The sequence below is a fragment of the Verrucomicrobiia bacterium genome, from assembly GCA_036268055.1.
In the GTDB taxonomy this organism is placed as follows: Bacteria; Verrucomicrobiota; Verrucomicrobiia; order Limisphaerales; family Pedosphaeraceae; genus DATAUW01.
In genome coordinates this window covers 115,344-173,014 of the sequence record DATAUW010000017.1, presented here as the reverse complement: position 1 = coordinate 173,014, position 57,671 = coordinate 115,344, and the positions used below count along the sequence as shown (strand labels likewise).

General features: G+C 54.9%; 46 protein-coding genes (2 of these 46 cut by a window edge). 23 read left to right on the top strand and 23 right to left on the bottom strand.

Annotation, left to right across the window (positions count from 1 at the left end; genetic code table 11):
* Together VH413_10790 and VH413_10785 are read left to right on the top strand one after the other, a co-directional pair.
* A protein-coding gene (locus VH413_10790; GenBank protein ID HEX3799177.1) for a glycosyltransferase family 2 protein crosses the window boundary here: on the top strand, nt 1-536 show its 3' portion. It extends 370 nt beyond the left edge of the window; only the last 536 of its 906 coding nucleotides appear in the window; the start codon falls outside the window, past its left edge; its stop codon occupies nt 534-536.
* 5 nt (nt 537-541) lie between these two features.
* Nucleotides 542-1,450: a glycosyltransferase family 2 protein gene (locus VH413_10785; protein HEX3799176.1), complete on the top strand. Its 909-nt coding sequence runs from the start codon at nt 542-544 to the stop codon at nt 1,448-1,450.
* Nucleotides 1,451-1,456: 6 nt separating this feature from the next.
* On the opposite strand, the gene VH413_10780 is transcribed toward VH413_10785, so the two are convergent.
* From VH413_10780 to VH413_10740, 9 genes are all read right to left on the bottom strand, one after another.
* Nucleotides 1,457-4,429: a LamG-like jellyroll fold domain-containing protein gene (locus tag VH413_10780; protein HEX3799175.1), complete on the bottom strand. Its 2,973-nt coding sequence runs from the start codon at nt 4,427-4,429 to the stop codon at nt 1,457-1,459.
* Between the two features lie 372 nt (nt 4,430-4,801).
* Nucleotides 4,802-5,644 carry a prepilin-type N-terminal cleavage/methylation domain-containing protein gene (locus tag VH413_10775; GenBank protein ID HEX3799174.1) on the bottom strand — a complete coding sequence of 281 codons (843 nt, stop codon included), beginning with the start codon at nt 5,642-5,644 and terminating at the stop codon, nt 4,802-4,804.
* Between the two features lie 44 nt (nt 5,645-5,688).
* Nucleotides 5,689-6,582, bottom strand: coding sequence for an NAD(P)-dependent oxidoreductase (locus VH413_10770; protein ID HEX3799173.1), 894 nt, complete (start codon nt 6,580-6,582; stop codon nt 5,689-5,691).
* Nucleotides 6,579-7,115, bottom strand: coding sequence for a dTDP-4-dehydrorhamnose 3,5-epimerase (rfbC, locus tag VH413_10765; protein ID HEX3799172.1), 537 nt, complete (start codon nt 7,113-7,115; stop codon nt 6,579-6,581). Before rfbC ends, VH413_10770 begins: the two co-directional genes overlap by 4 nt.
* 1 nt (nt 7,116) lies before the next feature.
* Entirely contained in the window at nt 7,117-8,346 is a 1,230-nt protein-coding gene (locus VH413_10760) for a class I SAM-dependent methyltransferase (GenBank protein HEX3799171.1), read from the bottom strand.
* A gap of 1 nt (nt 8,347) precedes the next feature.
* Nucleotides 8,348-9,445, bottom strand: coding sequence for a CDP-glucose 4,6-dehydratase (gene rfbG / locus VH413_10755; GenBank protein ID HEX3799170.1), 1,098 nt, complete (start codon nt 9,443-9,445; stop codon nt 8,348-8,350).
* Between the two features lies 1 nt (nt 9,446).
* Complete coding sequence (gene rfbF / locus VH413_10750; GenBank protein ID HEX3799169.1) at nt 9,447-10,220, bottom strand: glucose-1-phosphate cytidylyltransferase; 774 nt, start codon at nt 10,218-10,220, stop codon at nt 9,447-9,449.
* A gap of 105 nt (nt 10,221-10,325) precedes the next feature.
* Complete coding sequence (locus VH413_10745) at nt 10,326-12,446, bottom strand: hypothetical protein (GenBank protein HEX3799168.1); 2,121 nt, start codon at nt 12,444-12,446, stop codon at nt 10,326-10,328.
* A 123-nt stretch (nt 12,447-12,569) separates the two neighbouring features.
* A complete protein-coding gene (locus VH413_10740) occupies nt 12,570-14,225 on the bottom strand; it encodes an MFS transporter (protein HEX3799167.1) in 1,656 nt (551 codons plus the stop codon).
* A gap of 252 nt (nt 14,226-14,477) precedes the next feature.
* Here VH413_10740 and VH413_10735 point away from each other — a divergent pair, with 252 nt between their 5' ends.
* From VH413_10735 to VH413_10695, 9 genes are all read left to right on the top strand, one after another.
* Nucleotides 14,478-15,695, top strand: a complete 1,218-nt coding sequence (locus VH413_10735; GenBank protein HEX3799166.1) for a HEAT repeat domain-containing protein — start codon at nt 14,478-14,480, stop codon at nt 15,693-15,695.
* A gap of 135 nt (nt 15,696-15,830) precedes the next feature.
* Nucleotides 15,831-19,073 (top strand): DUF1553 domain-containing protein, encoded by a 3,243-nt coding sequence (locus tag VH413_10730; protein ID HEX3799165.1) that lies wholly within the window; start codon nt 15,831-15,833, stop codon nt 19,071-19,073.
* A gap of 3 nt (nt 19,074-19,076) precedes the next feature.
* Nucleotides 19,077-20,558 carry a DUF1501 domain-containing protein gene (locus tag VH413_10725; protein HEX3799164.1) on the top strand — a complete coding sequence of 494 codons (1,482 nt, stop codon included), beginning with the start codon at nt 19,077-19,079 and terminating at the stop codon, nt 20,556-20,558.
* Nucleotides 20,559-20,684: 126 nt separating this feature from the next.
* Complete coding sequence (gene leuB / locus VH413_10720; protein HEX3799163.1) at nt 20,685-21,812, top strand: 3-isopropylmalate dehydrogenase; 1,128 nt, start codon at nt 20,685-20,687, stop codon at nt 21,810-21,812.
* 60 nt (nt 21,813-21,872) lie between these two features.
* Nucleotides 21,873-22,310 carry a nucleoside deaminase gene (locus VH413_10715; GenBank protein HEX3799162.1) on the top strand — a complete coding sequence of 146 codons (438 nt, stop codon included), beginning with the start codon at nt 21,873-21,875 and terminating at the stop codon, nt 22,308-22,310.
* A gap of 385 nt (nt 22,311-22,695) precedes the next feature.
* Nucleotides 22,696-23,355, top strand: a complete 660-nt coding sequence (locus tag VH413_10710; GenBank protein ID HEX3799161.1) for a hypothetical protein — start codon at nt 22,696-22,698, stop codon at nt 23,353-23,355.
* Nucleotides 23,356-23,507: 152 nt separating this feature from the next.
* On the top strand, nt 23,508-27,032 hold the full coding sequence (locus VH413_10705) for a M12 family metallopeptidase (protein ID HEX3799160.1): 3,525 nt from the start codon (nt 23,508-23,510) through the stop codon (nt 27,030-27,032).
* A 235-nt stretch (nt 27,033-27,267) separates the two neighbouring features.
* Complete coding sequence (locus tag VH413_10700) at nt 27,268-27,969, top strand: SprT family zinc-dependent metalloprotease (protein HEX3799159.1); 702 nt, start codon at nt 27,268-27,270, stop codon at nt 27,967-27,969.
* A 103-nt stretch (nt 27,970-28,072) separates the two neighbouring features.
* Nucleotides 28,073-28,471: a VOC family protein gene (locus VH413_10695; GenBank protein ID HEX3799158.1), complete on the top strand. Its 399-nt coding sequence runs from the start codon at nt 28,073-28,075 to the stop codon at nt 28,469-28,471.
* A 14-nt stretch (nt 28,472-28,485) separates the two neighbouring features.
* On the opposite strand, the gene VH413_10690 is transcribed toward VH413_10695, so the two are convergent.
* The 5 genes from VH413_10690 to VH413_10670 form a co-directional block, all read right to left on the bottom strand.
* A complete protein-coding gene (locus VH413_10690; protein ID HEX3799157.1) occupies nt 28,486-30,285 on the bottom strand; it encodes a hypothetical protein in 1,800 nt (599 codons plus the stop codon).
* Between the two features lie 173 nt (nt 30,286-30,458).
* Nucleotides 30,459-30,980, bottom strand: a complete 522-nt coding sequence (locus tag VH413_10685; protein HEX3799156.1) for an NUDIX domain-containing protein — start codon at nt 30,978-30,980, stop codon at nt 30,459-30,461.
* Entirely contained in the window at nt 30,977-31,804 is an 828-nt protein-coding gene (gene rsmA, locus VH413_10680) for a 16S rRNA (adenine(1518)-N(6)/adenine(1519)-N(6))-dimethyltransferase RsmA (GenBank protein ID HEX3799155.1), read from the bottom strand. The genes VH413_10685 and rsmA overlap by 4 nt, the downstream gene beginning before the upstream one ends.
* A 40-nt stretch (nt 31,805-31,844) precedes the next feature.
* Nucleotides 31,845-33,164, bottom strand: coding sequence for an aspartate aminotransferase family protein (locus VH413_10675; protein ID HEX3799154.1), 1,320 nt, complete (start codon nt 33,162-33,164; stop codon nt 31,845-31,847).
* Nucleotides 33,164-33,898: a radical SAM protein gene (locus tag VH413_10670; protein HEX3799153.1), complete on the bottom strand. Its 735-nt coding sequence runs from the start codon at nt 33,896-33,898 to the stop codon at nt 33,164-33,166. The genes VH413_10675 and VH413_10670 overlap by 1 nt, the downstream gene beginning before the upstream one ends.
* A 230-nt stretch (nt 33,899-34,128) precedes the next feature.
* Between VH413_10670 and VH413_10665 the strand changes: the two genes are divergently transcribed.
* A complete protein-coding gene (locus VH413_10665; GenBank protein ID HEX3799152.1) occupies nt 34,129-35,385 on the top strand; it encodes a Glu/Leu/Phe/Val dehydrogenase in 1,257 nt (418 codons plus the stop codon).
* A 51-nt stretch (nt 35,386-35,436) separates the two neighbouring features.
* On the opposite strand, the gene VH413_10660 is transcribed toward VH413_10665, so the two are convergent.
* Together VH413_10660 and mqnE are read right to left on the bottom strand one after the other, a co-directional pair.
* Nucleotides 35,437-36,318: a menaquinone biosynthesis protein gene (locus VH413_10660; GenBank protein ID HEX3799151.1), complete on the bottom strand. Its 882-nt coding sequence runs from the start codon at nt 36,316-36,318 to the stop codon at nt 35,437-35,439.
* A complete protein-coding gene (gene mqnE / locus VH413_10655; protein HEX3799150.1) occupies nt 36,318-37,487 on the bottom strand; it encodes an aminofutalosine synthase MqnE in 1,170 nt (389 codons plus the stop codon). The genes VH413_10660 and mqnE overlap by 1 nt, the downstream gene beginning before the upstream one ends.
* A 258-nt stretch (nt 37,488-37,745) precedes the next feature.
* On the opposite strand from mqnE, the gene VH413_10650 reads away from it, so the two are divergent.
* A complete protein-coding gene (locus VH413_10650) occupies nt 37,746-38,405 on the top strand; it encodes a hypothetical protein (GenBank protein ID HEX3799149.1) in 660 nt (219 codons plus the stop codon).
* Between the two features lie 14 nt (nt 38,406-38,419).
* Nucleotides 38,420-39,163, top strand: coding sequence for a hypothetical protein (locus VH413_10645; protein HEX3799148.1), 744 nt, complete (start codon nt 38,420-38,422; stop codon nt 39,161-39,163).
* A gap of 348 nt (nt 39,164-39,511) precedes the next feature.
* On the opposite strand, the gene VH413_10640 is transcribed toward VH413_10645, so the two are convergent.
* Nucleotides 39,512-40,318 carry a type II secretion system protein gene (locus VH413_10640; protein ID HEX3799147.1) on the bottom strand — a complete coding sequence of 269 codons (807 nt, stop codon included), beginning with the start codon at nt 40,316-40,318 and terminating at the stop codon, nt 39,512-39,514.
* Between the two features lie 327 nt (nt 40,319-40,645).
* Here VH413_10640 and VH413_10635 point away from each other — a divergent pair, with 327 nt between their 5' ends.
* The 3 genes from VH413_10635 (at nt 40,646) to VH413_10625 (ending at nt 43,856) form a co-directional block, all read left to right on the top strand.
* Complete coding sequence (locus VH413_10635; protein ID HEX3799146.1) at nt 40,646-42,169, top strand: UbiD family decarboxylase; 1,524 nt, start codon at nt 40,646-40,648, stop codon at nt 42,167-42,169.
* A complete protein-coding gene (locus VH413_10630; protein HEX3799145.1) occupies nt 42,169-42,762 on the top strand; it encodes a metal-dependent hydrolase in 594 nt (197 codons plus the stop codon). Before VH413_10635 ends, VH413_10630 begins: the two co-directional genes overlap by 1 nt.
* 104 nt (nt 42,763-42,866) lie before the next feature.
* On the top strand, nt 42,867-43,856 hold the full coding sequence (locus VH413_10625; GenBank protein HEX3799144.1) for a glycosyltransferase family 9 protein: 990 nt from the start codon (nt 42,867-42,869) through the stop codon (nt 43,854-43,856).
* Between the two features lie 129 nt (nt 43,857-43,985).
* On the opposite strand, the gene VH413_10620 is transcribed toward VH413_10625, so the two are convergent.
* Nucleotides 43,986-45,761, bottom strand: a complete 1,776-nt coding sequence (locus VH413_10620) for a phosphoenolpyruvate carboxykinase (GTP) (GenBank protein HEX3799143.1) — start codon at nt 45,759-45,761, stop codon at nt 43,986-43,988.
* A gap of 142 nt (nt 45,762-45,903) precedes the next feature.
* Nucleotides 45,904-46,551 carry an FHA domain-containing protein gene (locus VH413_10615; GenBank protein ID HEX3799142.1) on the bottom strand — a complete coding sequence of 216 codons (648 nt, stop codon included), beginning with the start codon at nt 46,549-46,551 and terminating at the stop codon, nt 45,904-45,906.
* Between the two features lie 155 nt (nt 46,552-46,706).
* Between VH413_10615 and VH413_10610 the strand changes: the two genes are divergently transcribed.
* Complete coding sequence (locus VH413_10610; GenBank protein ID HEX3799141.1) at nt 46,707-47,879, top strand: M48 family metalloprotease; 1,173 nt, start codon at nt 46,707-46,709, stop codon at nt 47,877-47,879.
* A gap of 122 nt (nt 47,880-48,001) precedes the next feature.
* Here VH413_10610 and VH413_10605 read toward each other — a convergent pair whose 3' ends face one another.
* Nucleotides 48,002-49,642 carry an L-fucose/L-arabinose isomerase family protein gene (locus VH413_10605; GenBank protein ID HEX3799140.1) on the bottom strand — a complete coding sequence of 547 codons (1,641 nt, stop codon included), beginning with the start codon at nt 49,640-49,642 and terminating at the stop codon, nt 48,002-48,004.
* A 244-nt stretch (nt 49,643-49,886) separates the two neighbouring features.
* Nucleotides 49,887-50,525, bottom strand: a complete 639-nt coding sequence (locus VH413_10600) for a methyltransferase domain-containing protein (GenBank protein ID HEX3799139.1) — start codon at nt 50,523-50,525, stop codon at nt 49,887-49,889.
* A 178-nt stretch (nt 50,526-50,703) separates the two neighbouring features.
* Between VH413_10600 and VH413_10595 the strand changes: the two genes are divergently transcribed.
* A complete protein-coding gene (locus tag VH413_10595) occupies nt 50,704-51,219 on the top strand; it encodes a DUF4864 domain-containing protein (protein ID HEX3799138.1) in 516 nt (171 codons plus the stop codon).
* 117 nt (nt 51,220-51,336) lie between these two features.
* On the opposite strand, the gene VH413_10590 is transcribed toward VH413_10595, so the two are convergent.
* Together VH413_10590 and VH413_10585 are read right to left on the bottom strand one after the other, a co-directional pair.
* The gene (locus VH413_10590; protein HEX3799137.1) at nt 51,337-52,290 is read right to left on the bottom strand and encodes an NAD-dependent epimerase/dehydratase family protein; all 954 of its coding nucleotides are present in this window, start codon (nt 52,288-52,290) and stop codon (nt 51,337-51,339) included.
* Nucleotides 52,287-53,528 carry an N-acetylmuramoyl-L-alanine amidase gene (locus VH413_10585; GenBank protein ID HEX3799136.1) on the bottom strand — a complete coding sequence of 414 codons (1,242 nt, stop codon included), beginning with the start codon at nt 53,526-53,528 and terminating at the stop codon, nt 52,287-52,289. The genes VH413_10590 and VH413_10585 overlap by 4 nt, the downstream gene beginning before the upstream one ends.
* 134 nt (nt 53,529-53,662) lie before the next feature.
* Here VH413_10585 and VH413_10580 point away from each other — a divergent pair, with 134 nt between their 5' ends.
* The 4 genes from VH413_10580 to VH413_10565 all read left to right on the top strand — a co-directional run.
* Nucleotides 53,663-54,232 (top strand): UbiX family flavin prenyltransferase, encoded by a 570-nt coding sequence (locus VH413_10580; protein ID HEX3799135.1) that lies wholly within the window; start codon nt 53,663-53,665, stop codon nt 54,230-54,232.
* 7 nt (nt 54,233-54,239) lie between these two features.
* Nucleotides 54,240-55,184 carry a UbiA-like polyprenyltransferase gene (locus VH413_10575; GenBank protein ID HEX3799134.1) on the top strand — a complete coding sequence of 315 codons (945 nt, stop codon included), beginning with the start codon at nt 54,240-54,242 and terminating at the stop codon, nt 55,182-55,184.
* Nucleotides 55,185-55,786: 602 nt separating this feature from the next.
* The gene (locus VH413_10570) at nt 55,787-56,404 is read left to right on the top strand and encodes a hypothetical protein (protein ID HEX3799133.1); all 618 of its coding nucleotides are present in this window, start codon (nt 55,787-55,789) and stop codon (nt 56,402-56,404) included.
* A 1,048-nt stretch (nt 56,405-57,452) separates the two neighbouring features.
* A protein-coding gene (locus VH413_10565) for a hypothetical protein (GenBank protein ID HEX3799132.1) crosses the window boundary here: on the top strand, nt 57,453-57,671 show its beginning. The gene runs 219 nt beyond the window's last position; the window shows 219 of its 438 coding nt (coding positions 1-219); its start codon is at nt 57,453-57,455; the stop codon falls past the right edge of the window.

Below are 57,671 nucleotides of genomic sequence, written 5' to 3'. Positions count from 1 at the left end.
TTATTTCACCCGTTCATTGCGTTTCCGAGCGGGAATGGGAACGCAAAAAATCCGGTCGCGCGAGCGGAAGTTTCTCGCATATTCTCGCCGCCATGACGTCGGGCAGCCTCATAAAAGCCAGCGCGTTTCTCAAAACTGGTTTGTATGACGAGGCGATGTTTATTGATTACGTTGATTTCGATTTCTGCCTGCGCCTCTGGCAGCAGGGTTATAAATTGATTCGTTCCTGCCGCTCCGGCTTGCTCCATCACCTCGGCTCACTGGAAGCCTATTCATTCCTGGGTTTTCCCATTACCATCACCTCTCATAACGCGGTGCGCCGCTATTACATTATGCGCAACCGCGTGATAATGTATCGGCGTTACGCCGTCGCATTTCCGTTTTGGGTGATAAAAGATTTTTTATGGCTGTGCCTGGACCTGACCAAGATCATAGTTTTCGAGCACGACAAATCCGCCAAGCTTCGCCATGCCTTCAAGGGCTTGCGTCACGGCCTGGCGGGCATCACCGGCCCTCTGCCGGTCAATGACATTTGAACCCCATGGATGCCGCTCAAAACAAACCGCCAGTCGGAGTCGTGATCGTGAATCACAATTTGAAAGATTCGCTTCGCGCCACGCTCGAGTCATTCAAAAAAATAAATTATCCCTCCGTCACCATCGTCGTCTCGGACAATGCCTCCACGGACGGCGCGCAGGAAATGGTGCGCACGCTTTTTCCCGATGTCCACCTGCTCGCGCACGAGGAAGAACAAGGTTACGCCCGCGCCGCCAGCCTGGGCATGGCTTTTCTCGTGGACAAAACCAAATACATTTTCAGCACAACGAATGACGTGACAGTGGATCCCGAGATTTTCAATGTCTTGGTGGACTATGCCGAAAAAAATCCCCAAGCCGGCGTATTGGGAACCAAGATTTATTTTTACGATCGCCCCACCGTTCTATGGCATGCCGGCGGAGTCATCAATCCGCTTCACGGACACACCCGCCATTTAGGCTGGGAACGCGAAGACAATGCGCGCTACGACCGAGTCCGCGAATGTGATTACGTCACCGGCTGCGGATATCTCCTGCGCTGCGAAGTTCTCAAAAAAATCGGCTTCTTCAAGGAAGACCTCGTGTTCTATTCTGAAGACGCGGAGTTGTGCTACCGTTTTCGCGAGGCTGGCTACAAAGTGCTATATATCCCGGCGGCGAAGATGTGGCACAAAACGGGAACTACCCTCGCAAAAAATCGCCCGGTGCAACTCCATTACAGCACGCGCAACCAGTTATATCTGCTCCAGCGCCACAAGGTCGGATACTATCCTTTCACCATCTGGATTCACATCCTGGTCGTTTCACCCATCAAGATGGCGCTTTTCGCAATTTTATTTCGCTGGAAAAATTCCGTGGGCATTTACCGCGGCATCCGGGATTGGTGGCGCGGCAAATACGGTTGGATTAGATAGCTGCCGTTACGGATGGTGCAGGCGGTAAAACATGCGGCCCGCGGACGTCGAGTTGGTCACACTCACGGTGCCCGAATTGGTGTTCAGCCCGGAAACTATCACCCAATTTGTGGATGCCAAATTGGTATTGCTTTCAAGATTATAACCATTGAGCACTGCTGACCACGAAAGCACCAACTTGCCATTCGCCTGAGCGGCGGCTGAAAGATTTAATAACGGATTGCTGACGGAAAATGTTCCACCCTGGTAGCTGATGGGCAAACTCGTGGCATTTGCGTCGGCGGTATCCAGCAAGACCGGTTGATTGGTGAATGAAAAGGTCGTGTTCCCACCGGCATTAGGCATGGCCATGAAGTTGAGTTTGGTTACCTCCTGCACTCCGGGGGGAAAAGTAGCCAGGAATGGAAGCTCAAGAGCGATTCCAATGACCCCATTCGTCGCGCGAGTCGTATTCACCAAAAGAGTTGCGCTCGCCGCGCCGCTGCCTGCGGTGGCGCTGGTAAAGCTAAGCGTCGTTGGATCGAAGGCGATGCTATAACCAATGGCATCCTCATTGCCCTGTGAATTCAACTGCACTGAAATCTGGCATGATTGCCCCGCCGAAACGGTACTCGTGCTCGCGGACAAAATGCGCGCCCCCGATGGCACGGGATTCGTAACCGCCGCACTTTTTGTGGGGCCTCCACCTTGCGACATCGAATCTGCACCAGTAACGTATCGCAAAGTTTGCACCCAATCCGCCACGGTCAGCAATCCATTGCCCAGGGACGATCTCGGTGCCGTGTCCGCCCTTTGAAATTCATTGTTGTTGGTGGGAAAATCCAGGCCTGCCACAAATCGTCCGACTTGTTGCCAATCCGCAATCGCGAATATGGAATCTCCATTTGTCCGGGGCGCGAGATCACCCTCAAAACCAAGAGTCGGAATAATCACTGTTGCATTGCTATAGGTAGCCGGAATGCTTATACCCTGGCTGTCTGCAATTTGCCGCGGAGCGGGTGCGTCACCAAAACTGATGGCCGTCGAAACGGTGTTCGTCCGGGCGGAGGCGTTAAACAGGATGCGCGCGACCTGTTGGGTCCCCGGCGAAAGCGTATTGGTACCTGGTAATAAAATAAAAATACCCACGCGACCGCTGGGAAGTTGGTTCGTGATGGCCAGAATAGAACCCGAAATATCGTTACTGCCGAGCATTGCTCCGGTGTAAGTCAGTAAATTGGTAGCGTAACTCACACTGAATTGAAGCGAATTCTCATTTCCTCCCGCGAGAATATTGATGGGGACAACTGCCGAACCGCCGTCCACAGTAGTCGAAATAATTTGAACGACTGGACTTACCGAGAGAACAGCATTACTACTTAACACCTGTCCCAGAGAATTGCTTACCTGTACCGAATAGGAAATTCCCGCAGTCGGTTGTACATTTGTTACCGTCAGCGAAGAATTGGTCGCCCCGATGATGGTCGTTTGGTTTGACATCCATTGATAACTTAAATCGGACGCCCCGATCGCTCCCACCGTAAACGTAGCACTGCCTCCGATAGCAACCGTTTGGCTGATCGGCTGTATGGCGATGCTGGGTGAAAACGGACTATAACATTTGCCACCCCGGCCGGCATTAAAGATGTTCGTGATTTCAGTGGTGGAAAGCGCACGGTTATAAACCGTCAATTCGTCAATGATGCCATAAAATCCAGTGCCGTAATTGTCCCCTTCAGCGCCAATGGCTATGTTTGTCGTGAAAGTAAAGACGGACGAATAGGCTCCCACCGGAAATGGCTTGCCATCGTAATAGAAGACGACCGTCGTATTGGATTTCGTAACCGCGATATGATGGAACGCGCTCGTATCGGTAAAGCCAACGAATCCATCTATATTATTAACCCCTGCCCTGGTAAGTAATAGCCGACCGTCGTTCCAAACGCCAAAACCCCAGCCGCCGGTCCCATACGAAATGATGGAAGCATTGGGCGTCACCAACGAACTTGCGGTAGAGCTAAATCTCTTGACCCAGGCCTCAACGGTAAAATTCTGTAATTGCAGATTCACCGGATTGCCCAACTGAACGGCTGAATTGCTTCCGTTGCAAAGAAAGCCATTTCCTACTTCCGCATTGGTAAAAGCCATGCCATTAGTCAAAAAACCGTTCGCGCCGCCAAAATTATCCATGCCATTGCTTTCTCCCGGCCACCAACTGATGACATTGGAAGTCGCCGCCATACACGGAGGAGGCGGCAGGACGGTCAAAACGGCGGTATCACTCAAAGCCGGGTTTCCGGTGTTGGCGACTACTACCGAATATTTTCCCGCCTGCGCAAGCTGCACATTCGTCAAAACCAAAATAGAGTTTGTCGCACCTATTATGTTCGTATCATTGAAATACCATTGATATATCAAAGGCTGGTTTCCCAGCGCCGAGACATTGAACGTCACCGTTTCTCCGGAAAGAACACTTTGGCTTTTGGGCTGAGTTGTAATGATTGGATCACCCGAATCACACTTTCCGACTGAACCGGCCACGTAAATCGCCTCTATCTCATCCGACGAAAGCGCGCGATTGTAAACCGAGAGTTCATCAATCGCGCCATAGAAAGGGCTGTCATGCGCAACGCCGCCCGCACCTATGGACACCGACGTTTCAAACGTGAAGGTGGCCGTAAAAGGCGGCGCCGTAAAAGCAACGCCATCGAGATAGGCAATGATGGTAGTTCCGGATTTCGTGATTGCTACGTGATGAAACTGGCTGGTGTCCGTCAGTCCAACGAAGAAATCCTGATTCCCCACAAAGGCCTTGGTTAGGAACAATCGCCCGTCATTCCACAAGCCAACACCATACCCATTCTGTCCCCAGGAAAAAATCACTCCATACGAGCCATTCAGCGATGCCTGCGCAGGATCATACCGCTGAATCCAGCCCTCAATAGTGAAGTCCTGCAATTCAAGATTGGTCGGACTGCCCAGGTCAACATAGCTATTCATGCCATCAAAAACGAATGTCTGCCCGACCTCGCCAGATCCAAACGTCACATCGCCTCCCAATGTGCCAGTATCGCCGCCGATTCGATCTGTCGCGTCACCTTCGGCCGACCACCAACTAACAATTCCGCTGGGTATGGGCGCGCAATTCTGCCCCCGCGAAACTTCTCCAGAAACCGCAAGCATTGTCAGCACCAAAAAAAGAACCGGAATTAATAAGCGGCGTCCGATTCGTCTCTCCAAAATACAAGTGATCATGAAATATTGATGATAAAATTATTTAGTCCCTTTAGACACAAAAAGGAGTATGGCGATGTTAGCGCATCAAGGATTTGCCGCAACCAGAATCAACCAGGCGTTAGCTTTATTGAGTCATCATGGCGGATCCGCGAAAGCTGCCTGCACCCGGCGCAAGTCCATGATGTCAGCCTGGTTCGCGGCGGTTTGCCCAATATTGATAAAAATTTTTGGATAACGCCATTTCCATAATTCACAATGGCCGTCCGCAAAAGAAAAATTGCCGCCTTGATTATGCCGATTTGCCGGAAGATTCACCCACGAATTATTCGGGCTGCGATAAGTAAAAAAATACCCATCGTCTATGCTGCCTTCACTCTCATCAAGAAATACAAACACCTGCGACGTATCCGGGCGGATCTGCTGAAACTTTGTGACCACGGCGGGAAGGTCGGCGGTGATCAGCCCATTCAGAAAAGCGCTCATCGCATAGCTGCGGATGCGTGCCACGCTCGTATTGGCGCCCGTAGCCGGATTAACCACCGTGGATAAATCTGAAGGACAATGATAAACCCCGATGTTGGGAGTATAGGGATATAGCGTGCCGCTTTGTAAATTGGTGATGACCGCGCTGGATTTCGCGTTTCCCAGTACCCATGTGCCCGGAGGTCCGCCCACGCCCAATGTCCCCGCCCCGGAAGACTTGTTCTCAGGCAAGGCGTCACTATTGTCAGTGATATAAAGAGTCCAGGCTACTTGTAACTGCTTTACGTTGTTAAGGCAGGTAATCTCTCGCCCTTTGCTTTTTGCCTGCGCCAATACCGGGAGTAACAAGCCCGCGAGAATAGCTATGATAGCAATAACTACCAGCAACTCTATAAGCGTGAACCCCCCATTCCCGATTTCTTTCTCGTGTGCGTTTCGTGTTCCAAGGCCTGAAAACATGTTCTTCCTTAATTCACTCCATACTGAATGAACCAAGATTTTTTTGCAAGTTCAAACGGGAAATTCCGTTATCAAACAAATCACTTTCGCGCTAACACGAGTGCTTTAAGTCCCCGTTCCAACCCAAACGCCGGACGCCACCCAAGCGCGTGCAGCTTGCTCGCATCCGCCACCACATAGCCGAGTGGATCCATCTCCGGCGGACCGAGTTCTTCGACCAGCGCGGGCTTATCGAGCAACTCGGCGATGCCTCGGGCGATTTCGCGCACGCTGATGCCGATGCCAGTTCCAAGATTGATCGGCCCGTGGAGCTTCTTTTCGACGACCGCCAGTAACGCCGTCGCGAGATCGTCTATGTAGATGTAATCCTTGGTGCTGCCGGGCGTTTTAAGGACGATTTTTTCCTTATGCGAAAGTTTGTGGATGATGGAGCTGCACAGGCGCGATGGATGTTCGCCCGGACCGTAAGGATAAAATACCCGCGCCCAGCAGAGCGAATCATTGTTCGCGGCGGCCTCGGCTTCGAGCGCGATTCGCAAATCATTTTTGCAGCGGGCATAAGTCGTCGCGGGCGCGAGCGGCGTAGTATCTTCGGAAAGCTTTTTGTGACTGATTTTGTATTCGATGCAGGTTCCAATACCGACAACGTGCCGGATGTTGCATTCGCGGGCGCGCCGGAGAAAATCCAAGCTGCTTTCGAGAAAACGAAAGTTTTCCGGCGACTCCAAGTAAACGCCTGGTGTCGTTATCCACGCCGAGTGAACGCAGGTATCCGCGTGAAAACTCGCGATGTCCCGCCACGGCGCATCGTCCAAAGTTCCGCGCAACCAGGTAAAGTTTTTATTCGCATCCAGGTCCGCGGGAATCGCGCGGCCCGGCGTGATCAGCCCCGCGATTTGATGCCCGCGCGCAATCGCCGCTCGCGCAAAATTCGAGCCAATGAATCCCGTGGCGCCAGTGAGCAGAATTTTCACGCGAGAGCCGAGAGCAGCGGGAGATTTTGGTCGCGCACGGAAAGCATCGGGTTCGCGACTGGCCATTTTATGTTCACCTGGGGATCGTTCCAGCGAAGGCCACGCGCGAATTCAAGCACGTAGAATTCAGACATCTGGTAAAAAACTTCGCAGCCATCCGCGAGGCATTGAAAGCCGTGCGCGAAACCGCCGGGCACATAAAGTGTGCGGCGATTTTCGCCGGTCAATTCGAATCCCTCCCATCTTCCAAACGTCGGGGAACCGCGGCGCACATCCACGAGCACGTCGAAAATCGCGCCGGCGCAGCAGCGGATCAATTTGATTTCCGGTTTGGGCTCAGCTTGAAAGTGCATGCCCCGCAGCATGCCGCGCGTATTCGTGCGGGTAAGGTTGCATTGCGGCCAGCGCGTGTTTAGGCCAAGCGCGGCGAATTCGTTTTCGCAATAAGTCCGCGCCAAAAAACCGCGTTCATCCTCGCGCAACTCCAACTCAATCAGCCAAAGACCTTCGAGGGTTGTGCGCGAAAATTTCATTTCACACGACCGTGACTTTCGGAATCGGAATGATGAACTTGCCGCCGCGTTCGCGATACGCCTTTTGCTGATCAAGAATTTCGTCCGCAAAATTCCACGTCAGCAGCAACGTATAATCCGGCTGCTGCTCCAAAAGCTTTTCCGGCGCAACGATGGGAATGTGCGTCCCCGGAGTCAGGCGGCCCTGCTTGTAAGTGCTGCGGTCGGCGGCGAAATCCAGAATCTGATGATCAAGTCCAAAAAAATTCAATAGTGTGCTACCTTTGGCCGACGCGCCATAAGCGGCGATGGTCTTTTTCTGCCGCTTCAAATCCGCCAGCAATTCACATAGAGACTTTTTTATCTCCAGCACTTTTTCGGTGAAACCCTCGTACCACGCGAGCGACGGCATACCCTTCTTGGTTTCTTCCGCGAGTAGTGCATTCAAAGACGCGCGAATCGGATGCGCTCCCGCATGGCACGCAAAAAGCCGCAGCGACCCGCCATGAATCGTCAAACGCTCGACATGAAAAATTGTGAGACCATGCCGTTCAAACAGCGGTTTCAACGCGATCGCGCTGAAATAAAAAACGTGCTCGTGATAAATCGTATCGAATTCCGTCTTCTCCACGAAATCCGCCGCGTAGGGAAATTCCAGGATGATCCGGCCCTTCGGTTTCAACGCCGCGGCAAGGCCGGCGACAAAATCGTTCGTGTCCGGCGCGTGCGCAAAAACATTATTGCCCAGAATCAAATCCGCCTGGCGTTGCGAAGCCGCAAGCTTGGCTGCGAGTTGTTTCGTAAAAAATTCGACGAGCGTTTCGATGCCTTTTTCGCGCGCGACCTTCGCGATGTTTTCGGCAGGTTCGATGCCCAGCGATGGCACGCCCGCCGCTTTGAAATATTGCAGAAAATAGCCGTCGTTGCTGGCGATTTCAGTGACGAGACTGTTCGCGCCCAAATCAAATTCCTTCACGTATCGCTCCGCCGCTTGCTTCGCATGGCGCAGCATTAAATCCGAAAAGGAGGAAAAATAAAGATACTCGGAAAACAGTTGCACCGGCGGCACGAGATCCACGATCTGCAACAGCCAGCAACTCTCGCACACCGCCAGCCGCAACGGAAAGCGCGGCTCGGGACGCGAGAGGTCTTCCGGGCGCAGCAAATTGTTCGCAAGCGGCTGGATGCCCAGATCGAGAATCAGTTTGCCGTGCGTGCTTTGGCAGGAGCGGCATTGAAAATGAAAACTCATGTTAATTCGCCCACGCGGATTTTTTGCGGCGCGCGGATTCGGTGTAAGCCTCGATCTGCGCCGCGCTGAATTGCAACATATCAGGATTTTTCGCCGCGTGACGCTGGCGATACCATTCGACCGACCGGTCCACGGCTTCTTTGAAATCCCAAGCTGGCGTCCATTGCAACAACGCGCTCGCTTTTTCAATCGAGAGTGTCAGTAGCGTGGCTTCGTGAACGCTATTCGGATTCGAGCCATCAATCCATTCGCCCGGCCACACCGACAAAACTTCCTCGACCAATTTGCGCACTGGCTGGCGCGCGGAATTTTCCGGGCCGAAATTAAACGCCGTCGCGAGCTTCGAGGATTTCCCCGCGCGCGTCAGCAAAGCGGCGAGCCACAAATAACCGCTGAGACATTCGAGAACGTGCTGCCACGGACGCACCGCCGAAGGATTACGAACAAGGATCGGTTTCTTCTCGATCAGCGAGCGGATGCAATCCGGCAGAATGCGATCGAGCGCGTAATCTCCGCCGCCGATGACATTGCCCGCGCGCGCGGTGACGACCGGCCCAAGCTTCGCGTTCGGCAAAAAGAACGAGCGATTCCACGATTGCGCGACAAGTTCGGTCGCCGCCTTGCTCATCGAATAAACATCATGTCCACCGAGCGGATCGTTTTCGCGATAGGCAAATTCCCATTCACGATTCTCGTAGCATTTGTCGCTGGTGATGACAATCACCGCGCAGGGCAATTCGCATTGGCGGACGGCTTCGAGAAGATTGGCCGTGCCGAGCGCGTTGGTCTGAAAGGTCGCCAGCGGCTCGGCATAGGAAAGGCGAACGATCGGTTGTGCCGCAAGATGAAAAATGACTTCAGGCTGGATTTTTTTGACGGCGGCGGCGAGCGATTCCAGGTTGCGAATGTCGCAGATGATTTCCCCGGCGAAGACGCTTGGCGAAATGATTTCGTGCAGGCTGGGCTGCGTCGGCGCAGGCAGGCTCAGGCCCCAGACTTCCGCGCCAAGCTGCTTGAGCCACAGGGAAAGCCAGCCGCCTTTGAAACCCGTGTGGCCGGTGACCAGAATGCGTTTGCCGTGGTAAAAGCCGTTAAACATTTTACCAGATTTTCCAGGGAGCATTGCCGGAGTTCCACATCTCCGTGAGTAACTGCTGCTCGCGATAAGTGTCCATGCACTGCCAGAACCCACTGTGCGTATAGGCCGCCATCTGGCCTGCGTCAGCCAGTGTGTTCAGCGGGCCCTGTTCGAGGACGCATTTGTCATCCGTCAAATATTTGCTGATGCGCTTGTCCATCACGAAAAATCCACCGTTGATGAAATTCGCCTGGCGCGCTGCCTTCTCGCGAAACTCCGTGACGAGATTTCCCTTGATGGACAAATCGCCGAAGCGGCTCGCGGGTTGAACGGCGGTGAGCGTCGCGATCTTGCCGGCCTTTTTATGAAACGCGACCGACTTGTTGATGTCGCTATTGATCAAGCCATCGCCGTAAGTCAGCAAAAACGTGTCGCCATTGATATACGGCAGGACGCGCTTGAGGCGTCCGCCGGTTTGGGTGGTCTGACCAGTGTCAACCAGCGTGACCGACCAATCTTCCTCGGCGTGCTGATTATGATATTTGATCTGCGGACGCGCACCCAGCTTGAGCGTGACGTCGCTGGTGTTCCATTGATAATTGCGAAAATAATCCTTGATGATATCGCCCTTATAACCGAGGCACAGGATGAATTCTTTATACCCGAAGTGGGCATAAATTTTCATGATATGCCAGAGAATCGGCCGCTCGCCGACCGGCACCATCGGCTTGGGGCGAAATTCCGTTTCCTCACGCAACCGCGTTCCCAAACCACCGCATAAGATAACAACTTTCATATTCGCTTCTATAAATGGACAGGTTAAGGCTAGAAGAGTGCGGCGCTGGAATCAATCCCAATCGCGGTTAAATGGCTGGAAAAACACACTAGGCCAGCCGACGCGTTATGGCTGCCGGGTTATCTGCAAATTGACGATCGTGAAGGCGAGCGGCAATGGAGCTTCTTTGACACGGCTAGCGGGTGCGTCCGTTTTTAACTCGATTGTATTGTTGCCGTGATGACCCACGACGCTTATATCCACAGGCGCACCCTGGCCTGCGTCAATGTCCGAACTCCAAAGTTCCCGTCCGTTCATCACCATGCTCACGTGTCGTGGCGCGATGCTGCCGATAACACATGTTAGCCTGTAACTGGCGGCTTGGTGTGCCTCGCTGAAAAAGGTAAGCGTGGCATCGCCGCCGGTCCATTCCCGGGCGTCAATCGGACTGAACTCTTTCACCGCCCACCCTTTCTTAAACAAAATCTGCGCCCGGTCATCCGTATGCGGAAATTCAGGAGTGAGAGACGGCTTCAAAACGACGCAAACCTGTTCGTGAATATCATCCTCGATGATTTGAGCGCGTCCGGCGGCGGCAAATTGGTGGAGCAACCCTTCGCCTTGATCCGCGTAGCCCCGGCGATTGATGTAAATGGCGCCAAAGCCATAGCGTTCCAAAGTGCTGATCATTTCCGCTGCTGGCATCTTTTCAACTTCCCACTGCCACGCTTCACGGTTGCGTCCGCGTATGGCGCCAAACGAAAACCGAAGTGTGCTTGTCGCCAGATAAGGACGCAACATGTCATGTCCTTGAACTTCAAGCACCGGACCGGCGGCGGGAAAACTCATTACGGGAAGCTGGAAGACCATCGAACGCGGCGGAAGTTTTGCCTCCATTTGACGCCCAAAATTTTTGTCCGCTTCCACGACTTTCTCGATATGAATCGTGTCTTCCGGCGCCGTCGGACGCGGCACCTGGTCAAAAATTCCAATTAGCAAAGCCAGGCCCGCAAAAACGATATTTGCTCCCTGCGACCACTTCCGGCTTAATGCCGACATTCGAGCCACAAGGAACATCAAAATAATCGTCGAGATAAAAATGCTGTAACGGTTCGTGCCGCGAAAAAGCTGGATGCCACAAAGCGAGATGACACAATTAATCCCGCCGACCACCGAGTAGAAAATGATCCATACCGTTTGCACCGCATACGGCGGAAACGGCTTGGACGACTTCAGATTCCGCGCCAGCGCAATAAAAGTTTCCGTGAATAGCCAGATCAGGCCCACAATGCCGATGATCCCCAAATAAGGTGAAAAGATTTCGCCTTTAAGATAGGCCGAAGCCCTATAAAAATTTCCAATTTCTGCCAGCGCGGCGATGTTATGCGTGGGCGGGGGAATAAAAAATTCCATCGGCTTCAAGGCGTACAATTCCGCCTCGAAATAATGGCGGTCCATGGCGGCGGGATTTTGCCCGTGGAGAAAGTGATACAGCAGCGTGCCGGAATTGATCGCGATGAACGCGCCGCCCGCTATGGCTACGGACACCAATCCCACCTTTATATTTTCCGTTCGCCCCCGCCGGAGATACTCGATCAGGACACTAAAGCCAAGCAACTGAACATAGATGTTCAGATTGTAGGGATTGCTTACGCCCATCACGAATGCCGTGATGAAACATATCCAGGCCAGCGAATTTCCCATGCGGAGCCGTTTGCTCGAAACGATCATCCAGCAACTCAGCATCGCCCACGGCAAGGTGTAGGAATACGCCAATAGCAAATGCCCCAGCCCCCGCCAAAAATGATAATAGGTAAATGAGAAAAGCGCGGCGCCGACGAACGACCAGATTTTGGAATGCTTTAAAAAACGGCAGCAAAGATAAAATGAAACGGCGGAGAGAATGTGCCCCAATAAAACACTAACCGTCCCCGCCGTGAAAATTCCCACCGCTTTGGCCACGAGCCCAAGAGCGAAAATGAGCGCGCGTTCGTACATGGGAAAATCATTCCAATCGGCATGATACGGCGCATTTAACCGGGTGATCGTGGCGGGCCCGAACGGAATATAATCACCCTCAGAAGCAGCTTTTATCCAACCCAAAACTTGCGGCGAGTCGCCGAAATAATCCACCGGAACGCGCCAGTTCTCTGCCGACATGCGGTCACGCGCAACGCACCACACCAGCGTCACGAGCAGAATCAGCGCAACCAGCCGCGACACCGAGGTGAAGGATATTTTCCGCATCAAACCGCCCGTAAAAGACAGGAAATGCCTTGGAAAATCAAATCCAAAATTCCCGCGCCGGGCGGTGTCGTGAAAAGCTTATCCACTCACCGCATTCCAGCAGTTGGCGCAAGCCCGGACGGGTCAGGCTCTCGCCCGCGTGTCTTCTTCCTCATGCGCCTTGCCGCCGGAGCCTTCGATATGCACCTGGCGATAGCCGCCGCGCGATTTGAAGAACAGGATCATGATGAGGAACGAGATCGCCATCGTCGCGGGAATTCCTGCGGTCATGCGGAGGGCCATGCGGCCGCCGTAGAGGTCGGCATCGTGGACTTGCTGTTCGGCGGGTGTCAGGTTGGGCTGGCCGGGCGTGGGCGCGGCTTGCGCCTTGTCACGCACCGCGCCGACTTTTGCGCCATCCAAGCCTTGTATCTCGGGGAAAAACAAAAATTTGTTATAACTTTCCGATTTGTATTGTGCGTAAACTTCCGGCGCTTGTTCTTTCAACTGCCGCGACGCCACATAATCCTGGTTGTATCCAATTCCCGGTCCGCCGAGCAGACCCGCCGAAAGCATGCCGATGCCGCCCATCACGCCGATGGTAATGGCACCGCCTTTGGGAAACCGGTCGGACACCACGCCCAGCATGGTCGGCCACATGAAAGTTTTTCCGATGGCATAAATGGACGTGGCCCCGACCAGTGCGAGGCCCGTTTGCACATGCCCGAGCAAGGTCAACCCAATGCAACTGCCGAGCGCGCCAACGAGCAACAAGCCCAGCGGTGAAATTTTATGAACGATCGGCCCGGCGCAGAATCGCAGGATGAACATCAGCGTCGAGGCATAGACGAACAACAGGAGGCCGTTCGAATTGCTGTTCAAAATATTTCCCGTGATGTTGCTGATCCAACTGTCGGTGCCCAATTCCACGTAACCCAGCAGCGCATGAAGCGCGAGCAGGATGGCGAACAAGATCGGCCCCAGTTTGAATTTCATGACCGCGCTGATTCCCAGCCAGATAACGCCCGCGGCGACCACGCCGATGAACGGTTGCAATCCAAATTGCGCACAAAGTTGGCGAAACCAAACCGATACCACGAGCATCAGCACGAAAGTTCCCAGCATGCCCACTTCACCGATGCGTTCGGACAGCGGCACACCGTGAACGCTCGCTTCCGATTTTGGAAATCGCTGGCCCAGACACATGAAACCGTAAACCAACACCGGCAAAAGGAATAACGACATCTGGATTTCCCAGCGCACTTTTCCGGCGAGAAAAAACGAGATCAATCCGCCGATCACCAAGCCCGCCGGCCACCCCGCGTGGAGGATATTTAAATAATGCGTGCGGTTTTTTGGAAAGAGTGTGGCCACGAGTGGATTGGCCACGGCCTCGCACACGCCGTTGCCGATGGCGAAAATAAACATGCCCCAGAACAGGCACATCTTGGCGGCGAATCTCGCGCCGTCGGGATTGCTATGCACCATCGAAGCATAAATCGGCGAGGCCGCGAGCGTCACGACCGCCGATAATGTGTGCATGATGAACGCGAAAATCATCAGGCGTCCATAACCGATCCAGTCCGCGATCAATGCGCTAAATAAAATGATGATGCCGAATCCCGTCAAACCGCCGCCGGTGATTTCACCAAGGTCGGACAAGGTAAATCCAAATTGTTTTCCCCAATCGCCCAGGATTCCGCCGCGCACGCCGAAACCCACGCCTTCGGCCAGGATCGCCATGAAGCCCGCCCAGAGGATTCGTTTCGCATTGGGTGTGATGCCATTGCCATTGTCCATAGTTCAATTCGTTGATTGTTTGCCAACCGGCGTCGCGCGTACGCCGTTAAATAAATGCTCCCACGCGGGAACCTTCGACGGCGATGGGTCGAATGAACCTTGCGCCCTTCCAACTGTCAACGGCAAACTTCCAAAACGGCATGTTCCCCGTCGGTGGAAATAAATTTTGGAGCATGGAATTGACTGTATTTTATCCTGTTCGCGGCGATATTGGTTCATAACAAAATCTTCCCGGAAAATATTTGCCGCTTTGTGAGCATCAAAAAGAAAATTTGCGGAGTGCTGGCGTTCGCGTTTTTCGCGATTGCTTTTTTTCTGATGGTTCGTCCTGCCGCGCGGCCTGAACCCATTGTTCAAGGGAAAAATTTCAGTTGGTGGTTTGCCGAGGCAGAATCCATGCCGAACTATGTATTCACCGCGGATTCCACCAAAGCCATTTACTCAATGGGCGATGCCGCGATCCCACTGCTGACCGAGCGCGCCTGTCATGAAGACCCGTGGTGGTTTGGAACCTACGTTCGGCACTACGCAAAATTTCCGCGGGGCATACAGAAAATGCTGCCTCCGCCAGATAACTCCGTGGTCCGGCAACTTGTCGCCGCCGAGTTACTCGCGAAGTTCGGTTATGCCGCCCGCGTGGCTGTGCCGGATTTGATCAAGGCGTACGGCGAATCCTCGCGAAAATATCTTGGCTTGCCTCCGGGACACATTGATTGGGCGCGGCAACTCACCAATCCCGCGCCACTGGTGATTTCTGCCGCGCCGGTGTTTCGGCCCGGTGGATATTTCCAGATGTGGGCTTTGAAAATAATCGCGGATGAAGGTTCGGACGATCCGCAAGTGATTCCGCTCCTGCTCAGTTCACTGCACCTGCCCGATTCGAATTTGCACGGCCTGGTCCTGGAAGGAATGAAAAACAATACGAACTTCAACACCGCCATTCAACATTCTCAATCCATCTTGCTGATCGCGCTAACCGATTACGATCCGGTTGTCCGAGCGGCCGCGGCGGATATGCTCGCCATGCTTGCGCTTGGTCATCCGGAAATCGTTCCGGCGCTGCTGAAAGCCTTGGCCGATCAGGATAATTATGTCCGCGAATCGGCCATGAAAGCGCTCGCCAAATCCAATGTTCCCTTGCGGATCGTATTGCCAGTCGTTGCCGGAGAGCTAGCGGAATCCAATGGCGACTCTCAGCGAAACGCCTTGGTCCTGCTTTTTCACGCGAGCGGCGGTGGCACGAATTTATTGAACTCATTGGAGACTGCGGTGGATGATTCGGACGCCAGCGTGCGCATCGCGGCGGTGCAGGCCATCGAGTATCTCGGCTCGCGCGCGAAAGCCACTATTCCTAAACTGACCCAGCACACGCTCGTGCCATTGGAACCCGACGAACGCGTGCGTGATGAAGCCGCCAATGCGTTGAAAAAAATAACGCACGAGAACACCAGGCCGGGAAATAATTTGTAAGCTTACGGTGATTTGACCTGAAGTTATAGGCAGGCGACTTGAAACCGCCGCCGATGCAGCCTATTTTTTGAATAAGTTATTCACTAACTCGTCTAAGATTGCGTAAACTCGCGCGTGAGTGTTTAATATCCGGCAATGACCCTGGCCAAAAATTCCGGCACCCGTTTGCCTGAACCATCCCGCATGGCTTCGCGCCGGCGGGTTGCGCGGGAATCTTTTGTCTGCGGGTTGATCTTTTTCCTGGCGGCATCGCTTTGCCACGCGGCTTCGGGGACGAATGACATTCAATACAATCGCGACATTCGTCCGATCCTCATAGAGAATTGTTTCGCCTGCCACGGCCCGGATTCAGCCGCGCGCAAAGCGAGCCTGCGACTCGATCGCTTTGATGACGCCGTCGCCACGCGCGCGAAGTCCGATCCCGCCATCGTGCCCAAACAACCGTCCGCGAGCGAACTCATCCATCGCATCAACGAGCAGGACCCGGACGACATCATGCCGCCGACCAAGACCGGCAAAGCGCTTACTCCGCAGCAAAAAGATTTGCTCGCGCACTGGATCGCGGCAGGCGCGAAATATCAGCCGAATTGGTCTTTGATCGCGCCGGTGCGGCCGGCAATTCCGGTCGTACATAATCATCGCTGGGTGCGCAATCCGATTGATAATTTCATCCTCGCGCGGCTCGAACAGCAACATCTCTCGCCCGCGCCCGAGGCGGATCGCCGCACGTTGATTCGCCGCGTCACTCTCGACCTCATCGGTCTGCCGCCCACGCCCGCCGAGGTCAATGCCTTCCTCGCCGACAGATCTTCCGACGCTTACGAAAAACTCGTGGACCGTTTGCTCGCCTCGCCGCAATACGGCGAGCATCGCGCGCGTTACTGGCTCGACGCCGCGCGCTATGGCGATTCCAATGGCATTCATTTCGATAATTATCGCGAGATGTGGTCGTATCGCGATTGGGTGATCAACGCATTCAACCAGAACAAAACCTTTGATCAATTCACCATCGAACAACTCGCGGGCGATTTGATTCCCCATCACACGCTCGAACAGGAAATCGCCAGCGGCTTCAATCGCTGCAATATCACCAGCAACGAAGGCGGCGCGATTGACGAGGAATATCTGGTGCTTTACGCGCGCGACCGCACGGAGACGACCTCGCAGGTTTGGCTTGGACTGACGGCCGGTTGCGCGGTGTGTCACGACCATAAGTACGATCCCTTGCCGCAAAAACAATTTTACGCGCTCTCCGCCTTTTTCAACAACACCTCGCAAAAGGCGATGGATGGCAACGTCAAAGACACGCCGCCGACGATAGAAGTCGCCCGGCCCGAAGACCGCGCCCGCTGGGATGCGCTGCCCGGCGAAACCAATGCCGCGGAAGAACGCATAGAGCATCGCCGCTCAACCGCCATGCCGGAATTCAACACCTGGATGACTAATACTTCACCGGAAATGTTTGCGAAAAAAATTCCGAACGAAGGGCTTACGTTTCATGCGCCGCTCGCGGACAACAATCAGGAAAAACTCAAAGTCACCGTGCGCGGTCAGGACCGCGAATTGAATCTCGCGACCAATGCGGAGTGGATTGCCGGAGTCCTTGCGTCGCAGGCATTCGTCACGAGCCAAACACGGACGCCGGTGGTTGCCGATTTTGGCGATTACGAAACAAACCAGCCGCGTTCGTATGGAGTCTGGGTTTATCTCACGACAAATCGCGATGGCGCGCTTTTTTCGCGAATGGACGATGGCAAGCCGGGTTCGACCGGTTGGGATTTGTGGCTTCAGGGCGGCCAGCCGGCCACGCACATCGTCAGCAAATGGCCGGAAGACGCCATCAAAGTGATGGCCAAAAAAGCGATTGAGACGAATCGCTGGACGCATCTGTTCGTGACCGTGGACAACACCATGAAAGCGAAAGGCGTGAAACTTTACGTGGATGGCAAGGCGCAGGACGTCACGGTGGTCGCGGACCACCTGACAAATTCGATTCATACGGACGCGCCGTTCAAGATCGGCAAACGCAACGCGGGCTTTGCGGTCAACGGCGCGGGTTTGCAGGATTTGCGGGTGTATGACCGCACGCTCAGTTCCGGTGAAGTGCAGGCGCTCTTCCACGACACGCGCATGGCATGGCTCCTGGGCGAACCCGGCAATCAACGCACCGAGGCCGACACGAATTTTCTCTATTCGTCGTGGCTCGCGGAAATTGATTCCGAGTTCATGAACGCGACGTCCGCGCTCGCTGCGCTGGAAAAAGAAATCGCCGAGATTAAAATGCGCGGAACCGAAGCGCTGGTCATGCACGAGCGCGACCAACCGCCGGTCGCGTATGTCCTCTTTCGCGGTGATTACGACAAGCGCCGCGACAAGGTCGAGCCGGACACGCCGACCGCGCTGCCGCCGATGCCCAAAGATTTTCCGCATAACCGCCTCGGCTTCGCGAAGTGGCTGTTGTTGCCGGAAAACCCGCTCACCGCACGCGTGACCGTCAATCGTTTCTGGCAGCAAATTTTCGGCGCGGGCATTGTGCGGACGACGGGAGATTTTGGCGTGACCGGGGAATTGCCCACGCATCCCGAATTGCTCGATTGGCTCGCGGTGGATTTTCGCGAATCCGGCTGGGACATGAAACGGATGTTCAAGCTGTTCGTCATGTCGGCCACGTATCGGCAATCCGCCGTCGTCACGCCGGAAAAACTAGCAAAAGATTCTGATAATCGCCTGCTTTCGCGCGGCCCGCGGTTCCGCATGGATGCCGAGATGGTTCGCGATTACGCGCTCAGCGCCAGCGGTTTGCTCGTCCCGAAAATTGGCGGCCCCAGCGTGAAGCCGTATCAGCCTGACGGTGTTTGGGAAGCGGTCGCGATGCCCGAGAGCGACACGCGAGTTTATAAGCGCGACAGTGGCGATAAGTTATATCGCCGCAGTCTCTACACATTGTGGAAGCGCGCCGCGCCGCCGGCTTCGATGGAAATTTTCAACGCTCCCAGTCGCGAGACTTGCACCGTCCGCCGTGAACGCGGGGACACGCCCTTGCAAGCGCTCGTGACGCTCGACGACCCACAATTCGTCGAGGCCGCGCGGCATCTTGCGCAAGTCACGCTGGAACAGGCGGGCACGGATCAAAACGCGCGGCTCGATTTCATGGCGCAACGCCTTCTCGCGCGCCATTTGCGCCGCGAGGAAAAAGAAGTTTCGCGCAATGTTTTGAAAGATTTGCTCGCGCATTACCAGGCCGATCCGAAAGACGCGACCGCCTTGCTTTCAGTCGGCGAATCACCCGCCGATCCGAAGCTCGACGCGTCCACGCTCGCCGCCTACACGATGGTCGCGAACGAATTCATGAACCTCGACGAAGTCTTGAATAAATAATTTATGTTTCCCGAATTTAATCCCCATCCGATTTTCAAAGATTACGTTCGTTATGAAACGCGCCGGCAATTTTTCCGCCGCGGCGCGAGTTTCATGGGCGCGGCCGCACTCGGCATGCTCGCGCCGGAATTGGTGCGCGGCGCGGAAAAAGATCCCCGGGAAATGCTGCGGCCCATCGGCGCGGATTTTGCCCCCAAGGCGAAACAGGTGATTTATCTGCACATGGTCGGCGGACCGTCCCAAATAGATTTGTTCGATTACAAGCCGACGATGAAGGATTGGTACGACAAGGATTTGCCCGAAAGCATCCGTATGGGCCAGCGGCTGACGACGATGACGAGCGGGCAGACGCGCTTTCCCGTCGCACCGTCCAAATATAAATTCGCGCAATACGGCAAAAACGGAATGTGGGTGAGCGAACTTCTGCCGAACACTGCGAAGATGGTGGACGACTTGTGTTTCGTCCGCTCCATGCACACGGATGCCATCAATCACGAACCCGCGATTTGTTTCATGCAGACCGGCAACCAGATCACCGGGCGTCCGTGCCTTGGCTCATGGGTATCTTACGGGCTGGGTTCGTTGAATAAAGATTTGCCGACGTTCGTGGTGCTTATCGCCAAGCCGACGAACACGGAACAAATTCAAGCCATCTCCGGACGGTTGTGGTCGTCGGGATATTTGCCGGGCCAACACACGGGCGTGTCATTTCGCTCGGCGGGCGACCCGATTCTTTACATCAACAATCCCGCGGGCGTGTCGTCCGACGTGCGCCGTAAAATGCTCGACGGTTTGAAGGCGCTCAACGAAATGAATTTTCGCGAAGTCGGCGATCCCGAAACCCACACGCGCATGGAGCAATACGAACTCGCGTTTCGCATGCAATCAAGCGTGCCGGAATTGACCTCCATTGCCAACGAGCCCGACTCGACTTACGAACTTTACGGCGACGACGCCAAGAAACCCGGCACGTTCGCGAACAGCGCCCTGATGGCGCGTCGCATGGTCGAACGCGGCGTGCGTTTCGTGCAAATTTATCACAACAACTGGGACACGCACTCGAATGTCAAAGGCCGACTGCCGAGCCAATGCAAGGACGTGGACCGCGCGTGCTACGGCCTCGTGCAGGATTTGAAACAACGCGGGTTGCTCGACGAGACGCTGGTGATTTGGGGCGGCGAATTCGGCCGCACGATTTATTCGCAAGGCGGTTTGTCCCATGACAATTACGGACGCGACCATCATCCGCGCTGTTTCACCATGTGGATGGCGGGCGGCGGTTCGCGCGCCGGTGCGGTCTATGGCGAGACGGATGATTTTTGTTACAACATCAGCAAAGACCCCGTCCACGTACATGATTTCCATGCCACGATTTTGACGTTGCTCGGCTTCGACCACGAAAAATTCACGTATCGTTATCAGGGATTGGATCAGCGTTTGACTGGCGTTGAACCCGCGAGGATTATTCGGGATTTGATGACGTAAAGTAATTTTTCGATAGGCGCCATTTTATTACGTGCGGTTCATCGGTTCGCGTATTGAACGTCTATATAGAAACTCCATAGTTTCTGCTTTCCTGAAATCGCCTCGCTCCTTAATCTCCCACATTATATGAGTTCAACTGTCTTTAAAATTGCGTCGCTTGCGGGCGATGGCATCGGGCCGGAAGTGATGCGCGAGGCGATCAAGGTTTTGCGCGCCGTGGAGAAAAAATTTTCGTTGTCGCTGAAAATCACCGAGGCGCCGGTCGGCTGGGCGGGCATTGACGCCGCCGGCAAGGCGCTTCCCGACGCGACGCTCCAGTTGTGCAAGGAATCGGATTGCATATTGTTCGGCTCGGTCGGCTTGCCGGATCGCGATCCGACGATTCCCAAGGAGGAACGCCCCGAACGCGCGGCGCTGTTGCGTTTGCGCAAGGAATTCGGCCTTTACGCGAATTTGCGTCCGGTGAAATTGCCGAAGGAACTGGCGCACGCCTGCCCGCTCAGCAAGGAACGCCAGGGCGATGGCCTTGATATTCTGGTCGTGCGCGAACTGACCGGCGGCATGTATTTTGGCCAGCCAAAAAAGACGGAGCAAATTTCCGCGGGCGCGGGCGGCGGCACGATCCAGCGCGCGATTGATACGATGGTTTACACTACGCCCGAGATTGAACGCATCGCGCACGTGGCGTTTCGCACGGCGAAGTTGCGCCGCAAAAAGCTCACGAGCATTGACAAGGCGAACGTGCTCGAAAACGGCGTGCTGTGGCGCGAGGTTGTCACGCAGGTCGCGAAACAATATCCCGACGTCGCGCTCGACCACATGTTCGTGGATAACGCCGCGATGCAACTGGTCCTCAAACCCACGCAGTTCGACGTGTTGCTCTGCGAAAATATGTTCGGCGATATTTTGAGCGATGAAGCCGCCGCGCTGGCGGGTTCGCTCGGCATGCTGCCCAGCGCCAGCCTCGGCGCGCAAAGTGGCGAAGGCAGTTTCGGTTTTTACGAGCCTGCCGGCGGCACCGCGCCGGACATCGCCGGAAAAAATCTGGCGAACCCTATCGCGCAAATCCTTTCCGCCGCGCTGATGCTGCGGCACAGCTTCAATCGCAACGACGCCGCGCTGGCCATCGAAAACGCGGTGGGCAAGGCCATCGCCGCAGGCAATCGCACGAGCGATATTTTCAGCGCGACGGAATCCGGCGCGCGCAAAGTCGGCACCACGCAGATGGGTGAGGCGATCATTGCAGGTATTTGATCGTGGCTTGAATGCGTTTTATCACATTGCAAAAATTGTTTCGTGACGCAAAACTTTGCCATGGATCTTTTTCTCCAGGCCGCGATTGACGAAGCGAAAAAAGGGCTCGATTCCGGCGGCATTCCCATCGGCTCGGTGCTCGTTTGCGATGGCAAAATCATCGGGCGCGGCTACAACCAGCGCGTGCAGCATGGCAGCGTGATCCATCACGCGGAAATGAATTGCCTCGAAAACGCCGGCCGCCTCACCGCATCCGTCTATCAGAAATGCACGCTTTACTCAACGCTCTCGCCGTGCCCGATGTGCAGCGGCGCGGCGTTGCTCTACAAAATCCCGCGCATTGTCATCGGCGAGAACGTGACGTTTCAAGGTCCCGAGGATTACGTGCGCTCGCAAGGCGTGACGCTGGAAATTCTCCACGACGAACAATGCATCAAGCTCATGCGTGACTTCATTGCCGCCCGGCCTGAACTGTGGAACGAAGACATTGGAGTCTGAAATCAGCGGGGTTTTCGTCGGGAGGGTTTACACTACACACAGGTTGCTTTTGTCGTATTATGCTTTACTGCAAGGAACACTTTTTCTCCGGGCATTCTATTTTATATATGATTGGTTTATAAATGGTTAGGCGGTTAACTCGTGCCGGTCAATCTGACAAACCAATGTTTAACCATCATTGATGGAGCCATTCGCCCTGCCAAACACGTCGATTTTTCTTACAAAACCAATTCATATTGCAACTTGCGGCATAGTTTTAAATATTTCGACTGTAATAGCTTAGGCCTTTTATAAACTGCATATCCTCAAGGCACACATTTTGCTTTCTGACATGCGACATTTGTCACGAACAAACCTGTAACCTGTAGTCATTAATTAGTATCGCATGAAATTACTTACCATCCTCGCGGCGGTTTCGACTCTGTGCCTGGCACAGTCGAGCTTCGCTTATACCGCAGTCACGACCGACGCTCCTGAAACCAATGCCAAAGGTGCTGGCAACATTCTGCCCGGCGCGCAAATCGGCGACACTTTCAGTGTCACTATGGGCTCTTTCGCCTCTTATCTTCCGGCTCCTGGAGATCCGATCATTGCGGGCGCGAATCCCGATGGCACCGGCGGCGACCTTAGCTCCTATCGTTTCTCCATGTCCGGCACTGTCACCGGCGTGAATGGCAATCAAGTGAGCTATGCTGGTTTCTACCAGATTTTCTATGATTTGAATCACGACGGCGTGTTCGACGGCAGCGACACCAGTGTGTCCTCCGGCACTCTTGGTTTACTCGTCAATTTCAATGGCGGCAGCCCCTACGCCGCCGATGGCAATTTGTTTCAGACTCAGGGACCGACGGGCCCCGGCGCTTCATCGTTCGCGGGTTTCTCGGATAATTTCGCTTCGTTCAACGGCCAGTACATCCAGGTTACCCCGGCGGGCGGTTTCGTTCAGGGCACCATCAGCAGCCCTGATACGACCACGACGCTCGGATTGCTCGGACTTTCGGCCGGCGCGCTCCTCGCGTTCAAACGCCGCGTCTCCGTCGCGTAATTTAAGATCGTAAAAAACCCTAACCGAGGCGGCATCTGTAATGGATGCCGCCTCGTTCTTTTATAACGAGCCCGGTTGCGGACAAAACCACTTGCTGAACTTTCGCCCTTAAATTATGGTGCCAATATCGTATTTCAGAAAGATTCCCGTCTATGAAAATGCGTCTTCATTGCCTCGTCGGATTTTTATTTATTTGCGCATTCGCTTTTTTCTCACGTGCCATTCGCGCCGCTGAAAATGGCGGCAGCGAGAATGTGAATGTCGCCGCGCTCAATCAACTTCTCGCGAACGTCCAGCCGAATCAAAAACTCGTCACCATCGGCGACATGCAGTTTCCCGTCGGCACGATCACGGCGTTTCGCGATCAACTGGCCGGCGCGCCTTCGCCGCAAAGCGCGTTTCAATCTCCGTCGCAAACGTGGCCCAACGGAAATATCTATTACGAATTTTCCACCGCGGGCACGAACGCTGTGCCCGCGAATTTGCAAAAGGCTTTTCTCGATGCCGCGGGCGAGTGGGCCATGTTCGCGAATTTGCATTTCATCGCGCGCACCACGCAGACCAATTATGTGCTCGTGCAAGTGGATCAGAGCCTTGAAGGCGGCCAATCCGCCGTCGGCATGATCGGCGGTGAACAGATGTTGTCCGTCAGCCCCAACGCGTGGAACCGCGGCACACTTTGTCATGAGATCGGCCACACGCTCGGGCTGATTCACGAGCACCAACGCTCCGATCGCGATTCCTTCGTCACCATCATCACAAACAACATCGTCCCCGGTGGCCTCGGCAATTTTGTTTTGGTTCCCAATTCGATCAATGTCGGCCCGTACGATTTTCTCTCGGTCATGCACTACGCGCGCAATTATCTTTCCACCGATACTAACCTCGACACCATTGTTCCCCTGCCCGCGTTCACGCAATACATCAATGTCATGGGCGAGCCCGGGCCGATTGTCCTGAGCGCTGGCGACCGCGCGGGCATGGCTGCCGTTTACGGCGCGGGACCGGTCATCACGCCCGTCGTGACCAACACGCTCGACAGCGGGCACGGCAGTTTGCGCGCCGCATTATATTACGCGTTCGATTACCCCGGCACGCGCATCACTTTTAATGTCGCAACCACCGATTCCAGCTACACCAATGGTATCTTTACGATCCAGCCGAGCGATCAACTTCCCGCGCTCGTCAACGCCACCATTCTCGAAGGTGCGAGCCAGCCCGCGACTTTCACGAATACCGACGCCCCAAACATCGTGATCAACGGCGCGCTCGCGCCGGTGCCGAGCACATTTGCAAATGGCCTGCATCTTTCGGGAACGAATTGCATCGTCCACGCGCTCACAATCAATGGTTTTTCCGCTTCGAGCATTTTGCTGGATGGCACGAATACGACGGATAACACCATCGCCGGTTGTTACCTCGGAATTGATGCCACTGGAAATATTCCGGTGACCAATGGACTTTCTCCCATCACGATTTCCAGCGGCGCGAATGGCAACCTCATCGGCGGCACGTCCGCGACGAATCGCAATGTGATTTCTGGCGGCGTCTTTCAAGGCATCTTCATTCACGATCCGGGCACGGACAATAACTTGGTTGAGGGAAATTATATTGGCCTCAATGCTGCCGGAACAACTGCGTTGCCCAACGGTTTTGCGGGCGTCGAAATCGCTGGCGGTGCGCAAAGAAATATTATCGGGGGCACAACACCCGGCGCGCGCAATATCATTTCCGGCAACACCGACCAAGGCGTGGCGATGGATGGCGTCGGCACGACTGGCAATATCGGAGAAGGGAATTATATCGGGTTGAATCCGTCCGGCACGGCTGCCATTCCGAATGGTTTTTCCGGCGCGGAAATGTTTTCGGGCGCGCAATCCAATATCGTTGGCGGTCTCGCACCCGGCGCGGGCAATGTCATTTCTGGAAATTTATTTCAAGGCATCGTCATAGATGGTGATGGAACCACTGGCAATCTCGTCGAAGGAAATTATATCGGCTTGAGCGCTTCCGGCACCGCGGCTATTCCAAATGGCGGCGCGGGCGTGGGCATTTTTAGCGCAGCGGCGCAAAATATAATCGGCGGAACCACTGCGGCCGCGCGAAATATTATTTCTGGAAATACGCAACAAGGCGTCGCCATCGGAAATGCCGATACTTCCAGCAATATCGTCGAAGGAAATTACATTGGCCTCAACCCGACCGGAACCGTCGCGATCGCCAATACTTTTCCGGGCGTAAATCTTTTTGACGGCGCGAGTGGAAATCTCATCGGCGGCATCTCAACCGGCGCGGGCAACGTCATTTCGGGCAATGCCGGACAAGGCGTTTCTGCGCAGGATGCCGGCACCTCCGGCAATTTCATCCAGGGAAATTTGATCGGTCTCAACGCCGCCGGAACTGCGGCTGTGGCGAACACCGGCGTGGGAATTGAGATGTTTGATGATGTCGGGCCAAACATCATCAGCGGCGGCAATGTTATTTCAGGCAATGGCGATGATGGCGTGCTGTTCGATAATGGGGCGTCTTCGAATGTCGTCGCCGGAAATTTTATCGGGCTCGACCTCACCGGCATGACCGCGATTCCCAACGCCGGTTCGGGCGTGGAAATGTTCGTCGGTGCGAATAACAATCTCGTCGGCGGCGCGATGGGTCGCAATTATATTTCTGGCAACACGAAGAGCGGCGTGCTCATTGACGACGGCGCGTCTTTCGACGCCGTCTTGGGAAATACCATCGGCCTCAATATCGCCTATCTGGCCGTGCCGAATCTCAATGCCGGTGTCGGGCTTTTTGATGGTGCGCAATCCAACCACATCGGCGGCATTCTTCCCGGCCAGGCAAATCTTATCGCCGATAACCTGGGCGGCGGCGTGGAACTTTACGATACCAATACGATAGACAATTCGGTTCGCGGCAATTCGATTTTTGGCAATGCGACCGGCTTCGGCATCTATCTTTTCCTCGCCAACAACAGCGCCGCCGCGCCTGCCTTCAATCTTTCCTCGGCGACGCTCACAACGAACCTGACTACCATTGGCAACGTGTCGGGTAGCGCGCCGCTCACAGCGTATCAACTGGATTTTTACGCCAATTCGCCGAGTGCAACTTTGGCCGAAGCGACCACTTATATCGGCGGAACTGCGGTTGTCACCGGCGCGGACGGTTCTGCCTCGTTCACCGTGCAGCTCAACGCGATCATTCCCATTGGCAATACCGTCGTTGCTTCGATCACGGACCCGTCGGGTAACACGTCCATGTTTTCACCCGGCGTCATGGTGACCGGCGCCGATTCGATTCACGATGGCATCACCGATGCCTGGCGCGTCGCGCATTTCGGCAGCGCCACGCCGACCAATGCCCAATCCTGCGCCACTTGCGATCCTGATCACGACGGCCTGAACAACTTGCAGGAATTTTTCGCCGGCACGGATCCAAATGATTCCAGCAGCGCGCTTCGCTCCGGCTCACTCACGGCCGACGGAAACGATCTCGTGCTGAGTTTCTCCACCGTTTCGGGAATCACCTATCGCGTCGAATACAAAAACGATTTGACGACGGGAAGCTGGCTCCTGCTTGCCGATCAAATTCTCGGTACCGGCAACACGATCCAGCTTACCGACCCGAATGCGGCTCCCACTGGCCACCGTTATTATCGCGTGGAAGTCTTACCTTAGAGCATTTCCACAAATTATGTAGCGGTGTGCTGGTGTCCTGAAAGCAAGCGGTCTTTTTGGTTTTTGGCTTCGTTTCGGCTCAGTCACAGGCCACTGCGGGCCTGCTCCTTCGCCAAAGCCTCGCCAAAAGCCAAAAATCCTCGCTTCACACCGCTACATAATTTCTGTCAATGCTCTAACGCGTTTGAATTTCATTGAATTTTTTCTGGCTCCCGCGCATACTTTTTTGCGACCCATGCGAGCCAACCTCACCATTGGCAAATGCGATGTCCTCCAGGGCCGCACCATGTCCCTGCGCATTGATTATCGCCGACGCCCCAATGCCCGCCGCTATATTCTCCGCCTGAACGAAACCGGCGATGGTGGATGCGTCACGATCCCGCGCGGCGGTTGCCATGCGGAGGCCCAAAGTTTTGTGCGGCGCAATTTGTCCTGGCTCGAAGACCGTCTTAACCGGCAACGGGAAAGAATCCGCGCCACCGGCGATGACAACACCATTCTCCTCCGCGGCGAGCCGGTGTCATTGGACGCCGCCGCGCAGCAACTTTTGTCCACCACGGATTTGTCCACGATCATGGGCAACAGCGCCATGCTTCGCGCCCGCTTGAAAACAAAATTTTGGCGGCTCGCAAAAACCGAATTGCCCGCGCGCGTGAGTGAACTCGCGCTGGCGCATGGGCTGGCCATTCGCCGTGTCTCCGTGCGCGATCAACGCTCCCGCTGGGGTTCGTGCTCCGTCAAAGCCGTCATCTCGCTCAACTGGCGTCTCATCCAGACACCCGGCTTCGTCCGCGATTACATCATCATTCACGAACTGATGCATCTGCGGGAAATGAATCACTCGTCCCGTTTTTGGAAACACGTTTACACTGCGTTCCCGCAAACCGATGCCGCCGAAGCCTGGTTAAAAACTCACGCCTCACTTTTGCGCGGCTGATTTCTCGAACGGTTTTTTTCAATGGGATTCGCCATCCTCGGCAAAACGGGTTTGTCAGGGTTTTTGCGTGCGTCACGCGAATGGTTCGTCTTAAATGCCACGAATGAAATACACAGTAGAACACCTTGGCCTACCCGCGCCCGATTCCGCCGCTCTCAAAAATTGGTATGTGGACGTTCTTGAAGCCAAACTCGTTTGCGACAATGGCCAAACCCCCGCAACATATCTGCTCAGCCTCGCCGGCGGTTTGATGATTGAAATTTATCCCGCTACGACCACTTCGCCCGATACCGCGAACAACTTCGTCGCCGGTTTTCGGCATCTCGCCTTGCGCGTCGCTTCGATAGAAGAAGCCCAGGCTGCGCTTGAAAAAAAGGGAGTGACCTTTCCCGAACCCAGCCGCCCCGCGATGGGTGGCGGGCGCGTGTTATTTTTTCGCGACCCCAATCAAAACCTGCTGCACTTCGTCGAGCGCGCACCGGATTCTCCGATTCGTGCCTGACAAACGCCAACTGGCTATTGGGAATGGATCCGATAGAAACGGGCGGGTGAATTGGTGTCCATGGGCAGTTGAACCGTCATGTTCGTTCCATCTGCGATCTGATTGGTCAGGATGTCTGTCCAGGTAGATCCATTGACCGATGTCTGAGTCACGATTCGCTGGCCCACCGCACCAACGAGATCGAGGTTGAACATATTTGACGAAATGTGAGGCAACGCGATCGAAGGAACTCCGGTGTAAACTTGAAAAAGCGACCGGCCCAGCGCGCCATACCAACGGCCATCGAGCCAATAAAAGTAAAGCCCGAGGCCGGGCGACTGAGTAGCAATGGCAGCTGGTTGCGTTCCCACTTTGCCGAAATAAAGCTCGCTGCCGTTATAGAAAAATATTTCGCCGAGAGGATTCAAAGCGGCCAAAGTGCTGGAAGTGCCGAAAAAGGTGATTTGCGTCGTCACGCCGTTGGGCGCGCGCCGCCAGATTTGAGCCTGGCCACCGCCGGTTTGTTCATAAGCAACCCAGCCGTTCCTGACCAAATAATCCGCTCCAATCGAAGCGGCCTGCGCGACTACTGATTTCCCCGCGCCGTTGAGGAGCACGAGCATCTGATTGGTGCTGGTGGTTTCGATATAGAATACATTCGTGCCATCGGTTTTGGGCGTGTCAACGGTGTTGCCATCGCTGGCGAGCAAAGTAGAGGTTCCACTTCGATAGCGGTAGATGGCCGTCCCGTGAAGAGAAGAATCCTCGGTCGAATAGACGACATCACCATTGGCAGCGACATCGAATTGAAAAGCGGCGCTGGGGCCATCGCCCAAATTGGTAATCACTTGTGAAGCGCCCGTGGTCAAATTAATCAATCCCAAAGTCGGGTAGTAGCCGCCACTCCGACCCAGCGCCCAGGCAGCATAATTTCCCTGGCTCGATAATGATTCGCTCTGGCCCGTGGAATATACCTGCGGCGTTTGACCGGTGAATGGGGCCTGATCAAGTCTAACCGTTGAATTAAGAACGGACACAGCGCCTTCAGGAGCAAGAAACCCGCCTCCAAAAACTTCCAGGTTAGTGTTGACCACAGACTCCGCCCCATTCGTTCGGGAATAGACTTTAAGATAGCCACCGCCCGGCTCATTTTCAAAAAACAACAGGCGATCCGAATTCACATCCACGATGATGCCTTCGCTTACTTTAGCCACTTCGACAAAATTCGTGCTGCTTTGGACGTAAAACTGGTGGAACTGCCAAAGGTATTGATTGGCGGAATCCCTGGCTTCAAATCGCAAATACCGCAGTTCTCCGTCATAAGCCGCCAAAGACGAATTCGTGGTCAGTGAATTAGTCGCAGAAACCAGCAGCGGCCCGCCGGTATCTTCGGCGGCGCTTTCCACATAGATGCTCAAATGCGAACCTGCGGGGCCGTCGTCAGCGCTAATGGCAGAGATGTCCAGTCCGGGCCGGGCCACGGTTCCATTGACTGGCAGCGTCACCGAAAGCGTGGGGGGATTATCATGGATGACGGTTTCGGTTTTTTGACCCGAGACTCCAAAGACATCCGTGGCTATCGCAGTCAGGGTCACATTGCCAAACGGGACGTTGGTAAATGACAAGGTTCCCACCCATAACAAGCCGTTGAAGGAAAGGTCGTTGGTTTGGCCATCATAGACAATTTGCACTCCCTGAAGTTCATAAGTGGAAGTAGTGCCCACACTGATGGGAAAACTATTGGTGACGTAAGAATTCGGTCCTGGCGAATTGAAACCCACGGAAACACTCTCCTGGCCAAAAGCGGATTGAACGCAGGCAATTCCGATGAACATCTGCGATAAAAGAATAGGAACTTTGGGCGTTTTTTTGAATAATAAGCCTCCTAAAAGGCCGAAATAACTGGCACTATCTTTCATAACACACTCCTGATGGTTGGTTTTTTTCGAGGGCTCTAATCTATACTGCGTGTTATATAGAAAAGCAAGAAAAAGGTTCTACGCAGCTATTAGAATTGTCCCTTAGTCCATTCCATCCAGATTCTTCTAAATGCCTGTGCGAAATCATCGGGCCGTTCCATCATCCATCGGGTGATTTCGACAGACGCAAACCAATCACCTTTTTCGATTTCTGCGGGATGCAACACGAACGGGCCTTCGGATTGCATGGTGTAAACCCAGACAAATTCCTGGCCGGTGTCGTCACAGGCTTCGAGGCGCAATAATTTTTGGGGAATCTCGTTCACGGCGAGCCCGATCTCTTCCTGCAATTCCCGCATGGCGCAAGCGTCGTAATCTTCGCCCTGGTCCAGATGCCCGGAGCAGGATGAATCCCACGTCCCGGGATAAGTATCTTTTTTCATCGAGCGTTTCTGCAAAAATAATTCCCCGCGCTGATTGAAGACCAGCACATGGACGGCGCGATGTTTCAAGCCTAGCCGATGCACCTCGCCGCGGGTGCGTTGGCCGACGACCTCATCGCAGTCGTTCACGATGTCAAAAATTTCGTCCGGCCGTTGCGCTTCGTTCATGGGGTTTCCAAAATTTTGACGAGTTCAACGAATTGCTCCAGCGTCACTCGTTCCGCGCGGATTTGCGGCGACAATTTTAATTGTTCAAAAACCGCCGCCAGCTTTTCCGCCGGCCATTCCTGTTTCAAAAGTTTCAACATCATTTTTCGGCGTTGCGAAAAACCGAGTTTTACCAGCCGATCGAATTTTGCGTTGAGCGCGTATGGCAAGAGCGGCTGCGCGCGCCGTTCGAGCGCCACGCAGGCGGAATCCACGTCGGGCGCAGGAAAAAAACATTCCGCCGGGATCTTGAAACTCGCCACCGGTTCGTAGCGCAGTTGCAGCAGCAGCGAAAGGACACCGTAATCATCCTCGCCCGCTTTGGCCATCACGCGATTTCCCACTTCGAGTTGCAGCGTGGCCACCATGCGGCTGGGGCAATCGTGCGCTTGCGCGAGTTCCACGAGAATCGGCGAGGCCACGGAGTACGGCAAATTGGCGACCAGTTTCCAGTCGCGCCAATCGCGTTTTTCGCGGCGTATCCATTCCAGGGCATCGTCGTGGCGCACGAAGAAATTTTTCGATGCCGCAAATTTTTCGCGCACGAATTCAAACAGCCGTTGATCCTTTTCGATCGCCAGAACTTCGCCCGCTTGCGCAACCAGTAATTCGGTCAACGGTCCGAGCCCCGGACCCACTTCGAACACGCGGTCCGCAGGTTTTAATTCCGCGACCTCGGCTATGCGGCGCAACTGATTGCCATCGTGCAAAAAATTCTGGCCGAGCGATTTCGTGAGTTGAATCTGGCCGGACGCCAAAATCTGCCGCATCTCGGTAAGCTTCATCGCGGTTCTCCGTAAATTTTATGGCGTGGCGCGCGCAGGTTCATTCGCGATTCAACACTTTCTGCAATTCACGCACCGCCACGGTCAATTCCTGCCGCGTGATGGTCAGCGGCGGCGTGAAGCTGAGCACGTTTCCGTGCGCGCCTTCCGGCAGCATGACGTAACCGCGATGCAACATTTCCTTCATCACATGCAGCGCCGCAATCGTGGCAGGCACGCGGCCGCGCAAACATAATTCGACGCCCGCAAATAATCCTTTGCCGCGAATGGAAATATCAAACTGCGGATTGGAAATATGTTTTCGCAATTCGCGCAGGAGATGTTCGCCCAACAGCGCACTGCGTTGCGGCAGCCGCGCGCGGCGGATTTCCGCGATCTGCGCCAGCGCCATCGCGCAGCCCACGGGATGCCCAAGGAACGTGCTCGTGTGGAGCGCTTCGCCACTCGACACCGGCCACGCGGCATCCATCAAATCGACGCGCCCAACGCAGGCCGACAGGGGAAAACCGCCGGTCAACGCTTTGCCCACGCAAATCAAGTCCGGCACGGTCCCGCTGTGTTCGCAGGCGAACCATTTTCCCGTGCGCCCAAAGCCGGTATAAATTTCGTCCACGATGAGCAGCGCGCCAAATTCATCGCACAACTTTCGCAGCATCGGCAAAAATGCCGGAGGCGGAATATGGATTCCACCGCGCGCCTGCATCGGTTCAACCAGCACCGCACCGATTTCTTTGTAGTGCAACAAATCGCGAATCTCCGCCGCCGCGCGGCGCAGTTGAATCAGCGTGGTTGGGAATCCAACGAACTCCGCGAAGCCGCCGAGTTGCGCACGAAATGGGCTGCGAAAATAATCGCGATGTGTGACGTTCAATGCGCCGTAACCCAGTCCGTGATACGCGCCCTCGAACGCGATGATTCCAGGTTTGCTCGTAGCGAGCACCGCTGTTTTCAGTGCGGCTTCCACCGCTTCAAACCCGGAATTGCAAAAAATCGTTTTGCCCGCCAAGGGATGCGCGCGCGCGCCGCCGAATTTCTCCGCCGGCCAGCGCTCGAAGGTGATGCGGCTGAGTTCGCGCGCGAGTTGGGCCTTCAGGCGATGCGGATGAACGTCGCCCATCGCGTGCAATAATTTTCCCATCTGCTTTTGCCCGGCACGGACGACGCGCGTATTCGCGTGTCCCGCCGCGGCCACGCCAAACGCCGCGGTGAGATCGAGATATTTGCGGCCTTCGATGTCCCAGACATGCGTGCCACGGGCGCGTTCCCACACGATGGGCCATGAGCCGTCCGCCTCCATGAAGGTGACATTTCGCGATTCGTATTCGCGCAGTTGTTGAAGCGTATTTGTGGTTCGGGTCACTAGACGCCTCGTTCTTCGGCAGGCCAAATGATTTTATGCAACTGCGCCTGAAAACGCACGGGCAGCGCATCCGCGATGATGCGTTCGGCCAATTCCAAACGCGTGATGGGTGTCTGGCCCGGCGGCACGAGCTTCAGCGATTTATCCTGCTGCTCGGGTGCGAGCGGCTGCACCCACGACATCAGCAATGGACAAATTTCCGCCAATTTAAATTTTGAAATCTGCTCTTTCGCCCACTCGTAATCCTGCGCGGAACCGATGACAAATTTGATTTCATCGGTGGTCTTGAGTTCGCGAATATTTTCCCAGCGATTGCGCGCGACCTCGCCGCTGCTGGGACATTTCAAGTCCATAATGCGGCGCACGCGCGCGTCCACTTTGGAAATATCATGCGCGCCGCTGGTTTCGAGCAGCACGGTAAAACCATCGTCGCACAAGGCGCGCATGAGCGGGAGCGCATTGGGTTGGAGCAAGGGCTCGCCGCCGGTGAGTTCAACCAGCGGCATTTTATGTTCGCCGACATGGTTCAAATAAGCGGCGGCTTGTTGGCGAATTTCGGTGAGGATTTCCGCGAGCGGTTCGCGTTTCCCTTCGGTGAACGCATAGGCCGTGTCGCAATAGGAGCAACGCAGGTTGCACGCGGTGAGCCGCACAAAAATGCACGGGAGGCCCGCAAAGGTGCTTTCACCTTGCAGGCTCAAATAAACTTCGTTGACGACCAGACTCTCTGACACTCCTCCAATCTAATCGTTTAACCGGGATTAGTGAATAGCGAATTCCTTCGTGCGGACCGCGGGTCTATGACCCGCAGCAATGTCCGATAAAGATTGCCGCTCAAGGCTGAGCCGAAAGCGGTTTGACCGTATGCACCTTGCTGCGGGTCATAGACCCACGATCCATTAGGAATCACAACACCCATCACTTCCTTATTCACTAATGCGGGTTCGTGCGCTAACTTTCGTACATGCAAATCTACGACAACCCCACCTTTCGGATGGCCTGTCAGCAGTTCGATTCTGTCGCCGACCGTTTGCAAATTCCCGATGACGAGCGTGCGCGGCTGAAATTTCCCAAGCGTTCCCTTACCGTCGCGCTGCCGATTCATCGTGACGATGGCTCGACCGAAGTTTTCTGCGGTTATCGCGTGCAACATCATCTCACGCTCGGCCCAACCAAAGGTGGTTTGCGCTATCATCAAGACGTCACGCTGGGCGAAGTCGCCGCGCTGGCGATGTGGATGAGTTGGAAATGCGCGCTCACCGGCTTGCCTTACGGCGGCGCGAAAGGCGGCATCGCTTGTGACCCGCGCAAACTTTCATTGACGGAACTCGAACGGCTTACGCGCCGTTACACGCAGGAAATGATTCCGTTCATCGGGCCGCAAATGGACGTGATGGCGCCGGACGTCGGCACGAATGAACAAATCATGGCGTGGATCATGGACACATATTCGGTTCACACCGGCTACACGGTTCCGAGCATTGTCACCGGCAAACCGGTTTTGCTCGGCGGCTCGCTCGGACGCCGCGAAGCGACGGGCCGTGGCGTGGCCTATTTGATCAATCGCGCTGCCGATACGCTCGGCCTTGATTCCACTAAAGCGACTGCGGTCGTGCAAGGCTTCGGCAATGTCGGTTCTGTCGCCGCGCTTTCGCTGGCGAAATACGGCGTGAAGGTGATCGCTATAAGCGATGTCGCTGGCGGGCTTTACAATGCGAAGGGCATTGACCTTTGGAAGCTCGAACAATTTGTCACAGAACAAAAAACGGTCGTGGGTTTTCCCGGAGCCGAACCGATTTCAAATGAACAACTGTTGTTGACGCCGTGCGATATTTTGGTGCCCGCCGCGTTGGAGCGCCAGATCACCGAAAAGAATGCCGGTAAAATTCAGTGCCGCATTCTCGCTGAGGCTGCTAACGGGCCCACAACGCCGGAGGCTGATGCCATTCTCGATCAGCGTCCGGAGATTTTCCTGATCCCGGATATTTTGTGCAACGCGGGCGGCGTGGTGGTTTCGTATTTCGAATGGGTCCAGGATTTGCAGAGTTTTTTCTGGAATGAAACGGAAGTGACGGACAAACTTTTCCGCATCCTCGAAGGGGCTTTCAACCAAACGCTGAACCTGAGCCGCAAACAAAAAATTTCCATGCGCCAGGCGGCGTTGAGTCTCGGCGTGACGCGCGTGCGTGAAGCAAAGAAAATGCGGGGGCTGTTTCCGTAGGGAAAACTTGTTAGCCACGGATGGAACACGGGCTGAACACTGATTAAAAAATCAGACGACGAATTTTGGTTCGTAAACGGGGCCGAGGTTGTGTTTGCGGAGGAGTTCGATGAATTTTGCGATTCCGCGTTTTTCGTCGTGGCCCAGGAAATAGTGGATGTGCCAGCCGAGGTAATCTTTGCGCAGTTCGTAATCGTATTCGGTGCGGGTGCGGATGATGCTGTCGAGGGTGTCCAATCCGAAGTCGCGGGCTTCGCGCAACTGCTGTCGCAAAGCTCGATTTTCCACGCCGCGCCGCAAGGCCCACACGGCATAGACAAACGGCAGGCGCGTTAATTCGAGCCACGCGGCGCCGAGATCAAAAATTTCGTGCGGGTGCGGCGCGCGCAGGAAATCCAAAGCGGCATCGCCGATGAGCAAAACGAAATCGTGTTCCGTAGCGGAGGCGTAGTCGGGCAGCGGTTTGAATTCGGGTTTCAAGCCGCGTTCGACAAGGAGGACGCGCAGGAGATTTACGCTCGTCAGGGAGGCAGTGTCGCAAAAAATTTCGCGTGCTTCGACCAGCGGACGGCGGTGGGCGAGGAAAACGCTTTTGACTTCGCCAAGGGAGGCGATGGCCATGCCGTCGAGCACGTCGTAACGATCATGGAACAAAACTTCGGTGATGCTGACGAGGCCGGCATCGAGTTCGTCGCGCTGCAACATTTCAGCGAGTTTGGCGGGCGTGGCGAGAATGATTTCATCCTCGAGCCCGCGCACGAGCGGGGCGGCATTTAGGAAGCGCACGGAGCCGACGCGGAAGGGCGCGAGGGATTGTTCGAGACGGCCTTCGCGCTGCAATTCGACGGCGCGGTGCTCGCGTTCGGCGCGGTGGGCGAGTTGCTCCGGCGTTTCCGGCGGCGCCATGCGGAGCTTGGGAAGATCGTCGCTCATCAAGCCGTCGCGAGGTTGGAATCGAGAGTTTTCGAGCGGCCGGCTTCGGCGTTGCCCGCATCGGCCGGAGTTGAGTCCCAGGTTTTGATGGGCTCGTAAAAGGTGTTGCGCTGAACGGGAGTGCGGACGGCTTCGCGGATGGCTTTGACGAGGGCGGCTTCGGTTTGCTGTTGCGGCGAGGTCGCGCCGGCCATGTGAAAAATATGTTCCTCGATGATGGTTCCGTGCAGGTCATCGGCGCCGTAACTTAATGCGACTTGCGCGAGCTTGAGGCCCATGCCGACCCAATAGGCGGTGAGATGATCGAAGTTATCAAGGTAGATGCGGCTGATAGCGAGCGTGCGCAAGGTGTCAAAACCCGTCGGGGGCGTGGTGACAGGAATGTCGTTGTCCTCGGGCTGATACGGCAGCGGGACGAAGGCGACGAAGCCGCGGGTCTCGTCCTGCAACGCGCGCAGTTGCCGCAGATGATCCACGCGGTCGGCGAGCGATTCGATGTGACCGAAGAGCATGGTGCAGGTGCTTCGCCCGCCCATCTGGTGCCAGGTCCGATGGACATCGAGATATTCCTCGCCGGATTCCTTGCCTTTGGCGATGGCGGAGCGGACTTCCTTGCGAAAAATTTCCGCGCCGCCGCCGGTGAGGGAATCGAGACCGGCGGCTTTCAATTCGGCGAGGGTGTCGGGGACGGATTTTTTGGCGAGCCACGCGAGGTGCAAAATTTCGATGGCGGTAAAACATTTTAATTGCAGCCGCGCGTCGAGCGCGTGCAACGTCCGCAACATGCCGGTGTAATAATCAAACGGCAGCGAGGGATGCAACCCGCCGACGATGTGCAATTCGGTGATGCCGATGGCGAGGGCTTCGCGGGCTTTCACGACCATTTCTTCGATGGAAAGTTGGAAGCCATCGGCATCGCGTTTCTTTTTTGCGAAGGAGCAGAATTGGCAACTGAGGATGCAGTAGTTGGAATAATTGAGGTAGCGATTGATGATGTAGCTGGCGCGATTGCCGACTTTGCGGGCGCGGACGAGGTCGGCGATGGCGCCGATGGCGTTCAGGTCTTTGCTCTCGAAAAGACGGAGGGCGTCGGCCTCGGAAATGCGTTCACCGGCGGCGACTTTTTCGTGGAGGTCGCGGAGGTCATTGTGTTGCGCTAAAGAATTCATATCGCGCAGGGAATATAACAGGCGGGGGCGGGAATGATAAATGTTATTATGCGGAGGTTGGTATGCGCCTTGAATTCATACTGTCATTAAGAGGCTTGCGTGTTTTTTTGCTTAATGCTAACCTTTGCCCCGACCATAAGAAACCTTGCAAGCCAGGTGAAACTTTTTTCCCTGAGTTTTGTTTGTAGCTTATGCAATTTGAAAATGAGGAATGGACCCGTTAAAAGAGGATCGGCGTTTACGCTGGTCGAGCTTTTGGTGACTATAGCCATTATCGCCATTCTGGCGGGCTTGTTGCTGGGGGTAATCGCCAGAGGAAAAGCTCGCGGACGCGAAATGGTTTGCCTGAATAATACCCGGCAACTGGGGATTGCGTTCGGACTTTACCATCAGGATTATGCCGATACGTTTCCAGCTTCAGGCTCGAAGAACGCATACGGGCCGCAGCCGGAAGATTGGATTTATTGGCAGCACGGGCGGGACATCAACAAAAGTTCCATCGTGCCTTTTGTCTCACAGTTTAACGCCAAGCTTTTCACCTGCCCGGGAGACAGCGAGGCGCTCAGGCTTCAACCGTTGGGAATCGTGCCCGGCGATCCTTTCCGCTACAGCTATTCTCTGACGAGCTATTCGCTTACGGGAGAAATCAATCGAGGAATGGCAACGCTCATTACGAAGGAACGAAAAGTTTATCCTTTCAAGGCGGCGGACATCAAACAGCCGTCTCAAAAAATAATGCTCGTGGAGGAAGACCGGAACACCATTGATGATCCCCGATGGGTTCCGATGGGACTCAAGACGAACCTGATCACCGCACGGCATTCGGGAAAGGGATTTGTGGCGTTTGCGGATGACCATATTGAAAAGGTCACGCCGGCATTTGGGTTGGCGCCGCAAAATAACGATCCGACATTTTAATCCATTAATTACGAATGAGTGATATTCCTAAAAACAAAAGCGAAAAGAACACGTTTCCAATCGGGATTGTTTTGGTGCTGGTTGTTTTCACCATAGCGGTTTTGTTTTTTGTCTCCAAAGCCATCTTCGGGCGGCATCAGTCCAGTGTTCCGATGACGAATATCACGCCGATTGATGGCGTGCCGGCTGCGTTCGTTCCGAAGGCTTTCATTGATCTGCACTCTTATTTCAACGGCAGCCTGAAAACAAACTGGATGAGCCACGCGGCGTACATGCAGGACAGAAATCTGGCGGACCTGCCGGCAGGGGTGAATGTATTCAACGGCTCGACATTTCGCGTGGATGGCCTGATTCAATTACAAGGCGCGGTGATGAAGCGCGAGCATCGCAAGTTTCCCGAACAGGTAACTGGAATCCCGGTGGGGTTGAAGTGTGCCGATCTTCACTTTATGCAGGGCACCGGATGGTCCATAACTGACGGAGCGCAGCTCGCGGCATATATGATTCATTTTGCCGACGGAACGCAGGTCGAGTTTCCGGTCTTGTATGGAACGGATGTTCGCGACTGGAATTATTATGCCGATGATAAGTATCAGGCGACCAATGCGGTTTGGAGTTCGCAACAGCATCCGGTTCATTTCCGGCTTTATGCCGCGACCTGGCACAATCCCAAGCCGGAGCTGGAGGTGAAATCTATTGACTTTGTTTCACTGGTGACGGGGTGCGCTCCATTCTGCCTGGCGATCACAGCCGAGTGACTCTCTAAAAATGCAGAATGCGCGGATCGGCTTGAAAACGTGAGTGGATTAGTGGTATCGCCGGTGATGCCATAAGTTTCTTTCGTTCCTGCCGTTGATGCGGTGCCGCAGTGCGTCGAAACGAGATTAATGATTCGTGTTTCCAGCATCCCTTCAGGATGCAAAAGGAAATGGTTCAGTGTTCCGGGGGTATTCGTCGCGCTGCGCGACCCTCGACTGCCCGGCTAATTTCCGTCAACCCTTCGGTTACGAGCAACTGGGATACGCTCTCTACATCTTTGACCAATCTGCGTACAACAAAAAAGGCACCCTTGCGGGTGCCTTCGTGAATTGATTTAAGCGGTGTGCTTACGGGAACAGAATCGTGTTCGGTCCAGGCGTCGTGGTGGTATCACCAGTGTGACCCAAGGCCTGAATCAAAGCCGAGGAACTGAACTGTTGAACGCTGCCGTCAGCCAAGGCGACATTGCCGGCGTTTTGATGCATCTTGGCGCTCCAACCGAAGGTGGTAGTAGAGAGCAATCCCGTGCCAGCATTGGTGCCGAGGAATTTGACATAGCCACCAGCACTTGCGGTCGCGCCGTTAGCGTCCGAATAACCATAAGGTTGCGTGGTTACAGTTGTGGAGGAAGCCATATTCCGATCGCCTGCGAGGAACATTTGAGGCTGGGTTTCATCAGCATCTTTTCCGACGAAATAAGACGTGCCGAAATTCTTAACCGATGCATTGACCATATCCGAAGTGAAGTTCGTTCGCGCGAGACGTTCAGCATCAGCTGGGCAAACGATGACTTTGGGATTATTCAACTCATTAGACATGACAGCAAAGACTGTGTATTCCCCGGGGCAACCTGTACCGTCGGCCGTCCAAGCGTTCGCCTGCGTGTTCCAAGGAACAGCGGTATTGTTCACGCCTGGGTAAGTGGTATTTCCAGCATATTCTTGCGGATACTTGTCTCCGTTGTCACCTTCCCAGATGCGGAAGGCCAGCGCGACTTGTTTCAGATTGCTGGCGCAGTTGATACGGACGGCTTTCTGTTTGGCTTTGGCGAGAGCCGGCAAGAGCAGGCCCGCCAAAATGGCGATGATAGCAATAACGACTAACAACTCGATAAGAGTGAAAGCCCCGATTTTGAATTTCCGCATTTGTTTCATATAACTTTTTTGGTTCGTTGGGTAACAGTTCGCGAACTTTATTATAACCGCGCGCGGTGTCAACCTGATTTGAGAATTTTTTAAGCACTCCCAGTGCCATAGCGAAAATCCCTTATTTTTTGCAAGTTTAGTTGAGCCAGAAATACCCAGGCGCGAAATTTTCACGCGTTATGCGTGCAAATCCCGCACTTTCTTCACTCAGCAATGAGAAAAAATTCCGCGATTTCAGCGTCTTTTTTTCACGCACCCGTCGGGACGGGGCGAAACTGCGATAAAATTTTCCCCAGCGGTTGCATGCCCGTGTCGTTCTGATACCCTGACCTCGGCATGGCTTTTGATTCCTTCCAGGATTTCCTTAAGACGCTCGAACGCTCGGGCGAGTTGCGGCGCATCGCGTCGCCGGTGGCCACGGAACTGGAGATCACGGAAATCGCCGACCGCGAGATGAAAAAACCCGGTGGTGGCCAGGCATTGCTTTTTGAGAAGCCGACCGTCAACGGCCAAATCTCACCTTTTCCAGTCGCGATTAATACTTTGGGTTCAGAGCGGCGCATGGCGCAAAGCCTCGGGGTGAACTCGGTTGACGAACTGGCGGCCGAACTGGGTTCGTTGATGAAGGCCAAGCCACCGACCGGGGTCCGTGAAGCCATCAAACTGCTTGGCACGGCGCTGGAGTTACGCCACGCCCGCCCAAAAACGGTCAAGTCTGGGCCGTGCAAGGAGGTCATCCACCGCTTTGACTCTCCGCCAACGCGCACTGAGCCTTGGCCACCGGCGCCAGATATTAATGGGCCTCGTCGCGAGCCTTCGCCGATCGCCACCTTATTAGACTTGCCCATTCTTAAATGCTGGCCGCTGGATGCCGGGCGATTTATCACGCTGCCGTGCGTCGTGACCCGTGATCCCGACACCGGCGATCGCAACCTCGGCATGTATCGCATCCAAATCTACGATGCGCAGACCACGGGCATGCACTGGCAGTTGCAAAAGGTCGCCGCGCGCCATGGTCGCCGCTATTACGAAACGGGCCAGCGGATGCCAGTGGCGATTTTCCTCGGCGGCGACCCAGCCTTCACCTTTTGCGCCACCGCGCCGTTGCCCGATGGCCTCGATGAATTTTTACTTGCCGGTTATCTCCGCAAAAAGTCCATCGAACTCGTCAAGTGCGAGACCAGCGACCTCGAAGTGCCGGCGAACGCGGATTTCGTCATTGAAGGTTATCTCGACCCGCGCGAACCGTTGCGCATGGAAGGGCCGTTTGGCGATCACACGGGATATTATTCGCTCGCGGAACCATATCCGGTATTCCACGTTACGGCGGTGACGCATCGGCGCGATGCCGTCTATCCCGCGACCATTGTGGGCATCCCTCCAATGGAAGATTTCTACATCGGCACGGCGAGCATGCGCTTGTTCCTGCCGATCTTTAAGATGAATTTCCCCGAGATCGTGGATATTGCGCTGCCGGCGGAAGGCGTCTTCCACAACCTCGTGCTCGTGAGCATCAAGAAGACTTACCCCATGCAAGCCTACAAAATCATGCACGCGCTGTGGGGCATGGGCCAAATGATGTTCACCAAATATATCATCGTCGTGGATGCCGACGTGAACGTGCATAACACCAGCGAAGTCCTCTTCCGCTTGTGCGCGAATACCGACCCGCAACGCGACTCCATCTTCACCAAAGGTCCCGCCGATGTTCTCGACCACGCGACGAGCGAACTTGCCATCGGTTCCAAGCTCGGTTTCGACGCCACCAAAAAATTACCCGGTGAAGGTTTCAAACGCGAGTGGCCGCCGATCATTAAAATGGACGAGGCCGTGAAGAAAAAAGTTAGCGGCATTGGCTGATGTCTCCGCTCACGCATTTTCTCGCGAGCTGGATCATCGCCGCGAAGACGACCGATAACCCGCGTGATTGCCGTCTCGTCACGCTTGCGGGAATTCTGCCAGATGCCGACGGTCTCGGTCTCGTGGCCGACATGGTGAACAACCAAATCCATCACACCGATACCTATATATATTATCCTGAATATCATCACTGGCTGATGCACGGGGCGTTCGACGCGGTGCTGACGGCGGGTGTGCTGGCGTGTTTCGCGCGCAGGCGGATGCGTGTCGCGTTGTTGTGCCTCGTCACATTTCATCTGCATTTGCTGTGTGATCTCGTCGGCTCGCGCGGGCCATCTCCGGAAGATTTGTGGCCGATTTTTTATCTTGGCCCGTTTTCAAGAAATTGGATGTGGCTTTGGCACGGACAATGGGCTTTGTACGGATGGCAAAATCGTGTCATCGGTCTCGGATTATTTATGTGCGCGATGTGGATCGCCGTCGAACGCGAAGATACTTTTGTGGGAGTCATTAATCGGCACGCGGACAAGGTCTTCGTGAGTGTATTAAAAAAATGGCAGGGACGATTTGTCGGTCGGCTAAAGTCACCTTAATTGAGCGCACGGCCAGCATTGCGCTTCAATGTCGGCTTGCCTTTTTTCATAAAAGCGCGTTAACATAGCAGTCAACAAGCAGTCCTATCGGCAGCTTGCCGCTCATGATTCAGACCCGCGAACCGGATTATCCGACTTCGGCCGCCACCGGCCGTCTGATGATTCTTAACATTGGGCGCATCGGCGATACCATCCTCCGCAATTCCATTCTCGACTCGGCATTTCGCACGTTCGAAAAAGTGGATTACATCTGTGGACGCCACAATGCCGAACTCCTGCGCAGCGACAAGCGGCTCAACAGCGTCACCGTTTTTCGCAATTCACCAAAAGGTTTCGCGGCCCTCGTAAGCGCGGCGATGCGGCGACGTTACGATGGATTCATTGATCTCAAAAATCATCCCAGCTCGATCAGTTTGATTCTGGCAAAACTTTTTCGCAGTCGCGTCAAGACGGGCTGCAATCACGATCGTTTTCAACCTTTCGACCGCGACGTGCGCAGCGTCAGCACACCGGCCCTGCACATACTCGAAACGATGCGCCGCATCGGACGGCTGGCGGGATTGGCGCCCGGCGATTACAAACCCTCCATCGTTCTCCCGCCCGACGCAAGCAATTGGTTTCAACAAAATTATCCGGCGTTCAACCAGCCGTTTATTTTTCTCAACGTCTCCGCGACGAGTCCCGAACGCGTGTGGCCCATCGAAAATTGGGCGCGCTACGTGCGCGGCTGCGGGCTGGCGAACCAATCCATTTTGGTGAGCGGACTTCCGAAAGATCACGAAATGGTGAAGCGGCTCGTGCGCGAATTGCCGGGGACTGTGGCCTTTCAACCGAAAGGTTTCATGCACGTGGCGGCGGCGATCAAGGCGGCGCAACTGGTCCTGACAGTGGACACGGGCATCGTTCACGCGTGCAGCGCATTTGATAAACCGCTCGTCGCTTTTTATGTGAAGGACACGTCGCTGACCGCCTACGAATCACTTTCCACCTGGCGGCTCATCATTCGTCCGCAGACCGGGCGCATCGTTCCCGACATTGACCCGGCGCAAGCCATCGCTGAAACGCGCAATCGCGGATTGCCGCATCCGTTTTGATTTCAGTCACGGACCGCGGGTCTATGACCCGCAGCAATGTCCGATAAAGATTGCCGCATCAGGCTGATTCGAGAACGACTTGAGCGTATGCGCCTTGCTGCGGGTCATAGACCCGCGGTCCGCACGGAACTACAATCTTGAAACCAAAAGTTCGCGCTGGAAAATCATTTCTTTTGGCAGGTGCGAGTAGAGCTTCATAAAAAATTCGTCTTGTTGCAGTAACTCGCGGCGCCAGTCGTCGTAATTAATCGTCTGCGCCTGCTCGAGTCTTTCCGGCGTGTAACCGGGCAAACCATGAAGATCGAAATTTTGCGCTGAGGGAACCCAGCCCAGCGGCGTTTCGTTGGCATTCGCGCGACCGTGGCAACGGTCAATGATCCATTTCAGCACCCGCATGTTTTCACTGAAGCCCGGCCACATGAATTCACCCGCGGCATTTTTCCGAAACCAATTCACATGGAAAATGCGCGGCGGATGCTTCATGAATTTGCGCATTGAAATCCAGTGGCGGAAATAATCGCCCATATTGTAACCGCAAAATGGAAGCATCGCCATCGGGTCGTGGCGCACCTGCCCCACGCCGCCCGCCGCCGCCGCGGTCGTTTCCGAACCCATCGTCGCACCCACGTAAATTCCGTGGATCCAGTTGAACGTCTGGAACACCAGCGGGATTGTGTCCGCGCGGCGGCCGCCAAAAATAATCGCGCTGATCGGCACGCCGTTGGGATCGTTCGCCTCGGGCGCGAGCATGGGATTGTTCGCCATCGGCGCGGCGAAACGGCTGTTCGGGTGCGCCGCTTTTTCTTTCGATTCAGGTGTCCAACGATTGCCGCGCCAATCAAGACACTCGGCGGGCGGCGGACCGTCCTTGCCTTCCCACCACACATCAAGGTCGGGCGTAAGCGCGACGTTCGTATAAATCGTATCGCGTTGAATGCTGTTCATGGCATTCGGGTTCGTCTTGTAATTCGTTCCCGGAGCGACGCCAAAATATCCGGCTTCGGGATTGATCGCGTAGAGCTTGCCGTCCGCGCCGGGTTTCATCCACGCGATGTCGTCGCCAACGGTCCAGACTTTCCAGCCCTTGAAATGCGGTGGTGGAACCATCATGGCAAAATTCGTCTTGCCGCACGCGCTGGGAAAAGCGCCAGCGACAAAGGTTTTTTCGCCCGTGGGCGATTCCACGCCGAGGATCAGCATGTGCTCCGCCATCCAATTTTGTTTGCGCGCGAGATACGAACCAATGCGCAGCGCGAGGCATTTCTTCCCGAGCAAAACATTTCCGCCGTACGCCGAACCCACGGAGATGATCGTGTTGTCCTGCGGAAAATGGCAGATGTAACGGTTTGCCGGATTCACATCGAGCATGCAGTGAAGGCCGCGATTGAAATCCGCGCGTTCGCCGAGTTGGTCGTAAGCGATTTTTCCCATGCGCGTCATGATGCGCATGCTCAGCACAACGTAAATGGAATCGGTCAATTCCAATCCGACTTTCGCCAGCGGTGAACCGGGCGGGCCCATGAGATACGGCACAACATACATCGTGCGGCCTTTCATGCCGCCACGCGCTAGCTGCCGAAGCCGCGCATACATTTCGCCCGGCTCGGACCAGTTATTGGTTGGGCCCGCTTCGTCCTGCGTCTCGGTGCAGATGTAGGTGCATTGTTCGACGCGCGCGACGTCGTTCGGGTTGGAACGATGATAATAACAACCGGGAAGTTTCTCCTGATTCAATTTGATGAGAATGCCCTTCGCAACCGCTTCAGCCGTGAGAAATTCTTTTTCGGCAAGCGAGCCATCGCACCAAAAAATCTGGTCCGGTTCGCATAACTCGATTTGTTCCGCGACCCAGGCTAAGACCGCGGGATGAGTGGTATTGCACTGGCCAAAACTTTGCTGGCTCATAAATGGGATTGCTGTAGCGGCGGTCTATGATCGCCGGGATTGGCGGCAAGTTGGTTTTTACCGCGCCGATTAGAAACCATGTAATTGAAAAACTGGCAAGCTCCATCGCGGTTTCGCGATTTTTTCGGAGAGGCTCGCTTGCTCAAGGACGTGGCGGCGGCGGCGGATGCGAGAGGCGGCTGGTCGTGCGCTTGATGCCGTCGGTGAGTTTGCTGACGAACGAAACGAAAAAACCTTTTTTCTTTTTGCGCATCATTTCGCTCCACGCGGTGAAGCGCAGCGGGTTGCTGCACGAGGGGCAAAGCTTGAGTTGCACGCCACCAACCCGGCGCAGCTTGCGGATGCATTCATCGCAAAAAACGCGCGTGCATTGGGGGCATTCCCAAATCGCATGGCGATTCGCATGGCCAAGGCACGCGGGATAACCGTCCGGCAATGGCGTGGCCGTGGGCACGGCGATGGATTCCGGCTTCGGCAATTCCGGCAGCACAAGGCGGATCTGCGGCGCATCAAGCACCATCTCCACCGTGCCGATCTGCAAGACTTGGCCGGCGTATAAGGCGGATTCACGGATGGCATCGCCGTCAATGAACGTGCCGTTGGAGGAATCGAGGTCGCGGACAAAAACGAAGTCGTTATCGAGCAAAATTTCGCAGTGTTTCTCGGAAATTTCCGCGAAGGGAAACATCTGGTCATTCTGCGAACTGCGGCCAAAGCGATTCACGCCCGGTTTGAGTTCTATAACTCGCTCCGGTTCATTCTCCTTCGCTTTGATAATCAATTTGGCCATGTGTTATTACTCCCCCGTTCACTGACTCCCCATGTCTAGAGCGTATTCAAACAGGTTATTTATGTCCATAATAATTATACGGGTGCTACCTCAACGGGATATTTCCACCGCCGCCGTCATTGCGTTGCCGCCAATAAGCTGCTAACAAATCGCGCGTGGGAATCATCATCCATTTCGTGGCCGGATTGGGCCTGATGTTCATCTTGAATTGGACGGGCCTGATTCCGTGGAGACGCGCGGCATCGGCGCATTGGACGGAACGCGCAAGATTGCTCTGGCCGATGCGCGTCACGGCGGGGTGGGCTTTAGTATTCGTGCCGATTCTCGTGGGACTAATTTACTTCCTCTTTTTTCCCGTGGTGAGACCCATCCAAATTAGCGAGGCGGTGGCGGCGTTTTTCGGCGCGCTGCTCGGGAATTATGCCGCCGCGAGCGAAATTTATCCCCAAATCAATTTTAAGCTGTGGTGCCATCAAACGATCGCCAACGGAATGCGTTTTATCATCTGGGGATTACTGATTGCCGCAATTTTGCTGATGCCCGATGAATTTGGCTGGGACATGCTGCCAATTGCTGTAGGTTATCTGGTGCTTCAACTGGCCGTTCAATTCGGCTTGGCTCTGCGCTACTTGAGATGGGTCAACTTCCTAAAACCCGCGAGTGAAAGGCTGCGCATGATTGTCGAGGAAACTTCGCGCCGATTGAATACCCCGCCACCACCCGTGGAACAGCTTGATGGCGTATCGGCTAACGCCTTCGCCATCGTAACCGGCCGACGCCTTATTTTCAGCGATCGGTTGGTGGAAATCTGCACCGACAACGAAATCTCGGCAATTTGCGCGCATGAACTGGCGCACCTTTCCGAATCCAAAATGGTGCTCGCCGGGCGGTTGCTCGGTTTGTTTTCCTTTTTCCCGCTGGTCTTTATCGTGCCGTGCATGAAGACTTTTGGCTTCGCCGGTTTGCTGGGCCCCTATCTCGTGATGTTTCTTATCGCGCGTTTTTCCCGTTCGCTCTCGCAAAAAATGGAACGGCGCGCCGACCAGATTGCCACGACTGACCAGGCGCACGATCGTGTGTATGCCGAGGCGCTGGAAAAATTGTATCGCTTTAACCAGATTCCAGCAGTCAACGCAACCAATCGCCAGACACATCCGCATTTATACGACCGTCTCGTGGATGCGGGAGTTCTGCCCGATTTTCCGCGCCCGGAAAAGCCCGACTATTTCACCTGGCCGGGTTATATATTTATGATCGCAATCGTGGTGCTGCTCGTCTTCGTAGAAATTCGGATATTCAACCCTGACATGGGCATCCAACCACAATAAAAAAAGGCCCGCATCACTTGACGCGGACCTTTCACCAACCCTCATAAACAACGCTCTATTAATAAGACCGCTACGCGAACGTATCTGTTCAAATATTTTTTAAGTCACTTACTGCTTGTGAGTTACGCCCAGGCTTTTCCACCTTTGCGCGTGCCACACAAATTGACTTTAATTCCCATAGCCTCGGCCATCGCCGCTTTGGCCACCAAACAATCATCGGCTTTGCGGGCATCCGTACCGTAAACCAACTGCACGTGATTCGCCTGATGCTTGGCCATGAATTGATCGCGCGTCACGCCGTAAGTCACCGCGTGCATGATCGGCCATTGCCAGGTCGTGGATTGCCACCGGCGCTCGGTCTCTTCGCGCGGCAACGTCACCACCCCGCCGCGACCGATGTCCATGTTCAACCCGCCCGGCGTCACATAAATGCGTGACCACACGATCTCGCCCGGCTTCGAGATGCCGCGCAAGGTGCTCCCGCCTTTCGGAAAGTACATCGGCGGCTGGCGAAAACCTTCCGCGCCTTTCCATCCGCCAATAAAATGTGCCGGCGGCGCCGAACCGCTGATTTCAAACACCCACACGTAATCCTTCACCGTGCCCGACGCATCCCAATCACCCCAGCGCACGTCGTGTAACGTATTCTCCACCGGCTGCCCGAGCGCCTTTTGCACGCGATACGTCATCAAACCGTCCAACCCCGCGCATTCATCCACTTCGTTGAAATGCGGCAACGGTTCGCCCGCGAACAAAACGCGTTTGCCGTCGCGCGACTTCACTGGCGGACGGTCGCCATTATTCAACGTCCCTTCCACCAAATCACTCGCCGGCGCCAAATCCTTCAGTCCCTGCTGATATTGGATGCCGATGCAATCGCATCCAAAATCATCCGCGATGCGCATCGCCGCGATATACATTTTGCACTGCGCCAGAATTTGTTCCTCGGTCAAATCGGTTTTGTCATTGCGACCGGTCGTGAATTTCATTCCCTTTTTCTTGAACCACCCGCGCACCGCCTTCGCTTCCGCGTCGCTCACCTGCGTCGTCTCAAAATAAAGCGCCGACTGGCTCAAACGCTCCTTGAACACCCCCGTAGGATGCAACAACTCCTCAGGAATCATCGCATTGAACATGCCCATGCAACCTTCGTCGAACACGCCCATGATCGCCTTGTCCTGGCGCAATTCCGCCGCGAGCTTTTGACCGGTGCGCGCCGCTGTGCCGCCCAGTTTTGCCTTTGCAAACGGCGTGACGTGTTCGGTGGTGTGCGAGCATTCGCCGGTCTTAAGCCATTGGCGCAACTTGCCGAGAAAATATTCGTCGGTAAAATTCTCGCTCCACAAGGTCGAATATTTCACTCCCGCGCGCGTGAGCGAGCCATTCAAATTTAACATGCCCACGAGCCCCGGCCATTGCCCCGACCAATTCGCCACCGTCAAAATCGGCCCGCGATGTGTCGTGAGTCCCGCGAGGATATGATGGGAATATTGCCACACCGCCTCCGCCACGATCAGCGGCGCATCCGGGTCCACGTTCTTGAACGCCTCCATGCCTTCGCGTTGCGAACTGATGAAGCCGTGGCCCGCGTAAGCTTTGTAAGGATGCACGCGAACCACCTGCCAACCCTCCGCCGCCAGCGCCGCCTTCAATGTGCGCTCCATTTCCGCCTGCGCGGGCCAGCAAACCTTGTTTGCCGATTGGCGCAAATCCCCGCTGGCAATCAGTTGCACCTGTCCGCGATTCAATTTCGGTAATTTCATTTTTTTAAATTTAAATTTTTTTGTTGAGCGGCCAAATCGTAAAGTGCTGTTCAACCCTTGGCAATCCTCCAACCGAATGACTTTTTCCAAGTGGAAAAGCTAATTAACCGCGGAGACGCCGAGGCGCGGAGGAGGACAGGAATTTTTAGCCACAGATGAAACAAGGATTGAACGCGGATCAAACCGAGACAGCTATTTCTGGAATAGCCGTCAATTTTATTAGCCTCCACACTTCATTAAAACTTCACACACTACCCACTTTCCGCGCCATCACGTACGCCGACCATCCGATCCAATGTGCGCGCGCGGTGAACTTCTTCCGGCTGGCGGGCAAAAATTGATACACGAGATGCGACGCCGCAAAAACCAGATTGCGCGAAGTGCCCGACCCGATCACCTCCAAGCCCGCGCCGGTCAACTTCGCCGCCAAATCCTCGATCACGACCGGTTTGGTGTGCGTCTTGTCATCAAAAAAATTCATCGTGAAATCAAACGTGTATTTTCCGACGAGGCTGGGGAGCGATACCGTCTTCGTGTGCGGAGTCTCGAAATAAATCATTCCTCCCGGTCGCAGCAGCCGTTTTGCCTCGCGTATCAACAAGCTCAAGTCTGTGAGATGTTCAACCAGGTGCATGCACGTGATTCCCGACATGGAACCATCCGCCCAGGGCAGCGGTTGTGACTGGATATCGCCGCGAAAAAATTCGCAGCCGGGCGGATAATTCTGCGGCGCGCCTTCGAGATCTGTCGAAAAAAATTTCAAATCCGGCCGCAGTTCCGCGAAGTGCCGCAGCGTCTCGCCATCCGAGGAGCCGATATCCAAAAGTGTTCCCGAACGCGGTATTCGTGAAACAAAGTGCGCCCGCGTATCTAGCCAGGGCATTTGTCGTAGCTTCGCCCAATTCATTGTGCGCGTATGATGAAATAGATCGCGCGGATAGAGAAGCGGAATTTGCCACTGGTCTTTCACCGATGTCTGGATTACTCTTGTGGGTGAGATACTGGCGATTGGGTCAAAACTGGGATAGGCGGTTGACGCACCCGGCCACATTCGATGCCGAATGAAATCCACATTTAAACTTGTGCGCTGGATTATGGTTGTGACCCTTGGTTGCAGCCTCGGCCTGATCTTCGTCTTCATCGTCCTTTCCGCCCGCACTTATAATAACGATGGCCTCGAGACCACGCAGATAGTCCACCGCACGACGCCCGCGCGTCCTTTCAAGATCAGCGAGGACAACCTCGAACAGGAGCTCCAGCGCGTGATCGAATCGCAACTCGCCGCGTTTCGCTCTGACGATTATCCCAAGGCCTTTGAATTCGCTGCGTCATCACTGCGGACACAGATGTCGCTCCCCGATTTTGAGCGTATGGTCAAGACCGGCTTCCCTTTCATCGCCAGAAACACCGCCTCACAATTTGGCGTCATCCTCGACAACGGCGACAGCGCCCTCGTCAACGTCACCGTTCTCGGGGGCGGCCGGGCGCGTCATTATCAATACGTCCTTCTGCACGAACGCTCCGGCTGGAAAATCGCCGGGGTGATGGAAACCAAACCGGTGGGGACGACGATTTAAGTTTTGTCCGACTCTTGTACTTGCGGCAATGTATATTCCCTCAGTTTCCCGTAATTCATTACCGATAATTAGCTATATGCCCTTGTATACTCAATCGAGATAAGCCCTGGCTCATTTCTATTCCCGCGCCGCAAGTGCAATGATTTCTTGCAAACGCGTTGCGGGCCGAAACCCAGTGGCTTGAAATAATTTTTCCACCACTGGTTTGCGGCGTCGCATATCTTCAAAACCGGGTGCGTACGCTTTTTGATAGGAAACAAATTCGATGGGCGATTTGGAGCCCAAAACGTCCACTACCTCGCGCGCCAAATCCGCGATGCTGATTTCTTCCGTGCCGCCGACGTTGAACACCTGGCCGCGCGCCGCCGGACAATTTTGCAGCCGCACCAGCGCTTCGACCGTGTCCAGCACGTAACAGAAGCACCGCGTCTGCCGCCCATCGTCATACACCTTGAGCGGCTCACCGCTTTTCGCGGCGGCGATGAATCGCGGCAAGACCATGCCGTGACGACCCGTTTGCCGCGGACCGACCGTATTGAACAGCCGTACGATCACTACCGGCAGCGACAGCTCGCGCATATAAGCCAGCGCGAGAAATTCATCCATCAACTTCGAGCACGCATAACTCCACCGGCCAAAGTGCGGCGGCCCGATCAGCAAATCGTCTTCTTCGGTGAAGGCCGGCTTCTGGCTTTTTCCATAAACTTCCGAAGTGGACGTGAACAACACCGGCACTTTTTCTATCGCCGCCGCGGCGAGCAACACTTCCGTCTCATGCAAATTGGTTTGCAAAACATGAATCGGTGAATTGACGACCAGCTCCACTCCGACCGCCGCCGCCAGATGAAAAATAGATTCCGCACTCTTGAGCAATTCCGGCAATTCACCGCATTCAGAAACCTTGCTTCGGATCACGCGCAGCCGTGGATGCTCCATCACCTGCCGCAAATTTTCCAGTTGGCCGGTCGAACAATCGTCAATGACCACCACGGCCTTGCCATCGGCCAGCAAACGCTCCACGAGATGCGACCCGATGAACCCCGCGCCGCCCGTGACGATGACATGCTTCATTCCGTTCCTCCGCGATGGTGATTCGTTTTTTCGTGTTCGACGGGCGAATTTGTTTCGGCTGCAGCATGATTGGTCGCGGGCGTCGTTTCCGCCATTGGTTCATTCGTGATAACGTCGTGTTGTCCCATTTCCTCCATCAAACCTTCCGCCAGCGCCTCGGCGATGCGCTGCCGATATGCCGGGTCCGCGATGCGCCGCGCTTCGCGTTCGTTCGACAAAAAACCGCCTTCCATCAACACCGCCGGGCACTCCTGCTCCCGCACCACGCGGATGAACCGCGCCCGTTGCACGCCGCGATCCAGGTGACCGTTGACCTTGAGCATCGCGCGATGCAGCCGCGCCGCGTATTGGATATTTTCCGTGTCGAACTGATTATTTGGAAACACGAGCGACCAATCATCCTTGAAGCCGCGCGTCTCGTTCGAGGGCATACCCTCAGGCGTGAGGCAATACGTTTGCAACCCCGCCGCCTGCTCATCGGGTGACACGGAATTAAAATGCAAACTCAGAAAAAAATCCGCCTTGTGCAAATCGGCGAACGCCACGCGATTGGTCAGCGGCACAAACGTATCGTTCGTGCGTGTGAGATAGACTGTCCAGCCATTCGTCACGAGCAATGCCTGAAGCCGCTTCGCCCAATCCAAGACATATTCTTTTTCCGTATGACCGTTATAAACGCTCTTGGCGCCGGAGTCCGTCCCGCCGTGGCCGGGATCAATGACGATCACCGGATTTTCCTTCGTGCGCACCGGTGATTCAAGCAACGGCAGAAAATTTTTCCGTACATCGAGCGAATGCACGAAGGGATGCCCATTGAAAAATACCGGCGCAAACCCAAGATGAAAAATCATCCCGCGCCACGATGCGATCTGGCTGCCGATGGTGACGACCATCGTCCCGCTGAGCCCGGCGTTCGTCGAGGCGAAGGAATAATTATAACTCGATGCCGTCGTGGTGCGGCGAAATTCCACGTAGCCGCGCGTCTGACACCAATGATCCAACTGCACCCAGGCTTCGGCATGGGCGGGCGGCGCGGGTTGATTGGTCAACTGATTAGTCGGCGGCGGTGCGATGGGCACAGTCGCGATGATCGCTTTTTGCGCTGTTGGAGGCGCCGCGGGAGCGGCCATTTCCGGTTGCGGTGTGGAGTTCAGGTCCACGGAAGATTCGTGCTGGCCAGTCGCGCAACCGGCGAGAAGCAACGGCAAAATCAAAAACCATAAACTGCGATAGGCCACGCCTCAATCTCGCGAAAGAACGCGGCTGAAACAAGAAATTTTGGCGCGTTAGTTGAATCTAATTTTTTGCAACGACCGTCAATCCACTTGCCGCCCGCGTCGTTCAACCCCATCATTATTCCGATGCAAAACCCATGCCCAAAGGCCCGCTCGTGAGAATCCTCGTCGCCCTCACCGGCGCGAGCGGCGCCCTTTACGCTCAACGCCTGCTCGACAATCTCGGCGGACACGAAGTCCACGTGGTCATGAGCAACTACGCGCAAACCGTCATCACCCAGGAACTGCCCGGCGGACTCCACCTCGCGCCCGGCGTGAAAACTCACAACCTCAAAAGCATGAATGCCCCCTTCGCCAGCGGCTCCAATCCCTTCGACGCCATGGTTGTCATCCCGTGCAGCATGGGCACGCTCGGCCGCATCGCGCACGGTTACAGTGAGGACGTCCTCCTGCGCGCCGCCGACGTCATGCTCAAAGAACGCCGCAAACTCATCCTCGTCCCGCGCGAAGCCCCCCTCAGTCTCGTCCACGTAAAAAATTTCGAACTCCTCCTCCTCGCCGGCGCCATTCTCCTCCCCGCCAACCCCTATTTCTACAACAATCCCACTACAATCGCGCACGTCGTGGACACCGTCGTCGCCCGCGTCCTCGATCACCTCGGCGTCCCGCAAACCCTCGTCCCCCGCTGGCAGGAAGAACGCGACTAATCCTCCCATGCCCGCCTCACCCACAACCACCTTGCCCTCAACGCCTTCGAGCTTCTTCATCGTCAAGTGGGCCTCCTTCGTCAAATTCTCCCACACCGTTTTCGCGCTCCCCTTCGCCCTTGCCTCAATGGTCGTCGCCGCCCGCGACACCCACGGCTGGCCCGGCTGGAAAAAATTCTGCCTCATCCTCGCCGCCATGGTCTGCGCCCGCACCTGCGCCATGGCCTTTAATCGCATCGCCGACCGCGAATTCGACAAAGCCAACCCCCGCACCGCCAACCGCCACCTGCCCGCCGGCCAAATTTCCCTCGCCAGCGCCTGGATGCTTTGCCTCCTCAGCGGCGCCGGCCTCGTCATCGTCAGCTTTTTCATCAACCGCATCTGCTTTTACCTCTCGCCCGTCGCCCTCGCCATCGTTTGCTTTTATTCACTCACCAAACGCTTCACCGACTTCACCCACGTCTTCCTCGGCATCGCCCTCGCCCTCGCGCCAATCGGTGCGTGGCTCGCCGTCAAAGGCGGATTCGTCTGGTGGCCGCGCGAACAAAGCGCCGTACTGCCCATCCTCCTTGCCGCCGCCGTCGTCTTTTGGCTAATCGGCTTCGACATCATCTACGCCCTGCAAGACTACGACTTCGACCGCCGCCAGGGCCTGCGCTCCCTCGTCGTCCGCTGGGGCCCGGCCAACGCCCTCAGCGCCGCCTTCCTCGCCCACATGCTCATGTGGGGACTCCTCATGATCTTCGGCCTCCTATCGGGCTTCCGCATCGCCTACATCATCGGAATGCTCCTCATCCTCGTCAGCCTGCTTCTGGAACACTGGCTCGTTCGACGCCGCAGCCTCAAATGGATCAACGTCGCCTTCTTCCGGCTCAACGCCCTCATCAGCGTCATCTTCCTCATCATCACCACCGCCGAAGTCGTCTTCCCCCACTTCAATTTCGGCAGATAACACCCATACTCCAAAGCTTAAATTCCGGGAGGGCGAACGTACCCGTGAGCCGTAACTAACCAAAGCGAACGCGCAATGCCGAATGCTGAGTTACCGCGCCGCGCGACAAAGCCGATCTCCGCTCTGCATCATCTGGGGAACCTCAACGAGGTTCAGGCAACAAAGCCCAATGGTTGCGCCGTCCTCCGGCGCTACCTTGGGAAAGACGACGCCAAAAAAACTATCCGAGCGTAGCGAGCAAGCCCGCTCGCCTGGAATTAAATTAAAATACCTGCGTCCAACCCAAGCCACATACCATCGCCTCACCGCTCCACTATCTCCACTTATCATAGCCCTCTTGCCGGACTGAAAAGGTGTCATCTGCAAACAAAAAGAAATGTCGTAAGCCGATTGCTTTGCTATATCCACATTCCGATTTGACGCCGGTGGACTTCTTGAGCACATTCCTTCCCATCCGAAAAGTGGGCTGGAAAGGAGAAGAATTAAAGTTGCGAGCCAAAAGTGACCCGGTCAAACTGCCGCCAAAACGAATTTAGCTTGGTTCAGAAAAATTAGAGCTGGCTCTTGACGACTGAATTGCAAGGTTCAAAAAGTTCCGATCAATGATGAAAACCTTTATTTTCCTGTTAATTTCCGTGGTCATCATTGGTATGGGGTTTACGTTGTCTCTGGCCTATTGGGCGGGCCATTGGGCAAAGATTTCGTTCGTGGGCGTTGAGGCTGCAGGTTTCGCGGTGATCGCCACGGGGACAGTGATCTCGTTGTTGTATGCACAAAAAACTAAAGTATTGCGAAGAATTACGCGAAACCCTTTCGCCATATATTTGGCGTTTGTATTTGTTATTGGTGTATTAGTGCTCATCCGGGCTGCGAGTTTCAACCTATTAATCCGTGCGTATGCTGCTGGTTTTGAGAAAAGAGTTCTTGAAATTGCGCCAATTTCACAATGGGAATCGCTTCGATCTCCGGCCCAGGCCTTTTTTCTTACCAAACATACGAATAACCTTGAAAGTATGTTGCCAGCATTCGTCAGGAGCGTATATTCCAATAGCCCACCTTACTGTGGCGTAAGTGGTGATCCCGGGGATATAGATTTGGTAGTATTGTGGAGGCAATCTACGCTGGTCATTGGAATCACCATCGGACATCATGGAAGTTTGAGCAATGAACTGTATCGAAAGCGTTGCGCGGACGATATGGCTATAGTGGTAGCACGTTAAAGATAAAAAAATCGGTCCCGGTATTGACATGAGGTTCCCCTGATTTAGTGGGCACGGAAGATGGAGCTGGTAAAGAAAGACCAGCGTATGAACAAGCCAATGAGACGGAAAGCAGGGCGGAGCTGCCGCTCCGCCGGTGGGGCATACGTACACCAACAAAGGTAATCCAGCCGAGCGACATCTCGGCCTCACCGTTTTTGAGGGTAGTGTACAGATGTGCCCACGAAAGCCTTAGCCAGTTGCTATTCATTGCCAAATGGGTTCTCGAGCACAATCGCCCACTCGGTGTCTCCGGAGCAAAATTACTTAACCCTAACCGCCCCGGCGAAATAGAAACATCTGCTAATTGGGTCGAATCAATCCAAATTACTGCTTCCTATCGTTTCTGGACCAAAGTCTTTTAAGCAAGACTATTATAAAAACGACCCCCGCCAACAAGAGAGCGAAGAATATATACGGTAATAACCAGATAACAGTAAAACCCCCGCCTGCCTGTGAGGTTGTCTGTACATAAAAACCGGGCGTGTTCGAGACAATAAGGTTTGTCATTTGGTTATATATTACGCTCTCACTTTGCTTCAGCGCAGCATTTCTTACAAGATTCAATAAAACGTATTCCATCAAAGCCGGCTGCACGAGCATACGAAACCGCCTGAAGCCTAACTCCACCGCATCTCCATTCCTCAACCCGGAGGGTTGACGGAAATTAGCCGGGCGGTCGAGGAGCGCGCGCCGCGCGACGAATACCCCCGGAACCCCAACCCCATTCCCACTCGCATCCTGAAGGGATGCTGGAAATAGAGATCATCACACACCCTATATTTTAGAAATAGCGCCCATCTCCCGGCAGCGAATGTCCATTCCCGTCCCGGGGAGCGCACGCGCCCTCGCGTGCAGTGGCTGGCGCCCCCGCCAGTCACATTCCTTCTCACCAGAAAAGTGGGCTGGAAAAAGGGAAGAATTAAAGTTGCGAGCCAAAAGTGACCCGGTCAAACTATCGGCCAAAACAAATTCAGCTTGGTTCAAAAAAACCAAGACTGATTAACGTATGCCCTCCAAACTCAATTATTCAGGAACGCTAATTTTGACTCTAACGCTGTTAATTAGCTGCTCAAAGAGCAATACATTTCCGCCAGCCTGGACCAAAAGCATCCCTGGGCGGTATGAAGGGCTCTCGTCTCCGTATAGAGAGGTTTTGATATTTCGAGAGGAAGGTACCTATACACATCAAGCCTATGAACGAACCAACAAATTATTTGAAGAAAGC

Coding starts and splice junctions, on each gene's coding strand:
- VH413_10785 (HEX3799176.1), top strand. CDS start 542: ATGGATGCCGCTCAAAACAAACCGCCAGTCGGAGTCGTGATCGTGAAT.
- VH413_10780 (HEX3799175.1), bottom strand. CDS start 4,429: ATGAATAGCTATGTTGACCTGGGCAGTCCGACCAATCTTGAATTGCAG.
- rfbC (HEX3799172.1), bottom strand. CDS start 7,115: ATGAAATTTTCGCGCACAACCCTCGAAGGTCTTTGGCTGATTGAGTTG.
- VH413_10760 (HEX3799171.1), bottom strand. CDS start 8,346: ATGAGTTTTCATTTTCAATGCCGCTCCTGCCAAAGCACGCACGGCAAA.
- rfbG (HEX3799170.1), bottom strand. CDS start 9,445: ATGTTTAACGGCTTTTACCACGGCAAACGCATTCTGGTCACCGGCCAC.
- rfbF (HEX3799169.1), bottom strand. CDS start 10,220: ATGAAAGTTGTTATCTTATGCGGTGGTTTGGGAACGCGGTTGCGTGAG.
- VH413_10745 (HEX3799168.1), bottom strand. CDS start 12,446: ATGCGGAAAATATCCTTCACCTCGGTGTCGCGGCTGGTTGCGCTGATT.
- VH413_10740 (HEX3799167.1), bottom strand. CDS start 14,225: ATGGACAATGGCAATGGCATCACACCCAATGCGAAACGAATCCTCTGG.
- VH413_10730 (HEX3799165.1), top strand. CDS start 15,831: ATGACCCTGGCCAAAAATTCCGGCACCCGTTTGCCTGAACCATCCCGC.
- VH413_10725 (HEX3799164.1), top strand. CDS start 19,077: ATGTTTCCCGAATTTAATCCCCATCCGATTTTCAAAGATTACGTTCGT.
- leuB (HEX3799163.1), top strand. CDS start 20,685: ATGAGTTCAACTGTCTTTAAAATTGCGTCGCTTGCGGGCGATGGCATC.
- VH413_10715 (HEX3799162.1), top strand. CDS start 21,873: ATGGATCTTTTTCTCCAGGCCGCGATTGACGAAGCGAAAAAAGGGCTC.
- VH413_10710 (HEX3799161.1), top strand. CDS start 22,696: ATGAAATTACTTACCATCCTCGCGGCGGTTTCGACTCTGTGCCTGGCA.
- VH413_10705 (HEX3799160.1), top strand. CDS start 23,508: ATGAAAATGCGTCTTCATTGCCTCGTCGGATTTTTATTTATTTGCGCA.
- VH413_10700 (HEX3799159.1), top strand. CDS start 27,268: ATGCGAGCCAACCTCACCATTGGCAAATGCGATGTCCTCCAGGGCCGC.
- VH413_10695 (HEX3799158.1), top strand. CDS start 28,073: ATGAAATACACAGTAGAACACCTTGGCCTACCCGCGCCCGATTCCGCC.
- VH413_10690 (HEX3799157.1), bottom strand. CDS start 30,285: ATGTTCATCGGAATTGCCTGCGTTCAATCCGCTTTTGGCCAGGAGAGT.
- VH413_10685 (HEX3799156.1), bottom strand. CDS start 30,980: ATGAACGAAGCGCAACGGCCGGACGAAATTTTTGACATCGTGAACGAC.
- rsmA (HEX3799155.1), bottom strand. CDS start 31,804: ATGAAGCTTACCGAGATGCGGCAGATTTTGGCGTCCGGCCAGATTCAA.
- VH413_10665 (HEX3799152.1), top strand. CDS start 34,129: ATGCAAATCTACGACAACCCCACCTTTCGGATGGCCTGTCAGCAGTTC.
- VH413_10660 (HEX3799151.1), bottom strand. CDS start 36,318: ATGAGCGACGATCTTCCCAAGCTCCGCATGGCGCCGCCGGAAACGCCG.
- mqnE (HEX3799150.1), bottom strand. CDS start 37,487: ATGAATTCTTTAGCGCAACACAATGACCTCCGCGACCTCCACGAAAAA.
- VH413_10645 (HEX3799148.1), top strand. CDS start 38,420: ATGAGTGATATTCCTAAAAACAAAAGCGAAAAGAACACGTTTCCAATC.
- VH413_10640 (HEX3799147.1), bottom strand. CDS start 40,318: ATGAAACAAATGCGGAAATTCAAAATCGGGGCTTTCACTCTTATCGAG.
- VH413_10635 (HEX3799146.1), top strand. CDS start 40,646: ATGGCTTTTGATTCCTTCCAGGATTTCCTTAAGACGCTCGAACGCTCG.
- VH413_10630 (HEX3799145.1), top strand. CDS start 42,169: ATGTCTCCGCTCACGCATTTTCTCGCGAGCTGGATCATCGCCGCGAAG.
- VH413_10625 (HEX3799144.1), top strand. CDS start 42,867: ATGATTCAGACCCGCGAACCGGATTATCCGACTTCGGCCGCCACCGGC.
- VH413_10620 (HEX3799143.1), bottom strand. CDS start 45,761: ATGAGCCAGCAAAGTTTTGGCCAGTGCAATACCACTCATCCCGCGGTC.
- VH413_10615 (HEX3799142.1), bottom strand. CDS start 46,551: ATGGCCAAATTGATTATCAAAGCGAAGGAGAATGAACCGGAGCGAGTT.
- VH413_10605 (HEX3799140.1), bottom strand. CDS start 49,642: ATGAAATTACCGAAATTGAATCGCGGACAGGTGCAACTGATTGCCAGC.
- VH413_10600 (HEX3799139.1), bottom strand. CDS start 50,525: ATGCCCTGGCTAGATACGCGGGCGCACTTTGTTTCACGAATACCGCGT.
- VH413_10595 (HEX3799138.1), top strand. CDS start 50,704: ATGAAATCCACATTTAAACTTGTGCGCTGGATTATGGTTGTGACCCTT.
- VH413_10590 (HEX3799137.1), bottom strand. CDS start 52,290: ATGAAGCATGTCATCGTCACGGGCGGCGCGGGGTTCATCGGGTCGCAT.
- VH413_10580 (HEX3799135.1), top strand. CDS start 53,663: ATGCCCAAAGGCCCGCTCGTGAGAATCCTCGTCGCCCTCACCGGCGCG.
- VH413_10575 (HEX3799134.1), top strand. CDS start 54,240: ATGCCCGCCTCACCCACAACCACCTTGCCCTCAACGCCTTCGAGCTTC.
- VH413_10570 (HEX3799133.1), top strand. CDS start 55,787: ATGATGAAAACCTTTATTTTCCTGTTAATTTCCGTGGTCATCATTGGT.